Raw genomic sequence first — 57,671 nt, 5'->3', positions numbered from 1 at the left:
TGACCGCCGCGGCGCCGATCGGGACGACGATCGGGCCGATCGCCTGGGCGGCCGCCGCGAACACCGCGGCGAGCGCGATCAGGATCCACAGGCGGGCGTCGCGCAGGGTGAGTCTGACGGCGGGCGTGTCATCGCCGCGTGCGGTGCTCACGCTGGTGGCGTCCGCGGCGGTGCTGGAGTTGGTGCTCATTCGTTGTCTCCTGGCTGGGAGGCGCACGGTTGCGACGAGGAGGGGATCGGGTGCGGTGCGGAGAGCGCCGGTCTCACGCCTCGAAGGCGATCCGCGTCGCCCCGGCCGGGCGCTCGGCGGTGCGGCGGCGGAACTCGGCGCGCAACACGTCGTCGAGTGCGACGTCGAGCGCGGTCCAGGCGAGCGCCACGGCCCCGTCGACGACCGCGTCGTCGGCCGCGGGGGTGGCGGCCGCGGCGGCGAAGTCCGGGTTGTGCGGCACGCTGTCCTCGCCGAGGAACGCGATCATGGGGTGGATGCTGGGGACGACCTGGGACACGTTGCCCATGTCGGTGGAGCCCCCACCGGCCGCCGTGGCGCCCTCGATGGTCCGGCCTCGGGCGGTCAGGTTGTCGTCCCACAGGGCGCAGAGGGTGTAGTCGGGTGACATGGGGGCGTACGGGTGCTCCGTCGGCGCCCACTCCCAGGTGCACCCCATCGAGATGGCGGATCCCTCGAAGCAGGCGAGGACGCGCTTCTTCATGTCGCGCCAGTCGTCCAGCTCGTAGGCGCGGATCTCGACCTGGACGGTGGCACGGTCCGGGATGATGTTCGTGGCCTCGCCGCCCAGGGACACGAACGCGTTGAGGTTGGTGTCACGCGGCAGGTGCTGGCGCAGCAGGCCGATCGCGGTGAGGGACAGGGTCGCGGCGGCGCCGGCGTTGATGCCCTGCTGCGGGGCGGCCGCGGCGTGCGCGGTGCGGCCGCTGAAGGTCACCTCGAAGCGATCGACGGCGGTGGACCGGAACGCGTCCGCCGGCCGGTCGCCGCCGGTCATGCCGTGGACCATCATCGACACGTCCACGTCCTCCCACGCGCCCGCGACGAGCATGGGGACCTTGCCGCCGCCGTGCTCCTCCGCCGGCGTGCCGAGCAGCTTGATCCGAAGCCCCGCCTCGTCGGCCACCGGAGCCAGCGCGAGCGCGGCGCCGACGCCCGCCGCGGCGATCACGTTGTGGCCGCAGGCGTGCCCGATCCCCGGCAGGGCGTCGTACTCCGCGCAGATCGCCACGGTGAGGTCCCCGGTCCCGTACACGGCCTCGATGGCCGTCTCCACCCCGTACGCCCCCACCTCGACGGCGAAGCCCGCGTCCTCGAGGACCCGTGCCACGCGCGCGGCCGACCGGTGCTCCTGCCAGGACAGCTCGGGGTCGGCGTGCAGCGCGTGGCTCAGCTCCAGGAGCTGCGAGCGGCGACGGGCCACCTCGGCCTCGGCGCGGCCCTTCGCGTCCGTCGTCGCGAGGCGTTCGGGAGTACGGGGGGAGGTCGTGTTCGTCAACGTCGGTCCTTCGCGCTCGGCATTCTGGTGGCGTGCAGTGTGAGCCGTACGACGAGGTCGACCGGGCAAAGTGCAGATAAACTGCGGAAGTGAGCACTCAGGCACAGGAAAATATGCTCGCGCCCACCGATGAGCGCCTCATCCATGCTCTGCAGATCGAACCGCGCGCCAGCTGGACGGAGCTCGCGCCGGTGGTGGGGGTGGACGCGGCGACGCTGGGCCGCAGGTGGAGCAGGCTGCGCGACGACGGCATCGCCTGGGTCACCGGCTTCCGCCCGCGCCGGCAGCTCGCCCTGATCGAGATCGAGTGCGAGCCCGCCCAGATCGAGGCGACCGCGCGCCAACTCGCGCGCGATCCCGCCGTGTGGGTCCTCGACTGCTGCTCGGGCGCACGGGACCTGCTCGCCATCGTCTCCTTCGACGACCTCGCCACGCTCTCGGACTACGCGCTGCGGGGCCTGGGAGAGATGAAGGGACTGCGCAGTGTCCGCACCCACCCCGTCAACGAGGTCCTCGTCGACGCGGCCAACTGGCGCCTGCGCGCACTTACTTCAGAAGAAGCCGCACGGGTGCGACCGCCCCGCGGACCGCGCGCCCGCGCGGCACGCCTGGTGGCCGACGACCTCAGGGAGGCCATCGAGGCCGAGGTCTGGCGCGACGGGCGTGTCCCGGTCACGGACATCGCCGAGAAGCACGGATTCTCGCCCCAGCGGGTCGCGGACGCCCTGGCGACCCTGCGACGCAACGGCGATCTGCACTTCCGCACCGACCTCGCCCGCGAGGTGTCCGGCTGGCCCGTCTACACCTGGTACTTCGTCGAGGCGTCCGCCCGCACCATCGAGACGGTCCGCGCCTCACTCGCGACCGTGCCCGAGGTCCGCCTCGCCTTCACCTCGCCGAGCCGCTACAACCTCATCCTCGCGGTATGGCTGCGCAAGCTCGCCGACGTCAACCGCTTCGAGATGGCCCTCGGCTCGGCCCTCCCCGACTCCCGCATCGCCGACCGGTCGGTGGTACTGAGCATCAGGAAACACATGGCGCAGATCATCGGACCCGATACGCGGTCGTTGGGGCACGCCGAACGATGAACACAACGAACGAGAGCCCGCCCGACGACGTGCACAGCAGGGCCTGCGCCCTGATACGCCCTGTCGGCCCAGCACTTGACGTCGTCAGCGGCGAGAGCGGCGGGTATGCCGTGGAGACCGACAGGTGCTGCAGAGAGCGGCTGGACAGGTCGATACCGGACGGGCAGACAAGCATGCGGAAGCTCCCGACAGACTGGTGATCTTGGTTGAAAACCCACCTACCAGGGCTTCCTCCTGTTGTCGGCCCAACGGCGTACTGCTGATGCAGGTTGAGAAGGCTCAATGTCAGTGCCGTGCTGTTCACTTGGCCACGTGGACGCCTCAGCTCTGCGCGCCCGTCTGAACGACGCCTGGCGCGCGCCCGAATTGCACTGCCCGCTGCCCATTCATGGGGCAGGGCATGTCTGCGTGCCCAGTGACGCGGAGGATCTGGCCGAGCTGGAGCGCGTCGCTGCAGACGTGGTTGACGGGGCGGGCCGGCCGGTACGTGCCTGGGTCGTCGGGGGGCAGGGCAGCAGGGGTGCCCGACGGTCCGCCGGTGGGCGGGGAGGGTGGGCTCCCCATCGGCGGGGAGGGTGGGCTGCTGGAGCTGCGCGGGTGGGCGCTGGCCGAGCACTGGTTCGGATACGGCGTGACGGCCACCGCCGATGGCCCGCGCCCCGTCGTGATCCTCGCCCGGCGCGCGTTCACCCGCCCGCCCGGGGTCGCGTGGGCAGCGTTGCTGCGGGAGGCCACCGGGCGGACGGAGCCCGATCGGTGCGGCGTCGACTGGGCCGCGACGGAGGCAGCGCTGGGCACCGCGCTGCCCGGTGACTACAAGGACATCGTCGACGCCTTCGGCGCGGGCAGCTTCGACGAGTACCTGGACCTGCTGGTGCCGGGTGCGCTGGGCACGGATCTGGTCTCCTGGGGCCAGGACATGGCGCGGTACGCCGACCTGTACCGGCCATACCCCGTCTACCCCGCGCCCGGCGGCGTGCTCATATGGGGGACCTCCGAGCAGGAGCTGACCTTCCACTGGCTGACCGGACCGGCCGATCCCGACGACTGGCCGGTTCTGGTGCAGTACGTGGACGGTGAGTGGCAGCGCTTCGACTGCGGCACCGGCGAGTTTGTGCTGCGCCTGCTCACCGACCGCACGCCGCCGTTCGCCTTCCCGCCCTCCGCCGGACCGTTCCCCCACTGGTTCGCCTCATGGGAGCCGCCGGAGGGCTGAGCCCCTGCCAACCCGGCTGTCAGCGCCGCTGACCATGCTCGGCGAAGCGTCCGGGCCGCCGGGACGGACTGCGGATCTGCTGGTCACGCCCCCGCTACAGATTGGTTCAGTGGCCAGCAGGCCGACGAGCGTACAGGGATGAGGTTGGAAAAGGCTCACTGACCGCGGCGCGCGACTGGCTCCGCGCGAGGCCCTCGTGAGTACGGAAGCGGTGCAGGGCAAGGAGGGGCCCGGGCTCAGCGCAGCCCGGGTAGGCGACGCAGTTCGTCGACCTTCAGCAGCCGGGCGAGCAGGACGTATCCCACGGCTGTGGCGAGCACTCCGACCGCCAGGGCGACGGCGGTGGGCCACGTCCCGGTACCAAGGCGCGCGCATGCGCGTGCTGCGGCCCAGCCCAGAGCGGCGGACGGAGCCGCGGCGCAGAACAGTTTCCCGTAGGTGCGGCGCAGGGTGCCGTCGTCGATGCGGCTCCCGAGCCTCCTGCGCAGCAGACGCGCGGTGAGGGCGAGGCCCGCCGCGTAGGAGAGGGTGTAGGCGCCGGCCATGCCGACGACTGCCCAGCGGGCGGGCAGCAGCAGATGACAGGCGGTGGCCAGGGCGATGTTCACGCCCGCGGTCCAGGTCGCCATGAGGAACGGCGTACGGGTGTCCTCGAAGGCGTAGAAGCCGCGCAGCAGCAGGTACTGGGCGGAGAACGGGACGAGTCCAAGGCCGAACGCCTGGAGCATGTACCCCAGCGGACGGGCCGAGGCGGCGTCGGCCGCTCCGTGGGCGAACAGCAGCGAGGAGATCTGCGGGCCCAGGGCGAGGAAGAGAAAGGCGGCGGGCACGATGACCACGCCGCTGATCCGCAGCGCCCGCGACAGGTCCGCGCGCAGGTCCGGGATGCGACCCTCGGCGACGGCCCGGCTCATGCGGGGCAGCAGGGCCGTGACCAGGGAGACGGTCACGATCGACTGGGGCAGCAACCAGATGGTCTGCGCGTACGTGTAGGCCGAATATCCGGCGCCCGCCTGGGGCAGTTCCTGGTCGGCGGCGTTGGCGTAGTTCGTGACCACGGTGAGGGCGACCTGGTTGGCCAGGACGAACAGGAGCGTCCACTTCGCCGCGTGGACGCTCTTGCCCAGTCCGGTGCCGCGCCAGTCGAACCGGGGCTGGAACCGGAAACCGGCCGCCCGGGCGAACGGGACGAGGGCCAAGGCCTGCAGCGCGATGCCTGCCGTCGTCCCGATCCCGAGCAGCCGTACCTGGTCGGCGGTGATGTCCGCCACCTGGTCGGGCACCGTCATCAGCCCCAGGTAGGCGGCGAACATGCCCACCAGCACGACGTTGTTGAGCACCGGCGTCCACATCATCGCGCCGAACTTCTCCCGGGCGTTCAGCACCTGCCCGTAGATGCCGAACAGTCCGTAGAAGAAGATCTGCGGCAGCAGGAACCGCGCGAACGTCACCGTCAGTTGAAACGCCTCGTGACTGCCCGGGGTGTCCCGCATGTACAGACCCACGATCTGCGGAGCCGCCCACACCGCCAGCGCCGTCCCCACCGCGAGCACGCTGACCACCAGCGTGACCAGCCGCTGCTCGTACGCCCGCCCGCCATCGGGCTGCGTCGCCCGGGCCCGCACCAACTGCGGCACCAGCACGGCGTTCAGCGCACCGCCGATGAGCAGCGTGTACAGGCTCGTCGGCACGGTGTTCGCCGTGTTGTACGTACTGGCCAGCAGGCCCGTGCCCAACGCCGCGGCCTGCAGCACCTGGCGGATCAGCCCGGTCGCCCGGGACACCACCGTCCCGCCGGCCATCAGCAACGACGAACGAACCAGCCCACCCTTGCTCCCCGCACGCCCAGCGCCATCCCGCCCCGTCCCCTGCTGCTCCTGCGACACCAACCGCGCCGCGGAGCCCGACCCCTCCACCATGGGGTCAACTTACGCGGTCAGCGGTGAACGGCCCGGATGGGCGGCCTAAGGGTTGTCCCGTAACCGAAGCCGCCGCAGGCCCTGGGCCGTTCCTGTCCTGGGCGCCAATGGGCCACTGCGGGCGTTGTCAGTGGGCGCGTGCACACTGACGGCATGAGCGTCTCTTCGTCCACTGCAGCCGATGCCTCCCATGCCTCCCCTGTTTGGGTGGAGTCGATGGGTGGGCCTTTGATTGTCATCCCCGTTTCCGCGTTGGCTGCATGGCATGGGTGTACGGAGACCGGGGTCATGGCGGGAGACTCCACCATTCCAGACGACTACGACCGGGCCTGTGCGGTGGACGATCTGGCCGGTGTGATCGCCGTTGGTGAGAACGGTTCACAGGCGCTGGTGCTGGCGGATGAGCCGGCCACCAGCTGTTATCTACCCGAGTATCGAGCGTTCCTGCGGTGGCTTGCCGCCGACTCCGAGACCGAACTGAGAGCTGCGGCCCGGGCTGTCCTTGCAGACCCGGCCATCCAGTGGGAGGAGTGCGGCACGTGGGTGTCTGACGGTCCAGCCACGCTCATGGACTCCGCCGAAGCAGGCTCCGCGCTGGACACCGAGTATCCCGGCGGCGGGATGCCCGCCCAGGCATCGGTCTCGCTGCCCGCCGGCCGCTGGAGGGTCCGTGCCACCCACACCAAGGCGGACACGGAGAACTGGGTCGGCCTGGTCCAGATCCTGCCCATCGAATCGTGAACGGGCAGATCACGCGCTGGACGCAAGATTGTGCAGATGGGCGAGGCGGGTGTCTGCATCGATAACGACCTGGTGGTTGGTGGAGTCCTGTAGTTCTTGGACTCTTCGGCCACTGTGTGGTCGCGGGCGGGCACCAGGGTGCCGTCGACGATGAGCACGGTGCCCTTGGCGAAGCGGAGCCGGGGCCGAAGCGCCAGGAGTGGACCGACTTGGTCGATGATCCGGTCAGCCGCGGACTTAGATATCCCGAACAGCGGAACCAGTTGGCGCATCGTCAAGTTCGTGCGCCAGTAGGCCGTGACCAGTAGCACTCGGTCTTCGAACGGCAGGCTCCACGGTCGTCCCCGACGCCCCGCATCAGCGCCTTCGCGGCGCAGTGCAGTGACCAACGCACGAAAACGGAGCGGCCTCAGGCCGGTGAACGGACCTATCCACGACGGCTCAGACGCCGTGATCACACCAGCCACATCAAGATCGTCTCACTTATGGCCAGGCGTTACGGGACACCCCTTAGTTGCGCGTTCCGTCGGCCCCTTTTCGCCGGGCCACGCTCTCCGCCTGGCCTTCGTGGATGTCGTTCACCCACTCCCAGCCTGGCTTCGCGGAGGCGCCGAGGCGGGGGTCGTCCTTGGGGGCGAGGCCGGCGCGCAGGGCGTGGAGGTACGCGCGGTCCTGGTCGATGCGGGCGCGCACCTCGTCGCCCGTGCCGACCGATCCGTGGCCGGGGATGACGATGTCGACGGCGTCCGCCATGTCCTCCAGGCGTCGTAGGCCGACGAGGTAGTCCTCGATCGGGTCGGTGGAGTTGTCGAGCATCGGGATCAGGACGTCCGAGAGCATGTCGCCCGCGATGAGGACTCCGCTCTGTTCCAGCAACAGCGCGGCGTGGCCCGGGGAATGGGCCGGGTGCTCGATGATGCGGAGCTCGGGGCCTGTCCAGGGGAGTCGGGTGGTTCCGGCGGGCAGGGGCGTGATGCGGCCGAAGAGGTCCAGTGGCGTTTCCTCGGCGATCTCCGGTGGCAGGCCTGCGGCGAGCTGGGTCTTCCAGTCCGTTTGTGACAGCAGCTCGTCCAGGAACTGTGCGCAGCGGGCCGTTCCGTAGCGAGGCGCCTCGCCCAGTTCAGGGTGCCAGAGCGCGTGGTCCCAGTCGGGGTGCGTCGCGAAGCCGGCTGTCACGGGGCGGCCGTACGTGCGGAGGTCGTTCGCGAGGCACGTCATTTCGGCGTCCGTGATCCCGGGGTCGACGAGCAGCACGCCGTCCGTGCCCTGCACGACAACGGTGTTGTTCTGGAGCAACGCGCTCTGGTGGACCAGCACTCCGTCCGCGACCTGCTGCAACATGGGGGTCCCTCCCGTTCGTGGCCCGCAGTGGGTTGCTGGGACGGTAGCGCACCGGCGTCGCCTCGAGGGTGGTTCGTACGGTTATGGCGTGCTGGTTCGGAGGGGGTGGGACGGCCCGGACTCCACCACCGCGCCGTCCTCCAGCGCCTTCGTGATCTCCGCGTCCGTGCAGCCCGCCGCCGCGAGCACTTCCCGGGTGTCGCCGCCCGCGGGGCTCGGGGGTGGAGCCGCGTGGCCGGGGGTGCGGCTCAGTTTGATGGGGACGCCGACGCCGCGGTAGTCGTCCTGTTCGACGACGAGTTCGCGGTGGCGTACCTGGGGTGCCGTCATGGCCTCGGCGATGTCGTGGACCGGGGACGCCGGTACGCCTCGGGCGAGGAGGTGTTCCGAGAGTTCGGCGCGGCGGCGGTGCGCGATGCGCTCGGTGAGGATCGCGCGCAGCTCCGCGACGTTGCGTACGCGGTCGGGGTTGGTCGCGAAGCGGGGGGCCGTGGCGAGGGCGGGATCGCCCAACACGTCGGCGAGCGCGGCGAATTGGCGGTCGTTGCCGGCGCCGATGAAGAACAGGCCGTCGAGCGTGGCGAAATTTTCGTACGGGGCGATGGTGGGGTGCGCGGATCCGGTGCGGGACGGGACCCGGCCGTCGGCGAGCCAGGACGCCGAGTGGGGGTGGAGGAGGCTGATGACGGTGTCGAGGAGGGTGGAGTCGACGAGTTGGCCGCGGCCCGAGCGCTGCCGTTCGTGGAGGGCGAGCAGGATTCCGGAGAAGGCGAGGATGCCGGTGACCTGGTCGACGACCGGGACGCCGATGCGAAGTGGGGGACCTTCCTGCTCGCCGTTGATGCTCATCAGGCCGCCGTACGCCTGGAGTACGGCGTCGTAGCCGGGGAGCGCGCCGAGGGGGCCGTCCGTGCCGAATCCGGTGATGCGGCAGTGGATCAGGGCGGGCCAGCGCTCGCGGATCACGTCGTCGGGGTAGCCCCAGGCGGCGAGGGTGCCCGCCTTGAAGTTCTCCACCACGATGTCGGCGTCGGCCATGAGGGTGCCCAGGATGGTGCGGCCCTGGTCGGTGGCCAGGTCGACGACGATGTTCTTCTTGCCGCGGTTGACGTTCGCGTAGTACGCGCTGGTGTCCTCGGTGAGGAACGGCGGCCCCCAGCGGCGGGTGTCGTCGCCCGCCGGTGACTCGACCTTGACGACGGTGGCGCCGTGGTCGGCGAGCATCTGGGTGCACAGCGGTCCCGCGAGGACGCGGGAGAGGTCGAGGACCTTGAGACCGGACAGCGCGCCGGGCGCAGCGGAGTCGGGAGCAGGTGTGTTCATCAGTAGGACCTCGGCAGACCGAGCACGTGCTGGGCGACGTAGTTGAGGACCATCTCCTGGCTGACGGGCGCCAGGCGCATCAGGCGCGACTCCCGGAAGTACCGCTCGACGTGGTACTCCTTCGCGTACCCCATGCCGCCCAGTGTCTGCACGGAGGCGTCCGCGGCCTGGAAACCGGCGTCGGCGCAGAGCCACTTGGCCATGTTCGCCTCGCGCGCGCAGTGCTGTCCCTGGTCGTAGCGCCAGGCGGCGTTGCGGGCCATGAGCCGTGCGGCGTCGAGGCGGGTGAGGGCCTCGGCGAGCGGGAAGGCGATGCCCTGGTTGCGGCCGATGGGGCGGTCGAAGACGACGCGGTCCTTGGCGTACTGGGTCGCCACGTCGAGGGCGGCGCGGCCGATGCCGAGCGCCTCGTGGGCGAGCAGGATCCGTTCGGGGTTGAGGCCGTCCAGGAGGTAGCGGAAGCCCTGTCCCTCCTCGCCGATCCGGGCGGTCGCGGGCACCCGCAGGCCGTCGATGAAGATCTCGTTCGAGGCGACGGCGTTGCGGCCCATCTTGGGGATCGGCCGGATGTCCATGGCGCCGCGGTCGATGTCGACGAGGAAGACGGACAGCCCGTCGGTGGGCTTGGCGACCTCGTCGCGGGGCGTGGTGCGGGCCAGCAGCACCATCTTCTGCGAGTCCCCGGCCTTGGTGATCCAGATCTTGCGGCCGTCGATGACGTAGTGGTCGCCGTCGCGGCGCGCGAACGTCGAGACGCGGGTGGTGTCGGTGCCGGCGTCGGGCTCCGTGACACCGAAGCAGACATGCAGGTCGCCGGTGACCGCGTGCGGAAGGACCTCGCGGCGCAGCTGCTCGCTGCCGTGCTTGGCCAGGACGTTGAGCCCGAAGATGGTCAGGTGCATGGTGCTGCACCCGTTCATGCCCGCACCGGACGCCGCCACCTCCTCCAGCAGGAGAGCGGCTTCGAGGACACCCAGGCCGCCGCCCCCGTACTCCTCCGGCACGGCGATGCCGAGCCAGCCCGCCTTGGCGAATGCCTCGTAGAACTGCCAGGGAAATTCGGCGCGTTGGTCCTGCTGCGCCCAGTAGTCGGGGCTGAAGGAACGGGCCAGGTCGCGGACGCCCGACTGGATGTCCTTCTGCTGTGCGGTCAGTTCGAAGTCCATGTCGCAGTCACTTCCTTGTGTCGTGGCGGCCGGTGTCGTCGGACGGTTCCAGGGCGGATAGCACCGAGCGGGCGTGGGCCAGGACGGGGGCGTCGACCATGCGGCCCTCGTACCGGAAGACGGCCCCGTGCGTCTCCGCCGCCGCGAGGATCTCGCACGCCCACCGGCCCTCTTCCTCGCTGGGCGCGAACGCGGCGCGGATGGGCGCGACATGGCTCGGGTGGATGCAGGCCTTGGCGCGGAAGCCGACGGCCGCGGCGTCCTCAGCCTCGACCGCGAGGCCTTCGAGGTCGGGGATGTCGAGGTGCACGGCGTCAACGGCGTACTTCTGGGCGGCTGTTGCGGCGAGCAGGACCTGCGCCCGCGCATGGAGCACCACACTGCGGTAGCCGCCGTCGGGGCCGCGGCTGGAGCGGCCGCCCAGGTCGGCGACGAGATCCTCGCCGCCCCACATGAGTCCCGCGCAGTTGTCGGTACGGGCGAGGGATTCGGCGGCGAGCACCCCGGCCGCCGTCTCGCACAGAGCGAGGACGGTGTGCGGCGCGCAGGCCCGTACGTCGGCGGCGGCACCGGCCTTGGGCAGCATGACCATGGTGTGTGCGGGCAGCGCCGCCAGGTCGTCCGCGCCCCATGGTGTGTCGAGGGCGTTGATCCGTACGAAGGTGTGTGCCGGGTCGAGGTGGGGGAGGGCCCGGACGACGGACTGCCGGGCGCTTTCCTTGTCCCCGGGGGCCACGGCGTCCTCGAGGTCGAGCATGATGCTGTCGGCGCGGGCGGCGGCCTTGGCGTAGCGGTCCGGGCGGTCGGCGGGGCAGAAGAGCAGGGCGGGGCCCTTGCGCGCGCTCATCGTTGTGAGTGCGCTCATCGGTCCGCCTTCGCCGGGGAGTCGGCCGGGAGGCGCCGCATCAGGGCCACGCGCCGGACGACCGCGACGAGTTCGCCGCGCTGATTGCGGCCGCGGTGCTCGAAGGTGACCACGCCGTTGTCGGGGCGGGAGGCGGAGGTCCGCTTGGTGACGACCTCGGTCTCGGCGTAGAGGGTGTCGCCGTGGAACACCGGCGTGGGGAAGGTGACCTGCTCGAAGCCGAGGTTCGCGACCGTCGTGCCCTGGGTGAGCTGGCCGACGCTGAGGCCCACGACGGTGGAGAGCGTGAGCAGGCTGTTGACCAGGCGCTGCCCGAACTCCGTTTCCGTGGCGGCGTGTTCGTCCAGGTGGAGGCTCTGGGGGTTCATGGTCAGCGTGGTGAAGAACGTGTTGTCGGCCTCGCCGAGGGTGCGTCCGGGGCGGTGCGCGTAACGCACGCCGGGCTCCAGTTCCTCGAAGTACAGCCCGCGTTGGGTGATCTCGGGGGGCGGGCCGGTTGGCGGGGCGGAGTGCGGATCGGTGTGCGGCTCGGTGTGCATGACGATGTCCGTTCGTATTTGCGTCATCACGTTCGTAGATACGATCAACGTAGGCGTGGGGACGCGGCCGGTCAAGAGTCGACCGGGAGCTTCAGGGGCGGATAGAGTTCGTAGATACGAACCGAGAGGGAGGGCCGCCGTGGCCGAGACCGTCGCCAAGGCGCACAGGACCGTCAGCCGGGTGACCGACATCCTCGAGATCGTCGCGCAACGGGACGGCGCCCGGATGCACGAACTCTCCACCGCCCTCGACGCCCCGAAGTCCTCGGTCTTCGGGCTGGTCAAGGGTCTGGTGTCGACGGGGTACCTGGTCGAGGAGCACGGCGTCTACCAGCTCGGTCCCGCGCTCGCGAACCTGCTGTCGCAGCCGTCCCTCGACGTGGCCGGGGCCGCGCAGCCCAGCCTCGACGCGCTGCGCGAGCAGTTCCAGGAGACGGCGATGCTCGGCGTGGCGGTCGGTGACTCCGTCGTGTACCTGGCCTCCGCCGAGTCGCAGCAGCTGATCCGCTACTCGGCGCCGATCCGCGTCCGCCGCCCGCTGTATCCGCCGAGCGCGGGCAAGGTCATCCTGGCGTACCGCACCGCGGCGCAGCGCGAGGCGTACCTGCGTGAGGCGCTCACCGACCCGGACGCGTACCGGTCCGCGCTCGACGAACTCGCTGCCGTGCGCACCGATGGCGTGGCATTCAACCGGGGCGAGACACTCCCCGACGTCAGCGCGGCGGCCCGCCCGATCCTCGTCCAGGGCGCGGTACGCGGCGTCATCTCGGTCGCAGGCCCCACCCAGCGCATCGCGGAACACCTCCCCGCGATCGCGGAGGCACTCACGGGCGCGGTGACGGCGGCGGCGACGCGGCTGGGGGATCGGTAGTCGGCGGCTGTCTGTAGGGGGCCTGTACATCCGGGACCATGAACCATGCTCTCTGATGACTGGCAACTCACCGCAGACGTTGACGACTTCCTCGCCCGAGCCGGAGGCTTCCTGCGCTCGCGGCCCGCGCTGCACAACACTCCGCTGACGGACATCGAGAGACTGCGGACACGAGGGGCCGGCGCGCAGCGGCGCGGAGCCGGCGTCTTCGGTCGGCTGGTGTCAGGGGGTGAAGTCTGCGCCGTCTTCTATCGCAGGCCGAGCGGGTATCTGTGGGTCACCCCGCTCTCCGGCGAGCGGGTCGATGCCCTCGTCGCTCGCCTGGTCGGCCTCGGTGGCTCCTCGCCCGGGGTCCTCGGCGACCACGACACCGCCACGGCCTTCGCGGAGGCGTGGCAGCGGCGCACGGGTGCGACGTACGTCCCCATCTGGCAGACGCACCTCTATCGTCTTGGCGCGCTCACCCCGCCGCAGCGGCACCCGGAGGGCCGGAGTCGCGTGGCGGGCGAAGGTGATCGCGAGCAAGTCGTGCGTTGGTGTCGTGAGTTCTGTGTCGTCGTCGGGGAGCAGCCCTCCATCGACTTGATCGACGCCGGCTCCTGGGGCGAATCGCGCTTCGGCGACAGGTACTTCACGTTCTGGGAGGACTCCGGCGGCGCTCCCGTCTCCATGGCGGCCGTGACTTCGATGATCGGAGGGATGGTCCGGGTGGACCCCGTGTACACCCCGGCCCATCTCCGGGGGCACGGCTACGCGGGCGCCGTGACGATCGCGGTGAGCGAGGCGGCGCTCGCCGCGGGTGCGACGGACGTCGTCCTGTTCACGGACCCGGCCAATCCCACCAGCAATGCTCTCTATCGGCGCATCGGGTACGTCCACCTCGCCGACTTCACCGGATACGAGTTCTCCCACGGCACGCGCATGTCCTGACGCTCCCCAACGCCCGGACGCCATCCCGGGATTCGGTCCTGCCGACTCCTTGACGCCTTTTCCGGCGCTCGCCTAGCCTTCGTATATCCGAGTGATGGTTCGTATATAAGAACCCGCGAAGGGAACTCGCCCGCTCCTCCGGGCTCCGACGCACCGCAGGCACGATCCGCGTCCGGCTCGGGCACCGAAAGAAGAGGGACATGGCAAGTACGCTCGACGAAGAGCGCGCCACCGCCTCGCGCGCGCCGAAAGGCGTGCGCTCGGCCGTCGTCGCGGGGTCCGCGATGGAGTGGTTCGACTTCTACCTCTACGCCTCGATGGCAGCCCTGGTGTTCGGGAAGGTGTTCTTCCCCGCCGGGGAACCGGCGCTGGCCACCATGGCTGCCCTCGGCACGTTCGCGGTGGGATTCTTCGCCCGCCCCGTCGGCGGCATCGTCTTCGGGATGATGGGCGACCGACTGGGCCGCAAGAAGGTGCTGTCCCTGACCTTCACCCTGATGGGAGCGTCCTCCGCCTGCATCGGCCTGCTCCCGAGCTACGCCTCCATCGGTGTCATGGCCCCGGTCCTGCTCATCCTGCTGCGCCTGCTCCAAGGCCTGGGTGCGGGCGCCGAGTTCGGCGGGGCGATCGCCGTGGCGTACGAGCACGCGGACACCAAGTCGCGTGGCCGGCAGGGCTCGTGGCCCGCGCTCGGGGTGAACGTCGGGCTGCTCGCCTCGTCCCTCACCGTCGCCGCCCTGACCAGCATGAACGACGACTTCCTGTACAGCGTCGGCTGGCGGATCCCGTTCGTCCTGAGCTTCCTCCTCGTCGGCATCGGTCTGTGGGTGCGCCGCAATCTGCCCGAGACACCCGCCTTCCAGGAGATGACACACCAGGAGGAGATCCGACCGGAGCGCAAGAAGAAGAACCCGCTCATCCAGCTCTTCAGGACGGACTGGCGCGGTCTCGCCGTCGTCATGGCCATCACCATCGGTTACAACGGAATCAGCTACACCTTCAAGACCTTCTCGCTCTCCTATCTCACCGATTTCCAGGGTGTCTCGGCCAGCGTCGGCGCCCTGGGCATCAGCATCGCGAGCTGCTGCTCACTCATCACGGTGCCGCTGGCGGGCCGGCTGAGCGACGCCATCGGCTCGAAGAAGGTGGTCGTCTGCAGCGCCGTCGCCACCGCCGCGCTGGCCTTCCCGTTCTTCTGGCTCCTCGACACCCGGAACAACTGGCTGATCTGGCTCGGACTCACCCTTGCCACCGGCATCACGGTGCCCGCGCTGCTCTCCGCCCAAGGCGCCTTCCTGGCCCGCCAGTTCCCGCCTGCGGTGCGTGGCACGGGCCTGGGCACCGGCCGCGAGGTGGGCGGCGCCTTCTCCGGCGGCCTGGCCCCGCTCGCCGCCTTCGCCATCGTGCAGGCGTCCCCGTCCCACGCGACGTGGGGCGTCTCGCTGCTGTTCCTCGCGGGCGCGCTCTTCATCGGCATCGGAGCGCTCTGCGACCAGAGCCGGCGGTACAGCAGCGACCTGAACTGACCGGCCCCGCCAGACACCCAGCGAGCCGAGGAACCCTCGGACGACCGCGGCGAACTGCGCTGGGACGCTCTCGTGGACGGCGTGCCCGGCCGGGAGTTCAACGAGCTGGGTATGCGGGCGCCGCTCTGTCATGTCCCTCGCGTGCTCGGCGCTGAGGACCGTGCTGTCGCTGCCGCGGATGAGCAGGGCCGGGCAGTCACCGGCGAGCCAGTCGTCCCAGTGGTCGCCGTTGAGGTGCTGCTGCGAGACGTTCATGTCCTTCGGGTCGAAGGCAAGGCCCCAGCCGTCGGGGTGCTCACGTACGGCGTCCGTGAGGTAGCTCGCCGACGGGCCGAGCTCCTCCAGCAATCGGGCCCGGGTCGGCGCCCGGTGCGGCCAGTCCAGGCTGAAGGAGAGATCGTCGTCGACCTCGGCGCCGATGTCCTCGACGATCAGCGCATCCACGAACCCGGGGTATCGGGCGGCGAGTTGGTCGGCGTTCACGCCACCGAGGGAGTGGCCGAGTACGACCGCCCTGCCGATCCCCAGATGTTCCGGCAGAGGGCGTCCCGGGCCGCCGAAGTCGAGGAAGGAGAGGCGGCGCCCGGCGACCGTCGTGGCCGCGCGCTTCGGTTCGGTCGGGATCGTCGAGGTCATGGCGGCCAGTATGCGGGCCCGACTTCCGCGCGCTCCGGCCTGGACAGGATCTAGGCTCGTGGCCGACCACGGTTTCCGACGAGGGGGTTTCCGGCGTATGAGCGGGACAGTGACGGCGGTCAGCAGCAACGGGGAGTACTCGTTCACCAAGCCGAACCGGGAGAGCGTCCGACTGCTCGCCGGACTCGGTGTGGAGGGGGACGTGCACGCCGGTGTGACGGTCAAGCACCGCTCGCGCGTCGCACAGGATCCCACCCAGCCGAATCTGCGCCAGGTCCATCTCATCCATGAGGAACTCTTCGCTGACGTCGGCGGAGAGGGGTTCACCGTGGCGCCCGGCGAACTCGGCGAGAACATCACCACGCGCGGCATCGATCTGCTCGGACTGCCGGTCGGCACCTTGCTCCGCATCGGCGGTGACGCGGTCCTGGAGGTCACCGGGCTGCGCAATCCCTGCCTGCAGATCGACAACTTTCAAGGCGGGCTGCTGAAGCAGGTCGTCGGCCGGGACGAGGCAGGGAACGTCGTACGCAAGGCCGGGATCATGAGCATTGTGAGGGAAGGCGGCGTGGTGCGCCCCGGAGACGCCATCACAGTGGAACTTCCCAGCGGCCCGCACCGCGCCCTGGACCGTGTCTGACCGGACTCAACTCATGGTCGGCGCGTGCGTTCCTGCCGGAGGACGCGCATGGAGCGCGTGGACAGCTAGCGCCGCGGCCTCCATTCCGCCAGGTACTCCTCCAGCCCCTCCGCCGTCTCCCCGGCCCACGCCACATAGCCGTCCGGGCGGATCAGGAACAGGCCCGGGCCGTACGCCGCGTACTCGGGGATGCGGGCGGAGTGTACGAAGTCGGGCGTCAGTGGTGGGAGTTCGGTCTCGGGGTCCACCGCCAGGAGTGTCCAGTGCGGCCCCCGGAAGATGTCGAAGAGGCGCACCCCGCCTCGCCGGCCGTCCGGTGCCCGGTCACCCGCCCGCAGGGCGTCGTCCGTGAGGTCGGGCCGCGTTTCGCGGGTCAGTGGTGATGCGCGGTAGCCGATGCCCAGTTGGCGCATCTCTCCGCCCCGCCGGGTGTGCCGGCCCTCCGCGCTCGCGCGGTGGATGCGGGTGCTGATGCCGAGGATGCCGGCGGCCACGGGCATCCGCTCCTCCTCGTACGTGTCCAGGAGCAGGGCAGGGGCTCCGGCGAGCACCGCCGCCAGCTTCCAGCCCAGGTTGTACGCGTCCTGCACGCTGGTGTTCAGGCCCTGGCCGCCTGCGGGGGAGTGGATGTGCGCCGCGTCGCCCGCGAGGAAGACCCGGCCCACCCGGAAGCGGTCCGCAAGCGCCGCCCGAGCCTTGAAGTCCGAGGCCCACGGCACCTCGGCGATGTGTTCCGGGGACAGCACCGTGCGGCTCGCCAGGAGCTTGGTCACCCCGCCCGGCGACACGTCCGGGGTCGCCGACTCGTCCGCGTACTGTGCCGCCAGTTGGAAGAGACGGCCCTCCCGTGCCGGGTCGGGCGGCAGCGGGCAGAAGGCCACCGTGCCCTCCGCCGCCTTCGGCCACACGTGCCAGTGCGTGTCCGGGAGCGGAGCGTCGGCCGTGAGCCGCACGTCCGCCACCAGCATCGGCTTCGGGTCGACGGTCTCCCCGGTCATACCGATGCCCAGCAACCTGCGGACGGTGGAGCGGCCGCCGTCCGCCGCCACCGCGTAGCGGGCGCGCACCGTCGAGCCGTCCTCGAAGGTCGCCGTCGCCGCGTCCCCGTCCTGGGTGAGGCCGCTCAACGCCGCGCCGAAACGGACCTCGCCGCCCAGCTCCCGCAGCCGCGCGTACAGCACTTCCTGCGTGCGGGTCTGGGGTATCAGCCAGCCCTCCGCGTACGGGATCTGCTCGGTCGGCTGGGAGCGCTCCATCATGTCCCACTCCTCGCCCGGCCTGTCGTCCTCCCACACCCGCATCGTCGGGTACCGCGTGCCCGCCGCGTGGATGGCGTCGAGGACCCCGAGGTCGTAGAGCACCTCCTGGGTGCGGGGCTGCAGGCCCTTGCCCCGCGAGCCGGGGAACAGTCCGTCCGCCCGCTCGACCAGCAGTGCCCGCGTGCCCCGCCGCGCCAGGTCCACCGCGAGCGCGAGCCCCGTCGGGCCCGCTCCCACGATCAGCACCTCCGTCGACTCGCAGGCCTGTGCCCCTGCCCCCGTGTTCTGCCGCGCGCTCACCATCGCCACCATCACCCGCTCCTTAACGCCGTTAAGTTCCGATGTCTCGAGCATCGCCTTAACGGCGTTAAACTGTCAAGCGTGTCCGAGAACAAGAAGCCGAACGAGAAGCCGAGCGCCAAGCGCGCCGAGGCCAAGCCCGCCAAGGCCAAGCTCGACAAGGCGCACGTCGCCGACACCGCCCTCGACGTGCTGAACGACGTCGGCCTCGAAGGCCTGACGCTGCGCGCCATCGCCAAGCAGCTGAACGTGCAGGCCCCCGCCCTGTACTGGCACTTCAAGAACAAGCAGGCGCTGCTCGACGAGATGGCGACCGTGATGTTCCGGCGGATGACGGAGGCGGGCGGAGCCTCGGCCGCCTACGAGCCGGCGACGGACTGGCGCGAGCATCTGCTGCGGGCCAACCGACACCTGCGGGCCATGCTCCTGCGGTATCGCGACGGCGCGAAGGTCTTCAGCGGCTCGCGGCTCACGGGCACGGACCACGGCCCGGAGATGGAGGCGCACCTGCGGCTGCTCATCGACGCCGGGTTCACCGCCGAGCAGGCCGCCTGGGCGGGCAGTACCGCGAGCATGTACACGCTCGGCTTCGTCACCGAGGAGCAGGGCATGCGCCCCGAGCCGACCCGGGACGACTCGCTCGTCGACATCGCCGAACGTGCCGAGAAGCTCGCCGACTACCCGCTGGCCGCGGCCGCGGGCGACCAGCTGTTCGCCGCGTACGACGAGCGGTTCGAGGAGGGGCTCCAGGTGATCGTCGCGGGGATCGAGGCGCGTTACGGGGTGCGCTGATCAGCCCGCCGCCGGCGGTGCACGGCCTCGGTGGTGAGCGCCTCGTTCTCAACCCCTGAACACCGCCGCCCCGAGGGCCGGATCTCTTGTTGAATCCAACGATCGACCACAGCCACAGCCACAGCCACAGCCACAGCTACGACCACAGCCACAACGACGACTACCGCACCGAAAGCGAAACCCTGTGACCAGCATCGCGTACCAAGGCGAGCACGCCTCCAACTCGGCGACCGTCGCCCAGACGTTGTTCCCGGGGTGCACGGAACTGCCCTGCGTCGGCTTCGAGCAGGCGCTGGACGCGGTGACGTCGGGCGATGCGGACCTCGCGGTGATCCCCGTGGACAACTCCACGGCCGGTCGCGTCGCCGATGTGCATCATCTGCTCCCGGAGTCGGGCCTGTTCGTCGTCGGCGAGTACTTCCACGCCATCCGCTTCGACCTCATGGGTGTGCCCGGGACCTCGCTCGGCCAACTGGAATGTGTGCGCAGCCATGTGCACGCCCTGGGGCAGTGCCGGAAGGTCGTGCGCGCCGGCGGCTGGCGCACCCGGGTCAGCGACGACACCGCGGGCGCCGCCCGCGAGGTGGCGGAGCTGAACGATCCCCGGCACGCGGCGCTCGCTCCGCCGGCCGCGGCCGGGCACTACGGGCTCGAGGTGCTGCAGGCGGGCGTCGAGGACGACCCGGCGAACACCACGCGGTTCGTCGTCCTGTCCCGTGACGCCGATTTCGCCCCCGTGTCGGGCGGGCCGACGATGACCAGCCTGTTCTTCGCCGTGCGCAACATTCCGAGCGCCCTGTACAAGGCGCTCGGCGGCTTCGCCAGCAGCGCGGTGAACCTCACCAAGATCGAGAGCTATCAGATGGGCGCGGGCCTCAACCCGAGCTGCTTCTACGTCGAGATCGAGGGCCACCCCGACGAGCCGCGGGTCGCGCTCGCCCTCCAGGAGTTGCAGTTCTTCTCGTCCGAGGTCCGCGTGCTCGGCGTCTACCCGGCCCACCCGCACCGCCTGGCGGAGCGGGCCGTGTGAGTCACCCTGCCCGCACCCCCTGAATCGACCAAGTACCCCAAATGCCATATCGCGCGTAACCTGCGCAAATCGTCGGCCGTTCTCGGGCAATACCCCGCTGACGACCCATGGAAGCGCATTGCCTCGGTTCAGTGTGATCATCCCTGTGTATCGGGTGCAGGCATATCTGCATGAATGCCTCGAATCCGTTCTGGAGCAGTCCTTCACGGATGTGGAGCTGATTGCGGTCGACGACTGCTCGCCGGACGCCAGCGGAGCGATCATCGACGAGTTCGCGGCCCGCGATCCGCGGGTCCGGGCCGTACATCTGGCGGAGAACGTCGGTCTCGGCCGGGCCCGCAACGCCGGTCTCGAACGCGCCACCGGCGACTATGTGATCTTCCTGGACAGCGACGACTCGCTCGTCCCCGACGCGCTGCAGGCGATCTCGGACCGGCTCAGGACCACCGGCGGTCCCGACGTCCTGGTCTACGACTACGTACGGACGTACTGGACGGGCGCCACGCTGGCCAATCCCGGCACCGGCCATCTCGCCGAGACCGGGCCCGCGTCCTTCCCGCTGGACGACAGGCCCGGCCTGCTGCGGGTCCTGCACGTGGTCTGGAACAAGGCGTACCGCCGCGAGTTCCTCGCGAGCGCGGGCTTCCTCTTCGCCCCCGGCTACTACGAGGACGTGTCCTGGACTTACCCGGTGCTGGTCACCGCCGAGTCGATCGCGGTGCTCGACCGCGTCTGCGTGCGCTACCGGCAGCGCAGGACAGGGGCGATCACCTGCTCGCCGGGGCGCCGGCACTTCGAGCTCTTCGGCCAGTACGACCGGGTCTTCGCCTACCTGGACGCGCACCCCGCGACCTCGCGCTGGCGACCCCTCGTCTTCGGCCGGATGCTGGACCACTTCAGCACGGTGTTCACGGCACCGGACCGGCTGCCGCGCGGCAGCCGCGCCGCGTTTCTGCGGCAGGCCCGCACCTACTGCCGCCGCTACCGCACCCTGGGCGCGACGCCTCCCCTGCGCACCAGGATCCGGCACGCGCTGGTCCGCCTCGGCGCCCACCGCAGCTACCGGACACTGCAGTTCGCGGGCGCCCTGCGGCGACACCTCCAGGACGCCGCCCGCGCGGTTCGGCACGCCGTGCGAGGGCTCGCCCTCCAGGTCCACTACCGCATCCAGCGGCTCCTGCCGCTGCGCCAGAACGACGCCGTGTTCTCCGCCTACTGGGGGAGCGGCTACAGCTGCAACCCGGCGGCCGTCGAGGCGAAGGTCCGCGAACTGGCGCCGCACGTCCGCACCGCGTGGATCGCCGACCCCGCGCACCGGCACACGGTCCCGCCGGCCACCCGCCTCCTCACCCCGGGCACGGCCGCGTACTGGACGGCGCTGGCCCGCTCCAAGTACCTCGTCAACAACGTCAACTTCGACCGAAGACTCGTCAAGGTCCGCGGCCAGGTGTTCCTGCAGACCCAGCACGGCACCCCGCTCAAGCGGATGGGCCTCGACCTCCTCGACCGGCCGCTCGCCCTCGGCGACAGTGACGTCCGTCGCGCGCTCGCCAACTGCGACAAGTGGGACTACGTCCTGTCCGCGAACCGCCACTCCACCCTCGTCTGGGAGCGCGCCTGCCCCGCCGGCTACACCACGCTCGAATACGGCTACCCGCGCAACGACATCTACCGGAACGCCACCCGCGAGGACGTGGCCCGGCTCCGCGCATCCCTGGGCATCCCCGGCGACACGACCGCGATCCTGTACGCCCCCACCCACCGCGACCACCGGCGCACCGGCCACCACGCCCTCGACCTGGAGCGCCTGGCGCGCCTGCTCGGCCCCCGCTTCCTGGTGCTCGTCCGCGCCCACCACCTGTCCACCATCGCGCGCGTGGGAGGCCGTTCACCCCGGCTGGTCGACGTCTCGGACCACCCCAGCGTCGAATCCCTCTGTCTGGCCAGCGACGTCCTGCTCACGGACTACTCCTCGCTGATGTTCGACTACGCCCACCTGGACCGCCCGATCGTCGTGCACACCGGCGACCGGGAGGTCTACGAGGCGGTCCGCGGCACCTACTTCGACATCCGGGACTTCCCGCCCGGCGCGGTCGCCGCCGGCGAGGACGAGCTCATCGACCTCTTCGCGACCGGCGCGTGGCGCGCCCCGCACACCGACCGGCAGCGGGCCGCCTTCCGCGAACGGTTCTGCCCGTACGACGACGGCCGCGCCGCCGAGCGGGTCGTACGGCACGTCTTCCTCGGCGAGACGGCCCAGCCGCCGCCGGGGGAGCGGCGGGAGGCGCCCGCACCCGGCCCGCGGCAGGAGCCGGGGTCCACCGCGACGCTGCCCACCGGCGCTGCCTGAACGCCCATCGAAGGAGTGTGTGTTGCCCCGTTTCAGTGTCGTTGTCCCGGCCCACGACGGGCCGGGGCGGCTGCCCGACTGTCTCGACTCGGTGCTCGGCCAGGACTTCACCGACGTCGAGCTGATCGCCGTGGTCGGCGCGCCGGAAGGGCCGTGCGCGTCGATCGTGGGCGCGCACGCGGACCGCGATCCGCGGATCACGGTGGTGCGCTCGAGCCCCGAGCAGGGCCTGCCGGGCGCGCGGAACGCCGGGATCGCGGCGGCCGGGGGCGAGTTCCTGCTCTTCCTCGACGGCGACGACACACTGGCGCCCGGCGCGCTGGGAGCCCTCGACGCACGGCTCACCGAACTGGCCGGGCCCGATCTGCTGCTCTTCGACCACGAGCGGGTGCACTGGTTCGACGGCGGCCTCGGGTCGACACTGGGACGCCTGTGCCACGGCGCGCCGAGCGGGGTCTTCGCGGTGGCGGACCACCGTGCGCTGCCCGACGCCTGGGTGCCCGCATGGAGCGCGGCCTACCGGCGCGACTTCGTGGACCGGCACCAACTGGCCTTCCCGCCCGGCATGTTCACCGACACCGTGTGGAGCATCGTCGCCGCGCTCCGGGCCGAGCGGATCGCGCTGCTCGACCGGATCTGCGTACGCCATCTGCTGCGCCGCCAGGGCAGCAGGACCCAGCTGCCCGGGCTCCACCACCTGGACCTGCTCGACCAGTTCGACCTGGTGATGTGCCGGGCTGCCGAGCTGACGTCCGACCCGGAGCTGCTCGACAGGGTCTTCCAGCAGATGGTGGGCAAGGTGCTCAAGACCGCGGCGACCCCCGGGCGGCTGCCGACCCCCGCGGTGCGCCGCCAGTACTTCCGGCGGGCCACCCGGCTCTACCGCAGGCACCGCCCGGCCGGCAGCCGACGGCCGGCGGGCAGCGTCGGGCTGCAGCAGGCCGTGCTCGCCTCCGGCTCCTGCGCGGCGTTCGGCGCGCTGCGCGGCACCAAGCGCCGCCTCGGCAAGGGGGCCCGGTTCGCCCGGCGTTGGGCGAGGCGGCTGCGCACGCGCGTGGCCCACCCGTACCGCACGTACCTCAGGCGGCCCATCGACGAGAACCTCGCCGTCTTCTCCGCCTACTGGGGCCGCGGCTACGCCTGCAACCCCGCCGCCGTCCACGCGGCCGCACGCCGCCTGGCCCCGCACATCAAACCGGTCTTCCTGGTGACCAAGGGCCACACGGGCACCCTGCCCGACGACGTGGAGCGCGTCGAGATCGGCAGCCCCCGCTACTGGGAGGTCATGGCCACCGCCAAGTACACCTTCAACAACGTCAACTTCGAGATGGCGGTCAAGAAGCGCCCCGGCACCGTTCACGTGCAGACCCAGCACGGCACCCCGCTCAAGTCCATGGGCGTGGACCTGGTGGAGTACCCGGCCGCGGCCGCAGCGGCCGGCTCGCTCGGCAAGCTGCTCCAGCGCGTGGACCGCTGGGACTTCAACGTCTCCTCGAACCGGCACTCCACCGAGGTCTGGGAGCGGGCCTACCCGGGCGCGTACGAGAGCCTGGACGTCGGCTACCCGCGCAACGACGCGTTCTACACGTCGACGGCCGACGACGTCGCCGCGATCCGGCGCCGCCTCGGCATCCCCGCGGACCGGGTGGCGGTGCTGTACGCGCCGACCCATCGCGACTACCGCGCGGACTTCCTGCCCCAGCTGGACCTCGCCGCGTTCTGCCGCGCGCTCGGCGACGACTTCGTCGTGCTGCTGCGGGCCCACCACTCCTACGAGGGGGCCGCGGGCCTCGAAGGCATGCTGCGCTCCGGCGCGTTGATCGACGTGACCGGGCACCGCTCGCCCGAGGAGGTGTGCCTCGCCGCCGACGCCCTGGTCACGGACTACTCGTCGATCATGTTCGACTACGCCAACCTCGACCGCCCCATCGTCGTGTACGCCGACGACTGGGACATCTACCGGGAGACGCGGGGCGTCTACTTCGACCTGCTGGACGCACCGCCGGGGCCGGTGGCCCGCAGCCAGGACGAGCTGGAACGGATCTTTCGCGACGGGCGGTGGCAGGACACGGCCTCGGCCCGCCTGCGCGACGCGTTCCGCCGCCGGTTCTGCGAGTTCGACGACGGCCGAGCCGCCGAGCGGGTGGTGCGCCGGGTGCTGCTCGGCGAGGAGGCGAAGGACCTGCCGCCCGTCGTTCCGCTGGGCGAGCGCGTGCCGGCACCGGCCGCCGCCCGCGTCCCCCGCCCCTGATCCGTCACCCGTCCCCGCGGACGCCCGTCCCCATCCCCACGACAAGGGAAGAGCCCGTGCCTCGCTTCAGCGTCATCGTCCCCGTCTACAAGGTCCAGGGGTACCTGCGCGCGTGCCTCGACTCGATCCTGACCCAGTCCTGCACCGACATCGAGGTCATCGCGGTCGACGACTGCTCGCCCGACAACTGCGGCGCGGTCCTCGACGAGTACACGGCCCGCGACAGCCGGGTCACCGTGCTGCACCTGCCGGAGAACGTCGGTCTCGGCCGGGCACGCAACGCGGGCGTCGAACACGCCTCCGGCGACTACCTGCTCTTCCTCGACAGCGACGACAGCTACACGCCCGGAGCGCTGCGGGCCATCGACGAGCGGCTCACCGCCACCGACGACCCGGACATCCTCGTCTTCGACCATGTGCGCACGCACTGGTGGGGCCGCGGCGGCAGGAGCATGACGGCGGACCTGCTCGCGTCCGCTGGCACGGACACCTTCGACATCAAGAGCAGCCCGCACTATCTGCACCTGTTCCTGGTGGCCTGGAACAAGGCGTACCGACGCGACTTCTTCACCGGCCAGGGGCTCACCTACCAGCCGGGCCTGTACGAGGACGCCCCGGTCACCTATCAGGCCCTGGCCTGCGCCCGCCGCATCGCGTGTCTCGACCGGGTGTGCGTCGAGTACCTGCAGCGCAGGCGCGGCGCGATCACCCGCACCCCCGGACGCAGACACTTCGACATCTTCACGCAGTACGCGGGCCTGTTCGCGTTCCTCGACGCCCACCCGGAACTGCGCGAGACCCGGCCGTACCTCTTCGAGCGCATGATCAACCACTTCCTGGTGACGCTGCCGCTCGGCGAGCGGGTCCTGCCCGAGGACCGGGCCGCGTTCCACCGGGAGACGGTGGAGCTCTACCGGCGCCACCGGCCCGAGGGCTTCACCGCGCCGCACGACGCCTACCGCGGACAGTGGCACCTGATCGCCGCCGCCCCCTACCCGGTCTTCCGGGCCTACATGCTGGCCGAGCGCCTGAGCCGCGCCGCCCTGCGCAAGAAGCGCGAGCTGGCCACGGCCGCCGCCCGGCGGGCCAAGCGCGGCTACGCACGCACCCAGCGCCGACGCCCGCTCGATCCCAACCTCGCCGTGTACTCGGCCGGTTGGCACCGCGGCGTGCTCGGCGACCCGGCGGCCGTCCACCAGGCGGCCCGCCTCCTCGCCCCGCACATCGACGCGGTGTGGGTGGTGCGCCCGGACGCCGTGGCCCACCTGCCGAGCGGCATCGACCACGTCACGCCCGACAGCCCGCGCTACCACCGGGTGACGAGCCGCGCCACGTACTTCGTCAACAACGTCGGCTGGACCCTCGCCATGACCAAGCGCCCCGGTCAGATCCACGTCCACACCCACGAGGGCACACCCCTGGGGCACATGGGCGCCGACCGGCTCGGCCGGCCCGCCGCCAGACACCAGGCCGACGTCCGCGGCGAACTGCGGCGCGCGGACCGCTGGGACTACAGCCTGGTCTCCAGCCCGTACGCCCAGCAGATCTGGGACCGCGCCTACCCCTGCCACTTCACCTCCCTGCCGACCGGCGCCCCGCGCAACGACGTGCTTGTGCACGGCGACCCGCTGCGCACCCTCGCCCTGCGCAAGCGGCTCGGAATCCCCGACGGCAACACCGTCGTCCTCTACGCCCCGACCCGGCGCGAGCACCGCAGGTCGTACGTCCCGCGGATCGACCTCGAACGGCTGGTGCGCGGGCTCGGCCCCGGCGTCACCCTGCTCGTGCGGCTGCATCCGAAGGACGCCCGGTCCGCGTACCGCGGTCTGGAGCTGCGCGACCTCCAGCGGCGCGGGCTGCTCCTCGACGTCACCGACGAGCCCTCGGCCGTGGACATGATGCTCGCCTCCGACGCCCTGCTGACCGACTACTCGTCCCTGATGTTCGACTACGCCAACACCGACCGGCCGATCATCGTCCACGGCGACGACTGGGAGTCCTACCGGGCGGCTCGCGGTGCCTACTTCGACGTCCTGGCCGACCCGCCGGGCCATGTCACCACCAGCGTCGAGGAGTTGACGGAGCTGTTCGCCTCCGGGGCCTGGTGCGACGCACGCTCCGCCGCGCTGCGCGCCGACTTCCGCAGCCGGTTCTGCGCCTTTGACGACGGGAACGCGGCCGCCCGGGTGGTCTCCCTGGTCATGCTCGGCCGGGCGGATCCGTCGGCCGTCCCCGAGCAGGACACCCCACCGCACCGCGAGGCCGCACGCCCCGCCCTTCCGGACGGCACCCGCTGACCGTGCGCACCCCGGCCCCGCCTCCCGAGGAGAACCCCGCCATGTCCGATGCCCAAGCCCCGCCCGTCTCCCCGACGCGGGCCCTGTGGGAGCGCGTGCCGCAGTACCTGCGGATGCCCCTCGTCGTCTATCTGACCTGCCAGACGATCTACCTGCTGTGGTGGGCGGCCTTCTACCCCGGGATGATCGACTACGACGCGCTCGCCTACACCTGGCAGGTCACCACCGGGCACTGGATCTCCAACCACTCGGTCCTCTACAACTCCCTGCTCTGGCTGAGCCTCAAGTCCACCGGCGGGCATGCCGCATTGACGCTGTGTCAGACCGTGGCGATGTCCGCCGTGCTCGCCTACACGTGCGCGAGCCTGCGCACCCTCGGCGTGCGCGGCCGGTGGAGCGCCCCGGCGGCGCTGGCCTGCGCGCTCGTCCCGTCGCTCGCCGCGTTCACCGTCTACGTGGCCAAGGACGTGCCGTTCACGATCTGCGCCGTCCTGGTCTTCGCCGTCACGGCACGGCTGACCGGCAGGCGCCTGAACGGCAGTTGGCAGGGCCGCCTGCACCGCTCCGAGATCCTGCTGCTGTGCGTCGGCTTCCTCGGGATCGGCCTGTTCCGCAACAACGGCTTCCCCGTCGCCGTGATCGCCGCACTGTGCCTCATCCTGGCGCTGCCCGGCGCACGGCGCGTGCTCGCCCTGCTCGTCACCGCCACGACCGCCGTCACCCTGGCGCTGATGTTCTCCGGCTACGCGGCGCTCGGCGTCGAGAAGCCGCCCAAGACGCTCGTCTACAACCTGCACTACGCCGACCTGTCGGTGACCTACGCGAAGGCCCCCGAACTGTTCACCAAGGACGACCTGGCGGTGATGTCCAAGGCGGCCCCGCTCTCGACCTGGCGCGAGAACGGCGGGTCCTGCTTCGCCTCCGACCCCATGTACCGCAGCCTCAACCGGCAGGTCACCGACCGGCTCACCGAACCGCTCGTCCAGGTGTGGTGGCACACCCTGCGCAAGGCCCCGCAGGACGTGCTCGGCGCACGCCTGTGCCGCGGCCACATCGCCTGGGCCGTCTTCCCCGGACCGCAGGACCAGGGCGGCAGGACGTACAACCAGCTCAACCGCGTGGATCCGGTCTTCTACAAGTGGTACGAGGAGATGCGGACCAGCCCCTACAACGAGGCGGCCAAGCCCCGTCCGCTGTCCGCGACGCTCGGCCACGTCGGGACCTTCGCCTACGAAGCCGCCCACACACCGCAGTTGGAGTGGATCCTGTGGCGCGGCGCCATCTGGTCGTACGCCACGTACCTGCTCGTCACCCGGTTCGCCCGGTCGCGCCGCTGCCGCCCGCTGTTCGCGCTCGCGGGTGTCACCTTCGGCACGCAGCTCACCGTCCTCGTCGCGACACCCTCGCCGTGCTTCCGCTACATGGCGCCACCCATCTTCATCGGGCTGCTGTGCCTGTCGCTCGTCCCGGCGCTGCGCGGGGCGGCAGGCCCCGTCATCCCGCCACGGGCCTCCGGAGACACCGCGGCCGCCCCACCGCCGAAGAACGTGGCCCCCGCGGACGCCCGGCTGCCCTCCACGGTGCCGGAGTGACCGCGGCCCCGGCGGCGCGCGGCCTGCCCGTGCGCGTGCCGCCCGCCCTGCGGCTGCCGCTGGCCGTCTTCGTGTCCTGCCAGGCCTGCTATCTGTTCTGGTGGGCGGCCTTCCACCCGGGCCTGATGAGCGTGGACTCCGCGGTCTACACCTGGCAGGTCACCACCGGGAACTGGCGCGCGGACCACTCGGTGCTCTACAACGCCCTCGTCTGGCTGAGCCTGCGCGTCACCGGCGACCTCGCGGCCCTGACCCTGCTGCAGACCCTCGCGATGTCCGCCGTCCTCGCCCACACCTGCGCGGGCCTGCGGACCCTGGGCGTGCGGGGGAGGTGGAGCGCTCCGGCCGCGGTGGCCTGCGCGGCGGCACCGCCGCTCGGGTCCTTCGTCGTCTTCGTGTGGAAGGACGTGCCGTTCACCATCTGCGCCGTCCTGGTGTTCGCCGTGTCCGTACGGCTGGTGGGCAGGCGGGCGCACGGCACCTGGACCGGCCGTCCGCGGCCCTCGGAACTCGTCCTCCTGTGCACCGGTCTGCTGGGCGTCGACCTGTTCCGCAACAACGGCTTCCCGGTGGCCCTGATCGCCGCGCTCGCGCTCGTCCTGGTGCTGCCCGGGGCCCGCCTCCTGATCGCCGCAATCGCGGCCGCGACCACCGCGCTGACCCTGCTGCTGGCCCTCGCCATCTACCCGGCGGCCGGCATCGAACAGCCGAACAAGGCGTTCCTGTACAACCTGCACTACGCCGACCTCGCCGTGACGTACGCGCGCGAGCCCGCCCGGTTCACCCCCGACGACCGCCACCTGATGGCCCAGGTGGCACCGCTGTCGACCTGGCGGACCGCCGGCGACAACTGCTATGTGTCCGACGTCCTCTACTACAACGCCTCCTGGAACAGGACCGAGGCCGCCCGGCTCAGCGAACCGCTGGTACAGCTGTGGTGGCGCACCCTGCGCGCCTCCCCGCAGCGGATCCTCGACGCGCGCCTGTGCCGCGGACACATCGCCTGGGCCGTCTTCCCCGGCCCGCAGGACAAGAGCGCCAGGACATGGACGTACGACACACGGATCCCCGCCGACCTGTGGGGGTACCGCGCGATCGACGACAGCCCCTACCGCTCGGCGCTCACGGCCCGCCCGCTGTCGTCGACGCTCCACGACGCCGCCACCTTCGGCCGCTCCGCCTTCCTCGTCCCCCAACTGGAGTGGCTCCTGTGGCGCGGCGCCCTCTGGTGCTACGCCACCTACGTCCTGGTCGCGCTGCTCGCCCGGGCCCGCCGGCGACGCACCCTGCTCGCGCTCGGCGGTGTCACCCTCGGCGCGCAACTCACCGTGCTCGCCGCCAATCCCGCACCGTGTTTCCGCTATATGGCGGCGCCCATGTTCATCGGCGTGCTCTGCCTTTCGCTGATCCCCGCCATTCGGTCCAATTCCGCCGAACACCCCGATCGTGTCGATTCTTGCGCGGGGCCGGCCGACGCACAATCATCCCTGCTCACGACGGAGAATTCGGGAAGGCACTGAAAGAGATGGCCTACGACCCGCAACAACGTTTCCTGAACCTTGTGCCCGGCGGCAACGGAATCATCTACGCGATTCAGGCCGACGGAAAGCTCTACTGGTATCGGCACACCAACTGGAGCACCGGCACCCCCGCGACCTGGGCCAACTCCGGCTCGGGACGGGTCATCGGGAACGGCGGCTGGCAGAAGTTCCGCTTCGTCCTGGCCGCGGCGGACGGGCAGCTCTTCGCCTGCATGCCCAACGGCGACCTGCTCTGGTACCGGTACATCCTGTCCAACAGCTCGACCGGCGCCGGAAGCTGGCACTCGGCGAGCGGCACCCGGATCGGCACCCAGTGGAACTTCCCCCGGGTGATCGGCGGTTGGAACAACGTCCTGTACGCGCAGGAAGCCAACGGGGACCTGCGCTGGTACAAATACACCGGCACCAACGGCTCCTTCAAATGGGCCGCCAATTCCGGCGCCAAGATCGGCGCGCAATGGCAGCCGTATACGCAGCTGTTCGCCGACCCCAACGGCGTGATCTACGGAACGCGGCACGGCAGCGCACTCAGCTGGTTCCGCTATCTGGGAACCGACGGAAGCTTCAAATGGGCCAACGGCGGCGAGGCCGTCGACACCACCCTGCTGGGCCCGTTCGAAAGAGGACTCTTCTCCAACGGCTCCGGCGCCATCTACAAGATCCAGACGAACACGGCCAACCCGCCAGGACCCGACAACCGGCTCCAGTGGTACCGCCTGCTCAACTCCGAGACGGTGAACACCAGCGGCGTCCAATGGGCCAACGGGTCCGGCACCGCCGTCGGTTCGGGCTTCACCCGCGAGGAATGCGCGGCCCTGCAGGGATATCCGACCTCGCTGTCCGTCCGGCAGGGCACGAGCCTCGGCATCCAGGTCTCCACGACGTTCCCGTCGTACACGTCCTCCACCATCCGCCTCGCCCCCGCCACCGGCGCCCCCGTCGTGGTCACCCAACCGGCCGCCAGGACGGGGAAGTTCCAACCGCTGCAGAGCGGATACCACAGCGCGGGATGCGGCTGGAGCCAGTCCTTCTCCGTCGCCGTGGGCACGGGATCGAGCTGGCCCTCGGGCGTCTACGCCTCCCAGCTGAAGTCGCCGCAGGGCAAGGAGCACAACGTCATGTTCGTCGTGCGGCCCTCCGCGCCGCAGCGACAGCTCGCCGTCCTGGTGCCCACCAACACGTACACCGCCTATAACTTCTGGGGCGGACACAACCAGTACACGACCGGCCAGGGCGGCGCCCAGCGCACCGTCTCCATGCAGCGCCCCAACACCGGGACGTCCTGGGACAACGTCTACCGGACATCCCCCGGCATCATCGACCACCTGCTCCACAGCGACCTGCAACTGCTGCGCTGGATGACCTCCAAGAGCATCGGCTACGACTGCTACGCCGACACCGACCTGCACGCGACGGGCGCCAGTTGGCTGCGCACACCGGCGCAGGGCGGCAACTACAAGGCGCTGGTGCTGACCTCGCACCCCGAGTACTTCACGCAGACCGCGCGGGACAACCTCGTGGCCTTCCAGAACAACGGCGGGCGCATCATCTACCTGGGCGGCAACGGCATCTACGAACGGATGCGGTACACGGCGGACGGCCACGCGATCGTCTTCCGGCGGGCCGACGGCAGCCGGGACGTCTACGCCGACTCCGGACAGTCCGAGGCGCAGATCCTCGGTGTATCCCACTACCAGCCCACGTACATGAGCTTCTCCCCGTACCAGGTGCGCGACACCAGCAACAACCCCTTCACCCCGGGCACCGGCATGAGCGTGGGAGACATCTTCGGCACCGCCTCCTACAACATCGCGGCCAGCGGCTGGGAGGTCGACCGCCGACCGGCCGACGTGCCCGGCTCCGTGCTCATCGCGGAGGGGCTCAACAAGACCGGCGGGGCCGAGATGCTCTACGTCCCGCCCGTCGCCACCAGGGGATGGGTGTTCTCGGCAGGCTCCCTGACCCTGACCGCCAGCGTCCCCACGGACACCGCGCTCCAAAAGCTCCTGCAGAACGTCTTCGCGCAAGCGGTGGCCTAGGCACCCGCGAAGCACCCCCCTCGACCGACAGAGAGAAGCGAACATGAAGGAGATCTCGCGGCGCACCGTGCTGGCCGGCGCGGTGGCGTCGACGGCGGCCCTTGGCCTGCCCGCGGCGGCCGTCGCGGCGGCGCCCGCGCGCGACGAGCCGCCGACCAACAATGCCTGCGGAAAGCTCGGTGCCACCGAAGTGTGCGTCACCGCACGCGAGGTCCAGGACGTGACCGCCCTCCAGTACGTCATCACCAACGGCGGCACGCAGGAAGCGACGTACACGGTCTGGTACTCGGACGTGACTGGCGGACCCGAGTCGGGCAAGGTCAAGGAGACGGTGGCGGCCGGAGGCGCCGTCGTCGGCTACTTCTACGGCGCCATCCAGCACTGCTTCACGCTGCACGCCTGCGACGAGTCCGAAACCGAGTGCGTCGTCCTCGGACCCGTCTGCGGCCCCCACCCGTCGGACTGGTGACGGCGGGCCGAACCCCCGCACCCAGACGCCCGCCGGTTCGTTCGACAACACATGAAGCAGACCAGTGACATGACCCGCCATCAGGTCCGCACGGCAGCCGGGGCCCAGGTCGACGCGTCGGCCGCGCTGGGCCCCGGCACCGCCGTGTGGGAGCTCGCCCAGATCCGCGAACAGGCCGTGCTCGGCGACAACTGCGTGGTGGGCCGGGGCGCCTACATCGGCCCCGGCGTACGGATCGGCGACGGCGTCAAGATCCAGAACCTCGCGCTCGTCTACGAACCGGCGGAACTCGGCGACGGGGTCTTCGTCGGGCCCGCCGTCGTCCTGACCAACGACCACAACCCGCGCTCCGTCGACCCCGACGGGCGGCCCAAGGGGCGCGCCGACTGGGAGCCCGTCGGGGTCACCGTCGCCGAGGGCGCCTCGCTCGGCGCGCGCTCGGTGTGCGTGGCCCCGGTCCGGGTGGGCCGCTGGGCGATGGTCGCCGCCGGAGCCGTGGTCTCCCGCGACGTGCCGGACTTCGCGCTCGTCGCCGGCGTCCCGGCCCGCCGCATCGGCTGGGTGGGACGCGCGGGGCACCGGCTGCGGGAACTCCCCGGCTCGCCCGGCGTGTGGGAGTGCCCGCACACCGGGGCGCTGCACAGGGAGAACGGCGACGTGCTCACGGAAGCCTGAGTCACACCGAGCTTGCGACGGGGGAGGGGACCGCGGCCGTCGTGGCGGCGGCCCGGCGGTCCGGGCTCTCCTGGATGTCGAGCATCAGGGCGCCGATCAGAAAATGAATTCCGGTGAGAATCGGCAGCGTCGCCAGCAGAACACTTCCCGCACTGGCACTCGCCGGCCCGAGCGTGTGGAACAGCACCCAGGTGCTCGCCGCGCCGCCGAAGGCGACCAGGCACATCCCCGCCAGAAGCAGCAGGGCGATCGGCGAAAAGGAGAACACGACGTACTTCAGGACGACACGCCGGCCGATTCCCCGCGTCAACTGGGCCAGCAGAGCGGGAATCACCTTGTGCATCCGCATTGTCGACACCTCGTTCCCGTAGACCGCGGGAATGGGGACGTCGCAGGCCGGAATCCGCAGGATGTTCAGATTGATCAGCAGGTCGTTCTCGAACGAGTAGTCCTTCGCCACACGGTCGAGGTTCAGCCGTTCAAGGGCCGTCCGATGGATCGCCGTGTATCCGTTCTGCGGATCGAACAGGTGCCAGTACCCGGAGGCCAGCTTGGTCATGAAAGAGAGCACGATGTTGCCGAGAATCCGGTACTTCGGCATGCCCCGATAGGAGTCGCGCGAGTAGAAACGGTTCGCCTTGGTGAACAGGGCGGTGCCGTCGCAGATCGGGGCGAGCAGGGCCGGCAGATAGGCCGGGTCCATCTGGCCGTCACCGGCCATGACCACCGAGATGTCGCAGCCCAGGCGCAGGGCCTCCTGGTGCCCGTCGCACACCGCGCCGCCGACTCCGGTGTTCGTCTTGTGCCGGATGAGCACCGTCCGCGGATCGCCGGCGTCGGTCGCCTCGGAGGCCGTCTGATCGCTGCTGGCGTCGTCCACCACCACGATATGGTCGACGAAATCGGGCATGGTGCGGATCGTCCGGGCGATCAGCTTTTCCTCGTTGTACGCCGGCACGACGACGGCGATTTTCGTGTTCTGATACACGAAGAAAACCCTCTCACGATTCTTTCCCGAAACCTGTCTGCGACAACGGTCTTGAGCACGGAGGAAGGTACCAGACATCATTCGGAGAACCTGGAACTCGGCCCGCCGCCTTTCCTCCGCCGGGGCGACAAGATTCCTCCTCGTGGGAGGGGTGTGCTACGCCATTGATGTCGGGACGCTCGTCCTGCTCCACGGCGTACTCCATATGCCGTTGGCCGCCGCCACCACACTGGCGTTCGTCACCGTTCTGGCGGTCAATTTCGGGCTCAACAGATCATTCGTCTTCCGGAGCGGAGCGATGGTCGGCCCGGCCTTCGCCAAATACCTTGTGCTCGTCGCACTGAATTACGGCGCGACCCTGGCCACGGTCACCGGACTGGCCGCTCTCGGCCTGCCGTACGTGGCGGCCAAGACGACGTCGACGGTCCTCAACGCGGTGGCGAACTACGCCGCGTTCCGCTGGTGGGTCTTCAGGACACCGGGCGCGCCCGCGGTCCAGGGGCCGGCCGCGGCCGCGCCGGCCCAGGATCGCTGACGGCGGGTCAGGCGCGCCGGCCCGCCGCCGCCGGACTCCGCGGAGGCGGGTTCTGCAGCGGCAGGGAGGCCTTGCGCCGCGCCGAGTCCAGGACCACCTCGGCGACCTCCACCGTCCGCAGCCCCTGCGCGAGGGTGACGATGTCCGTGGCCTTGCCCTCGACGGCGTCACGGAACCGCTCGTGCTCGACGAGCAGCGGCTCGCGCTTGGGAATCGCGTACCGGATCATGTCGCCCTCGGCGGCTCCCCGGAAGGCGCTCAGCGCCTCCCACTCCGTGGCGAACGCGCCGTTGGCGTGGAAGGTGAGGTCCGCGGTGAGGGTGTCCGCGACGAAGCAGCCGCGCTCGCCGGTGACCGCCGTGAAGCGCTCCTTGAGCGGGCTCAGCCAGTTCACGAGATGGCTGACCATGGTGCCGTCGGTCAGCTCGCCGACGACCGCGACCATGTCCTCGTGCGGGCGGCCGCTCTTGGACACGGTGCGCGCGGACAGGGAGGCGTAGCCGCAGCCGGTCACCCAGCTCGTGAGGTCGATGTCGTGGGTGGCCAGATCCTTGACGACGCCCACGTCCGCGATGCGCTGCGGGAACGGCCCCTGGCGCCGCGTCACCACCTGGAAGATGTCCCCCAGCTCGCCCGCCTCCAGACGTGAACGCAGGCTCTGCAGCGCCGGGTTGAAGCGCTCGATGTGCCCGACGCCGGCAGTCAGCCGGACCCCGTCGAAGGCGTCGGCAAGGCGCCGGGCCGCGGCGGCGGAGTGCGCGAGCGGCTTCTCGATCAGCGCGCACACGCCGTTCGCGGCCAGGGCGAGACCGACCTCCTCGTGCAGCACCGTGGGGCACGCGACCACGGCGTAGTCGAGGCCGAGCGCGAGGAGTTCGGGCAGGGCGGCGACGACCGGGGCGCCGCGGGAGGCCCCCGTCGGGTCTCCCGCCGGGTCCATCACGCCGACGAGCTCGACACCGTCCAGCTGGGACAGGACCCGGGCGTGGTTGCGCCCCATCGCGCCCAGGCCGACGAGGCCCGCACGCAGCACCGGCCGGTTCATCGGGCACCTCCGACGACGCTCACGGCCCGGGCGATCCGCTCCAGTTCGCCCGGCCCGAGGGTGGGGTGGACCGGCAGCGACAGGACCGAGGCGGCGGCGCGGTCGGTCTCGGGCAGCTCGGGCCCGGCCGCGTCGCGGAACGGCGCCAGCCGGTGGATCGGCGTCGGGTAGTACACCGCGCTGCCGATCCCCTCCGCCGCGAGCTCCTGCCGCACGGCCTCCCTGCGGCCGTCCGGGACGGCGACGGTGTACTGGTGGTAGACGTGCCGGGCGCCGTCGGCCACGTACGGCGTGGGCAGCCCCTCGATACGGGAGTCGAGCACCTTGGCGTTGGCGCGCCGCCGCTCGGTCCAGGCCGGCAGCTGCGTGAGCTGCACCCGGCCCACGGCCGCCGCGACATCGGTCATGCGCAGATTGGCGCCGACGATCTCGTTCTCGTAGCGCTGCTCCATGCCCTGGTTCCTGAGGAGACGCAGCGTGCGGGCCAGTTGCTGGTCGGCGGTGGTGATCATGCCGCCTTCGAGCGCGTGCATGTTCTTCGTCGGATAGAAGCTGAAGCAGCCGGCCCGGCCGAAGGAGCCGACGGGCCGGCCGTGCAGCGCGGCGCCGTGCGCCTGGCAGGCGTCCTCGACGACGGCGAGGCCGTGCCGCTCGGCGAGCGGCATCAGCTCGTCCATGGGGGCCGGGTGCCCGTACAGGTGCACGGGGATCAGCGCCGCCGTGCGCGGGCCGATCGCCGCGGCCACCGCGGCCGGGTCGAGGCAGTAGGTGTCGGACGTGATGTCGGCGAAGACCGGTACGGCACCCACCAGGCGTACCGCGTTGGCGGTGGCGGCGAACGAGAAGGACGGCACCACCACCTCGTCGCCCGGACCGATGCCGAGCGCCATCAGGCTCAGCTGCAGCGCGGAGGTGCCGGAATTGACGGCGACGCAGATGCGGTCCCCGGCCAGCTCGGAGAATTCCTCCTCGAAGGCGGCCACTTCGGGCCCCTGAATGACAAGGCCGCTGCGCAGTACGCGCACGGCGGCTTCGATCTCGGCTTCGCCGATGACAGGCCGGGCGGCGGGAATTGGCGGATTGGACCCAGACACGAGCAGTCTCCATGGGAAAGCGAGGGAGTCGGCCTGCGTTCAACCCCGATTCACCGCCCGGGGTTTCTGTTGTCGCCTTTTATCCATCCTTAGGCGGTATGCGTAGGATGAATGCATTGGCGGAGGAGTGACGGTCGGCCGTCGACGTCAGCCGGTGAGACGCGCCGCCGCCCGGCTGTTGTGGAGGTACCGCGCCCGCCCCTGCTCGTCCTCGCCGACCAGGACGAACACCTCGTGCCGTCCCGCGCGCTTCTCGACGGTGATCAGACGGTCGGGGCCGAGGCCCGCCAGTTGCTGGGTGACGCTGTCCTCGCCGAGCAGCACCCGGGCCTCGCTGGTGCGCGGCGTGGTGGTCAGCCACGCGGTGCCGTCCGCGTGCACCGCGACCTCGAAGTCGAGCAGCGTGGAGCGGTAGGTGCCCGCTGCGCGGTGCGCGTCGACCGGCGCTGGCTCCTCGGGGACCCGGGGCGGCTCCGCGAGCCGTGCGCCGGCGAACTCGGCGAGCAGGTGACCGCCGACGTCCTGGAAGAGCGCGGCGGCGTCCCCGCCGTTGGTGAGCACGGCGACCGCGACGCCCGCCTCCGGCACCACCCGCAGGAACGCGTACTGCCCGATCGTGCCGCCGTCGTGGCCGATCATGGAACGCTCCGGCTGGTCGAACAGCATCCAGCCGAGCCCCCAGCGGTCACCCAGCGCGCCCAGGGGAGGCACGGTCACCTGCGTCTCGCGCATCCCGCCGAAGGAGCGTTCGGCCAGGTGCAGTCGGGCGAACCCGAGCAGGCTGCGCGCGGGCATCGCCAGGGAGGCGCCCGCCGGGGCGGTGGCGGGCGGCAGACCGTAGACGGGGGCCGGCTGCGGGTCGGGGCCGAGGTGGCCGATGGCCGGGAGCTCCAGGATGGCCTCGCCGATGTGGGTCGCCACGTGGCCGAGGCCCAGCGGGGTCACCAGGTGCTCGCGCAGCGCCGCGTTGAAACCCTGCCCGCGCAGCACCTCGACGAGGCGGCCCAGGACGACGTAGCCGCTGTTGCAGTACGAGAACTGTTCGCCCGGCGGGTACAGCTGCTCGGCGTCGGACAGGGTCGGCAGATAGCGCTCGACCGCGTCCTCGTTCGCGCCCGTGTCGGTGAAGCGGTCGCCCTCGATGCCGGAGGTGTGGCAGAGCAGCTGGCGGACGGTGACGGTGGCGGCGGCGTGCTCGTCGGCCAGGGTGAACTCCGGCAGGTACTGGCGCACCGGGCGGTCCAGGTCGAGGCGGCCCTCGTTGGCCAACTGCTGGACCAGGGTGGCCGTCCAGACCTTGGTGATCGACCCGATCTGGAAGACGGCGTCCGGCGTGACGGGCACCCCGGTCGCCCGGTTCACCACGCCGGCGGCCGCGTCCACCACCTCGCCGTCCACCAGCACGGCCACCTGCGCGCCCGGCACCCGGTGCGTGGTGATCAGCTTGGGCAGGTTCTCGGTGATCCAGTCCTGTGCGACGGCCGCTCGTGACATGGCTTCTCCCTCGTGGGCGCGAGTGGGTCAGCCCATGGTGCTATCGGTCCCGGCGTTTCGGAACCGGGCGGTGCCGGTGGAACCGCCCGGCCGGGCTCAGACGCCGAGTCCCGCGTGGGCGAGGGCCTGCTTGAGCAGGGCGCCGTGGCCGCCGGGCATCTCGCTCTGCACGGACGGCGACAGCGCGTCCTCGGGGCTGAACCAGACCAGGTCGAGCGCGTCCTGCCGGGGCTGGCAGTCCCCGGCCACCGGGACGATGTACGCCAGCGAAACGGCGTGCTGGCGCGGGTCGTGGTACGGCGTGACGCCCTGCGTCGGGAAGTACTCGGCGACGGTGAAGGGCTGCAGGGACGCGGGCACGCGCGGCAGCGCCACCGGGCCGAGGTCCTTCTCGAGGTGGCGCAGAAGCGCGTCGCGGACGCGCTCGTGGTGCAGTACGCGGCCGGAGACGAGCGTGCGGTTGACGTTGCCGTCGGGGCCGATGCGGAGCAGCAGGCCGACGCTGGTCACCTCACCGCTGTCCGCGACGCGCACCGGCACGGCTTCGACGTAGAGGATCGGCATACGGGCACGGACCAGCTCCAGCTCGTCGGAGGCCAGCCACCCGGGCGTTGTCTCGGTCATGTCGGGCATGGCGTGATCATATTTCAGCGGGTCCCCTCTGTGGCCCAATTGGCCTCGGCCGGGCGTCGTTGCACCGGCGCGCGCCCGGCCGTGCCGGAGCACGGCCGGGCACGCACCCCGAAGGGCCTACTCGGTGGTGTGCGTCGGGTAGACCTCGACGTCGGTGTAGGCGCCCTTGATGGGGCCGGCGTTCGCGGGCCAGTCCAGGGTGACGGTGTGCGTCTCGTTCGGGGGCGTCACCAGGATGTTGGTCGGGGACGCGAGGCTCTCGCCGGAGCTGTCGATGTCGTAGGCGAGGTCGAAGACCGCGGCGTCGCCGGGCTTGAGGGTGGTGACCCGGGGCTGGGCGTGGCCGCGCTCGATGGGGCTCGAGGTGTGGTCGGCGTCCTTGATGTCGACGCCCGCGAAGCCCGTCGCCGAGCACGTGGTCGAACCCCGGTTGACCATGGTGATGTTGATCCGGCCGGAGGTCTCGTCCGGCGCGGCGTCCACGGCGTCGATCGCCAGGTCCTCCGTCTTGCAGAAGCCGGTCCGGGTACCGGAGTTCGCGGCGCCGGCCTGGACCTCGGTGTCGCTGCCGGAGTCCGCCTTCGAGCCGCTTTCGGAAGAGGACGACGGGGTGTCCTTGGAGGACGTGTCCGACGTGGTGTCACCGCCGCCGCACGCGGTGAGCGAGAGGGTGGCGGCGACGCCGAGGGCGGCGATGGCGGAGAGGCGGGTGTACTTCATGGTGTTCCCCCGTGGGTGTCGCGGTCGGTGCGGTCTGAAGTATTTGTATCCCGCACCGAGTCACGGGCAGTCCTCCGCGACGTCTTCGTTCTGTCACAGGCGTCCGGACGAAAAGACCAGCACAACGCCCCTCCCGCCCGCGTCAGCCGACCGCGCCCCGCAGCGGTCGCCCCGGAAGCGCGTCGGCCCGCAGGGCGCCGTCGGAGACGACCGGCACGCCCGCCACGTACAGGTGCCGGACGCCGAGCGAGGGGCGGGTGGGATCGGCGTACGTGGCCGTGTCGGTCACCGTGGCCGGGTCCAGGACCACGAGGTCGGCGTCGGCGCCCACGCCGAGGTGGCCCTTGGCGCGGGCGGCAGGTGACACGTCGTCAAGGATGCGCGCCGGGAGGTAGGAGCAGCGGCGGAAGGCCTCCGCCCAGGTCCAGGCCCCCGTCTCCCGCACCATCAGGCGCAGCGTCTTGGCGAACGTCCCGGCCGTACGAGGATGGGTCGTGCCATCCGGCGGCAGCGGCCAACGGGTGCTGTCGTGGCTGCCGTCGGGCCAGAAGACGGGCATCGCGTCGCTGGCGACGACGGCGTCGGGGAAGGCGAGCGCCTGCCGCAGCAGGGCGAGGTCGCGCGGGTCGTCCTCGTCGAGGAACTCCAGGAGGCAGGGGGCGCCCGGGTCCTGGGCCCGCAGCTGCTCCAGGCGGGCCGCGTCCGCGATCCGCTCCCCGGTCTCGACCATGACGACGCTGCTGGGTCCGAGGCCCTTCAGACGCAGCCGCTCCGGGGCGATGAACGCGGCGCCGACGGCCGTGCTCCCCGCCCCGTACGGGTAGGCCTCCACGGTGACCCGCGAGCCCGACCGCTGGGACTCGTCCAGCGTGTGGAGCACCCGGTCGATGTGCCGCCCCGAGGTGCTGTTGACGTGGCAGTGGTGCATCGCCGCGCCGGTCTCGGCCGCCGCGGTCGCGATCTCGGTGGAGCCGTCGACGGGGACCGAGGGGTCCATCTCGACCAGTTCCCGCACGTGGGTGAAGGTGGGCGCGCCCGCCTTCGCGGCGAGCCGGGCCACCGCAAGGAACTCGGCGGGCTCGGTGGTGGGCGCGTAGCCCATGAGGACGCCGATCCCGAGGGCGCCCGCCGCCAGCTCGTCCTCGAGCAGGGACAGCCAGGCCGCCAACTCGCGCGGCGACGACGAGCGTTGCCAGCGCGGATTGCCCAGTACCGCCAGGCCGGACGTGATCCGGGCGTCGGGGGAGATGCCGGCGAGCACCTGCGCCCGCGCGCCGCCCCAGGAGGCGGAGAAGCCGAAGTGGAGCGGACGGCCGTCCGCCGCGGCCTCGGCGTAGGCCCGCTCGACCGGCATCAGGCCGGCCTCCAGGTCGAGCGCCGTGGTCACGCCGTCCATCGCCTGCAGCCGGTGCCCGGCGATGGAGTGGACGTGGCTGTGCAGGTCGACGAAGCCGGGCCCGACGACGAGGCCGGTGGCGTCGATCACCCGCGTGTCCGGCGGTGGTGTGAGGCCCGTCCCGACAGCGGCGATCTTCCCGTCGGCCACGAGGACGTCGGCCGTCCCGTCGCCCCCGCCGGCGGGGTCGATGACGCGACCGCCCTGCAGCAGTGTCCGCATGCTCTCGTCTCCCTCTTGAACGCCCGTCGGCCGGCCCCGTATGCACCTCGGGGCCGGCCGGTGGAGCGTCACTCAGTGGTACCGCTCGGTCGTACGCTTCGGCTCAGTCAACTGGCATCGAGGCCGAAGTGGAAGATGCCCCAGGTGAGGTCGGACGCGCGGCCGCCGTCGACCCAGTGGCCGAGCCCCGTCTTCATCTGGGCGAGGTAGTCGTGGCTGATCCTTCTGGCCAGCCCCTCGGCCTCCTGGCGTTCGGTCTCCTCGAGGACCCGCGTGTAGTGGTTCACCAGCTGCTCGCGGTGCTCCTCGAACCCGCCGTCGACGGCGGTGAACCCGAGCCGGTCCAGCTCGCGGGTGTAGAAGCCGGGGGAGCCCATGTCGTCGAGGTGGATCCGGTCGAGGATCGGCTGCAGCACGTCGGCGCGGGCGCCGTCCGTCGCCGCCATCGGGTCGGTGAAGATGAGCCGGCCGCCGGGCTTCAGCACCCGGGCGATCTCCTCGAGGACCTGGACCCGGTTCCCGCTGTGCAGGAAGGCGTCCTGGGACCAGACGACATCGACCTGGTCGTCCGGGTACGGGATGTCCTCGAAGGACCCGTCCACCACCTCGATCCTGTCGGTGAGTCCGCGGGCCGCGTTCAGCTCCTTGTGGCGCTGGTTCTCCACCTCGCTGAGGTTGAGGGCCAGGACCCGGCAGCCGTACGTCTCGGCGAGGTAGCGCGCCGAACCGCCGAACCCGGAACCGAGGTCGAGCACCACGGAGTCCCGCGTCAGGTCGAGCTTCGACGCCATGTGCTGGACGGTCCGCCGGCTGGCGTCCGCGATGGGCTCGTCGGGCCTCTCGTACAGGCCGATGTGGATGTCCTCGCCGCCCCACACCGTGGCGTAGAAGGTGTCGGCGTCGGGGGAGTTGTAGTAGCTGCGGGCGGTGCCGACCGCGCCCTTGTACTGCTCCTCCGCCGCCTCCGTCCTGTACTCCTTCTCCGCCACATGGACGAAGAAGTCCGGCTGTTCACGCCGGTAGGTGTGCTGGAAGTCGCCGTACGTCTCGATGCGCTGGAAGCCGACGTCGGACATCAGCCGCCGCGTGTAGTCCTTCCGCAGCGGAAACATGTTGAGGTAGTACATGGAGCTGTCCGGGAAGCTGTACCGCATGCGGCACAGCCCCTCGTCGACGTACTCCGGCTCCACGATGACGTCCTCACCGCAGTAGTAGTAGCGGTGTTTGCTCGTGTATCCGTCGTCCAGGATCGCGTCGTAATTGCGCTGGTCCAGGATGAGAATTCCGTCGTGCTTGAGCATCGCGTAGAACTCGGCCAGCGCCTTGCGCCGGTCGCGTTCGGAGAAGAGATGCGTGAACGAGTTGCCGAGGCACACGATGGCGTCGTACTCGCCGTGGACGTCCCTGTTGAGCCACCGCCAGTCCGCCTGGACGACCCGCAGGATGTGTCCGCCCTGCTTCTGGCCGTTCTCGAAGGCCCTCGCCAGCATCTCGGCGCTGCCGTCCGCGCTGACGGTCTCGAACCCGGCGGACAGCAGTGCCACGGAGTGGAATCCCGTGCCGGTCGCGACATCGAGCACGCTCTTCACCCCCCACTTCCGCAGCAGGTCGATGAAGAAATTGCCTTCGCTCTCCGCCCTCTTCTCCCAATCGATGAGGGAGTCCCACTTCTCGACGAAGCTGGGGACGTATTCCTCGGTGTAGTGCCCGGTTTCGCGTACTTCGACAGGGTTGTCGCCGAACTCTTGGGCCGGTTGCACGATGATGGGGAACCCTTCAGTTTTGAGGAATCTTGCCCTGGCGCGGCAGCCCAAGACGGCACAGAGCTCCGGTCTCGGGAGCCGCACGGTCTGTGTCGGATCGCTGTCCAAGACGGTGTGCTCCCATGCCTCCAAAGTTCGTATACAGGGGCCGAGTTGGGGTCGGCAGCGCTCCTGGCCAGTGTCTCTGTGTCTCAAGATTGTCGGCGCCGGAGAAGGCGAAGGTGTCTCGCATAAGGGGTGTTGGTGGGCGAACCGCCGCACCGGCGATCGTCGGCCAGGGCCGGAATTCGACCCACGGCGGCCGCGTGCGGCGTGCAGGGGTGTTGACGGGCGGTCCGGCCCGCGTGAGATCTTGGCTCCCGTTCAGGACTGTTCGGTAAGTCAGAGGCTGTTCGGAATTCCGAACGATGCCGTAACTCCCGTGAAAGGGGAGGGACATGTCGACATCCGGTGGCCGGTCCATGCGACGGCGTGACTTCATGGCCGCTTCGGCCCTCGGCACGGCGGCCGTGGCGGCCGGGTCCTGGCCGGCCGCCGCCCAGGACCCCGCGTCCGGCCCAAGTGTGGCCCCCGAGCTCGCGAAGGACCTCCCGCCGTACGTCGGCGCGGGCAGCACGGCCCCCGTCCGCCCCTTCCGGCTGAACGAAGTGGCCCTGGGCGAGGGGCTGTTCCAGGAGAAGCGTGACCGCGTGAAGGCCTTCGTCCGCGCCTACGACGAGCGGCGCTTCCTGGTGCTGTTCAACAGGACCGCGGGCCGGCCCAACCCGCCCGGCGTCGAGGTCCCCGGTGGCTGGGAGGACGGCGGCCTGCTCAGCGGCCACTGGGCGGGCCACTACCTCACCGCGCTCGCCCAGTCCCACGTCGACCAGGGCGAACAGGTCTACAAGGACAAGCTCGACCGGATGGTGCGCGAACTGGCCGCCTGCCAGGACGCCCTGAAGGGCACGACGGTGCACCCCGGCTACCTCGGCGCGCTGCCCGAGGACACCGTGCTGCGCGCGGGCCCGCCCCGGTTCGCCGTGTACGGCAGCGACCCGGACAAGAACACGTGGGCGCCCTGGTACACCCAGCACAAGATCATGCGCGGCCTCCTCGACGCGTACACCCTCACCGGCAACGAGCAGGCCTTCGAGGTCGTCAGGGCCATGGCGGACTGGGCCCACCTGGCCCTGACCCTCGGCGACGTCGAACACCCCGACTACGAGGGGCCCGTCTCCCGCGACGACCTCAACTACCTGTGGGACACCTACATCGCGGGGGAGTACGGCGGCGCCAACGAGGTCCTCGCCGAGGTCCACGCCCTCACCGGCGACGCACGCCACCTGGAGACCGCCCGGCTCTTCGACAGCCGCGAGTCCCTCTTCCAGGCCTGCGTCGACAACCGCGACATCCTCACCACCACGGACGCGACCCGCCCCGGCCGCAGACGCCCGAACCATCTGCACGCCAACACGCACGTCCCCAACTTCGTCGGCTATCTACGGGTCTTCGAACAGAACCGGGACGACGACTACCACCGCGCTGCGCGGAACTTCTTCGGCATGGTCGTCCCGCACCGGATGTTCGCGCACGGCGGCACCAGCGGGGCCGTGCCCGGCGCCAACACCAACCCCGAGGCGTTCCAGAACCGCGACAACATCGCCCACGCCATCGCCGGCGACGGCGCCGAGTCCTGCACCACGTACAACCTGCTCAAGCTGGCGCGCAATCTCTTCGCCTTCGACCCCGACCCGGCCTACATGGACTACTACGAGCGCGGCCTGGTCAACATGGTGCTCGGGCAGCGCGCCGACACGGACCGTACGGACGATCCGCAGCTCGCCTACTTCCAGCCGCTGACCCCGGGCGCCGCCCGCGAGTACGACAACACCGGCACCTGCTGCGGCGGCAGCGGCCTCGAAGGCGGCACCAAGTACCAGGAGACGGTGTACTTCCGCTCGGCCGACGACAGGACCCTGTGGGTCAACCTGTACGTCCCCTCCACCCTGCGCTGGCGGGAGCGGGGCTTCACGGTCGTCCAGACGACCGGCTTCCCGCGCGAACAGGGCAGCACACTGAAGGTCGAAGGACGCGGCCGGCTCGCCCTCAAGCTGCGCGTCCCCGGCTGGGTCGCCGACACCCGGGACGGCTTCGCGGTCTCCGTCAACGGACGCCGCCTCACGGGCCCGCGCCCGAAGCCGGGCAGCTACCTCACGATCGACCGCGACTGGCGCCCCGGGGACACCGTCGAGATCTCGATGCCGTTCACCGTCCGCATCGAGCGCGCCCTCGACCGCCCGGAGATCCAGTCGGTCCACTGGGGCCCGCTGATGATGCCGGTGCTCGGCGAGGTGCCCAAGGGCGAGTTCCAGGAGCTGACGCTCTACCGGCACCTCAAGCGCGACGGCGACTACGCCCGGTCGGCGTTCGCACCGGGCCGCGGCCAGACCCTCACCGTCGGCAAGCACACCCTGCGCCCGCACTACGTCGGCGACCGGCAGCCCCAGTCCGCGTACTTCAAGCGCGTCGAACCCGAGGTGGTCTTCGGCTCCCTCACCACCGGCGTCCCCAACCGCAAGCACGACGACGACCTGCCGGACTACGACGTACCGGTCGACGGCGTCGCCTCACCCGGCGACGACGGGCTGACCTTCCTCGACGTGGTGTGGGACGGCGCGCCGTTCGCCGAGCACCGTGACTTCGTCCGCCGGGTGGAGCGGACCGCCGCCGAATGGGCCACCGCCGGCCTCTTCACGGAGGAACAGCGCGCCACCGTCGTCGAGCGTGCGGCCGCGGCGGAGCGGGAGCTCGCACCCTGATGCCGTGCTGTCCGGGTTGTGGCGATGAATCCCGGCGCGATGACCGGTCTGCACCTTCGACGGGCGATCCATCGCACACCAGGAGGGCATCATGGCCGCTTCCTACACGTTCGACGTCTTCTCCAGCCTCGACGGGTTCGGCGCCGCCGACGGCGGCAGCTGGACCGGGTACTGGGGCAAGCAGGGCCCCGAGCTGCTCGACCACCGCCTCGACCTGTACCGCGAGGAGCAGCGGATGGTCTTCGGGGCCGACACGTACCGGGCGTTCGCGCGGATGCTGGCCTCCAGCACCGAGGAGTCGGAGGTCCGCGACCCCTGGGTGACGCGGATGATCAGCCTGCCGGCCACGATCGTGTCGAGCACCCTGGAAGCGCCGCTGGACTGGCCGGACGCGACCGTCGCGCCGGGCGACGCCGTCGATGTCGTCGCCCGGCTCAAGGCGGAGTCCCCGGTGCCGCTGCGCTCGCACGGCAGCCTGTCCATGAACCGGGCGCTGATGGCGGCGGGCCTGGTGGACCGCGTCCAGGTGACGCTCTTCCCCGTGATCACCGGGCTGACCGGGCTCGACCCGATCTTCAAGGGCGCGGCCGACTTCGACCTGGAACTCCTTGAGCAGCGCACGCTCGACAGCCACATCCAGGAGCTGGTCTACCGGCCGATCCTGCACGTCTGATCAGTGCTGGTCCGCGGCCGCCAGGACCGGCACCTCCGGAAGCGCCGTGCCGTGCACCCACGCCCGGAACACCTCGTCCACGGGCCGCTGCGCGAACCGCTCCAGATGCGCGGCGAACATCTCCGTCGTGACGACGCCGTGCCGGTGCAGGTCCGTCCAGGCGCGCAAGGCCCGGAAGAACGCCTCGTCGCCGAGCGCGCGGCGCAGTGCGTGGATCGCCAGGGCGCCGCGCTCGTAGAGGCGGTCGTCGAACATGTGCTTGCGGCCCGGGTCGGCCAGGGACAGGTTCTCGGGGAGCCCGGCGAGCAGGCGGTGGGACGCGGCGGCCAGCTCCTGGGCGGTACGGCCGCCCGAGCGCTCGCACCACAGCCACTCGGCGTACTTGGCGAGGCCCTCGTTGAGCCAGATGTGCTGCCAGTCGGCGACGGTGACGCTGTTGCCGAACCACTGGTGGGCCAGCTCGTGGGCGACGAGCCGCTCCGCACCGCGGGCACCGTCCACATGGTTGGTGCCGAACAGCGACAGGCCCTGCGCCTCGACCGGGACGTCCAGCTCCTCGTCGGTGACCACCACCGCGTACTCGTGGAAGGGATAGGGGCCGAACAGCTCCTGGAACAGCTCCATCATCTGCGGCTGGCGCGCGAAGTCGCGGGAGAACTCGGTCAGGAGGTGCGCCGGGAAGTGCCCGGTCTGCGGCACCCCGTCGAGCCCCGGATCGCCGAGCAGCGCCGTCTGGAACCTGCCGATGGCCAGGCCGACCAGATAGCTGGAGGTGGGGGCCGGCTGCTCGTACAGCCAGGTCGTGGTCGAGGCCCTGGTCGTCCGGGTGAGGAGGCGGCCGCCGATCACCACCTGGTACGCGGAGGGGGTGGTCAGGGAGATCTGGTACGCGGCCTTGTCCGCGGGCCGGTCGTTGCACGGGTACCAGGAGGGGGCGCCCACCGGCTGGCTGGCGACGAGCGCCCCGTCGGTCAGCTCCTCCCAACCCAGGCCGCCCCAGGGGCTCTTCACCGGCTTCGGGTTGCCCGAGTAGTGCACCTCGACGGTGAACGCGGCGCTCGCGGCCAGCGGCTTCGCCGGCCGGATCCGCAGCCGGCCGCCGCGCAGCGTGTAGTGCGCCGGGCGGCCGTCGACCCGGACCCGGCCGATGCGGAAGTCGGCGAAGTTCAGCTGGAACTCGTCGAGTTCGGCGTGTGCGGCGATGGCGCTGAGCCGGGCCGTGCCGGACAGCCGGTTGGGCTCGGGGCGGTAGTCCAGGTCGAGTTCGTAGCGGTGCACCCGGTAGCGGGGGTCCCCGTTGGACGGGAAGTAGGGGTCCGGCTTGTGCTGCCCGTTCACGACTCGTCCGCTCCCTGTCCCCGCGCCCGGTCTCGATCCCGGGCCCGTTCTCGTACGACATGGCCAACGCGCGGCCGTCGTCCGCCGGTTCACGGACGCCAGGCCTCGATCGGGTTGCCCAGCCACCGGCTGTCCGGCGGCACCGATTCGCCGGCCATCACCAGGGACGCGGGCCCCAGCGTGCTGCGGGCGCCGATCTCGCTGCCCGGCAGCACGATTCCGCCAGGACCCAGCGTGGCGCCCTCGCGAAGGGTCACAGTATCCGTCCGCAAGATCCGGTCGTGGAAGAGGTGCGTCTGCAGGACACAGCCCCGGTTCACACTCGCCCCGTCCTCCAGGGTGACGAGGTCGGTCTCCGGCAGCCAGTAGCTCTCGCACCACACGCCCGCCCCGATGTGCGCGCCGAGCCCGCGCAGCCAGGCGGTCAGGACGGGGGTGCCGGGCACGGACCCGGCGAGCCACGGCACGGCGAGCATCTCCACGAACGTGTCGGCCAGTTCGCCCCGCCACACGAAACCGCACCACAGCGGGTGCTCGCCCGTGCGGTGGCGGCCGACCAGCAGCCACTTGGCCACGATCGACGCCGTGCACGCGAGGACGCCCGCGGCCAGCAGGACGGGACCGCCGAGGAGCGCCGCCGCCCACAGGCCGTACGCGGCGGCGAGGGCGGCCAGTGCGCCGAGGACGAGGACGACCAGGGCGGCCGAGCAGAACACCGGGACGAGCCGGCCCAGTTCGACCAGGGCGCGTGCCCAGCGCAGCCGGGCGGGCGGCGCGTAGGTGCGGCTCGGGTCGGCGCCGGTGTCCTGCCGCGGCAGCCGGACCGGCGGCAGGCCCAGGTAGGAACTGCCCTGCTTGGCCTTCTTCGGGGTGGCCGACAGGACGCCCACCAGACCGTCGTCCGGCACCGAACGGCCGGGCGCCGTCATGCCCGAGTTGCCGAGGAACGCCCGGCGGCCGATCCGGGCGCGCCCGATCCGCACCCAGCCGCCCCCGAGTTCGTACGGTGCGGTCAGCGTGTCGTCGGCGAGGAACGCGCCGTCGCCGACCGTGGTGAGACCGGGCAGCGCGAGCACCGTGGACACCTCGGTGTCGCGGCCCACGCGCATGCCGAGCAGCCGCATCCACACGGGCGTGACGAGCCCCGCGTACAGGGGGAACAGCGTCTGCCGCGACAGGTCCATCAGCTGGGTGACGGTCCAGGACTGCCAGCCCGCCCGGCTGTGCACCGGGAAGGTCCCTGCGGTCAGGCCGAGCCCGATCAGGCGGACGCCGGCCAGGATCAGCACCGCGTACGTGAGCCCGTAGGCGAGGGCGGCGGGGACGACCGCGAGCAGGCCGCCGCGCACGGCCTCGCCGAGCCCGGCGTCCGAGGGAACGAAGGCGTGGGCGACAAGGAGGGCCGGGAGGGCGGCCAGGAGCGGCAGGAGGGTGAGGGCGAGGCCTGCGGCGCCGTACATCGTGCGCCAGCCCGCCGTGCGCGGCGGGCGGTGCTCGGGCCACTCACGCTTGGCCTTGCCGAGCTTGACCGCGGGGGAGCCCGCCCAGCGCTGGCCGGTCGGGATGTGGCCCCGGGCGGCGGAGCCCGGCGCGATCTCGGCGCGCTTGCCGACCCGGGCGCCCGGGAACAGCACGCTCCGTGTGCCGACCACGGCGCCCGCGCCGACCTTGACCGTGCCGATCTCCAGGCGGTCGCCGTCGAGCCAGTGCCCCGACAGGTCGACCTCGCTCTCGATGGCGCAGCCGCGGCCGAGCTTGAGCAGTCCGGTGACCGGGGGCAGTGAGTGCAGGTCGACGTCGGGGCCGACGCGGGCGCCGAGCGCGCGGGCGTAGCGCTGCAGCCAGGAGCCGGTCAGGGAGGTGGCGCCGCTGTGCTCGGCGAGGCGTTCGGCGGCCCACAGCCGCAGATGGACGTGGCCGCCGCGCGGGTACGTGCCCGGGCCGACGCCGCGCAGCAGCAGCCGGGCGCCGCCCGCCGCGAGGGCGAGCCGCCCCGGTGGGCTGAACAGGAGCAGCGCCGCCGGTGCGAGCAGCCACCAGGAGGCGGGCGGCGCCCACGCGTAGCCGCCGAAGCGGTGCAGGACGTCGGCGAGGGCAGCGAGTGCGACTGTCCAGCGCAGCCCGTTGAGGGTGAACAGGGGTATCAGGAGCAGCAGTTGGACGAGCTTCGCACGGGTCGGGACCGGGGTGATCACGCGCTGGGCGCCGTCGTCCTGTGCCGACTTCTCCAGGCGGCGGGCCAGTTTGCGCAGGACGGGACGTTCGTAGATGTCGATGACGGCCGCGCTCGGGTAGCGGGTGCGCAGCCGGGTGGTCAGCTGGGCGGCGGCAAGGCTGCCGCCGCCGATGGCGAAGAAGTTGTCGCCCGCGCCGGTGACGGGGACGCCGAGCGTCACGCTCCACTGCTCGGCGAGCCAGGCCTCCGTGCCGTAGAGCTGCTCGGCAGGGGCGCCCGTCGTCTCCACGTCGGGCAGCGGCCAGGGCAGTGCGTCGCGGTCGACCTTGCCCGAGGTGCGCGTGGGCAGCTCGGGGACGGGGGCCAGCAACGGGACGAGGGCGGCGGGCAGTTGGCCGCGCAGCTTGTCGACGGCGGCCGCGTGCTGCCAGCCCTCCTGGGTGACGAGGTAGCCGACGAGCAGCTGGTTGCCGCCGCGCGCGGTGCGCACGGCGCAGGCCGCGCCCGCGACACCCGGTAGCGCCTGGAGTGCGGCGTCGACCTCGCCCAGCTCGATGCGCCGCCCGCCGAGCTTGACCTGTTCGTCGCCGCGCCCGAGGAAGACCAGGCCCTCGGGGTCGGCCTTGACCAGGTCGCCGCTGCGATAGGCGCGCTCCCAGCCCAGGGCGGGCAGCGGCGCGTACTTCTCGGCGTCCTTGGCCGGGTCGAGGTAGCGGGCCAACCCGACGCCTCCGATGACGAGTTGACCGCTCTCGCCCATCGGTACGGGCCGGTCGTCCTCGTCGACGACGGCGAGTTCCCAGCCGTCCAGCGGCAGCCCGATGCGCACCGGCTCGGCGCCGGTCATCAGGGAGGCGCAGGTGACGACGGTGGCCTCGGTGGGCCCGTACGTGTTCCAGACCTCGCGGCCCTCGGTGACCAGGCGCTGGACGAGTTCGGGCGGGCATGCCTCGCCGCCGAAGATCAGTAGCCGGACGTCGTTGAGGGCCTCCGGCTCCCACAGGGCGGCCAGCGTCGGCACGGTGGAGATCACGGTGATCTCCTGCTCGGCCAGCCAGGGCCCCAGGTCGGCGCCGCCGCGCACCTGCGAGCGCGGCACCGGAACCAGGCACGCGCCGTGCCGCCACGCCAGCCACATCTCCTCGCAGGACGCGTCGAACGCGACGGAAAGCCCCGCCATGACGCGGTCCCCCGGACCGATCGGGTCCTCGGCGAGGAACAGGGCGGCCTCCGCGTCCACGAACGCGGCGGCGCTGCGGTTGCTGACGGCGACGCCCTTGGGCCTGCCGGTCGACCCGGAGGTGAAGATGACCCACGCGTCGTCGTCGGGCCCGGGCCGGGCGGCGGGGACGGGGGAGGAGTGGGCAACGTCGAAGGCGAGCCCCGCCCCGATCACGGCCCGCACCCCCGCCTCGCCGAAGACGAGTTCGGCCCGCTCGTCCGGGTCCTCGGCGTCGACGGGTACGTAGGCCGCGCCCGCGGCGAGCACGCCGAGAATCGCCACATACAGGTCGTTCGACCCCGACGGCACCCGCACGCCGACCCGGTCGCCGCGGCCCACCCCCGCCCCGGCCAGACGCCGGCGCAGCCGGTCGACCTCGGCGTCCAGCGCCCGGTACGTCAGACGGCGCACGCCGTCGTCGAGTGCGGGTTCGTCGGGGTGCCTGCGGACGGTCGCGTCGAGGATGTCGACCAGGGTGCGCGGGGCGGCGGCGGCCTTCGCGTAGAAGTGCGCCGGAGCGTCGAGCCGTTCGGTCAGCTCCGCTTCGAGCAGGCTGAGCTCGTCGTGTGCGCGAGTGGCGTCCATCGGGTCCCAACGTCGAGACGACGACAGCCCGGCGGACGCGACGCAAGTACCCCCGAACTGCCCTGAGTTGACCGACCAGGGCCGGACAACCGGGACATGTTACGGCGTCCGGGGCGCGGGGCGCGGATCGTGCAGGTCAATCGGGGCGTGGGGCGGGGTCGGCGAACTCCGTTGGATCATCGCCCAGTTGGCGGGCCGGGACGCTGCGCACAGAACCCGACATCGCCCCGGCGTGCGGAACGTCGCGGCGCCGGGGCGATGTGTGCGGAGAGGGCGTGGGTTGGTCAGTTGTGCTCCTCGTCGATGGTGACCGCGGCGCCGTTGTCGAGCTTGACGGCGACCCGGACGCCGCCCTTCTTCGCCGCGGCCTCCAGCTCGCCCTCGGTGCAGCGCTTGTTGTCGCCGTTCTCGCCGCAGATCCAGCCGTTGCCGTTGATGGTCGTGGCGGTGGCGCTGTAGAAGGCGGTGGTGTTGCCGTCGCTGTCGAGCAGCGTGTACTTGCCCGGGGCCAGGTAGCCGAGCTCCCCGGAGCGCATGCCGCTCGGCTTGCCGGTGTCCGAGTCGCCGCCACCGCTGCCGGCGTGGTCCTCGACGATGCTGACGGCCGTACCGTTCTTGATCTTCACCGTCGCCGAGACGCCCTTCTTGGACGCGGCCTCGAGCTGCTCCTCGGTGCACTTGGTGGCGGCCTGGCCCTCGGCGTCGCCGCAGATCTCGCCGGCGCCCTGGATGTCGGTGTCGGTCGAGGTGAAGAACGCCTGCTCGGTGTCCTTCAGGTCGGAGACGGTGTACTTGCCGGGCGCCAGGTAGGAGACGTTGCCGAACCAGGTGCCGCTGACACCCTTGCCCTGCGACGTGCCGCCCGAGCCGCTGCCGGCCTGCGACTCCGAGCCCTCCGCGGCACCCGAACCGGCCGCCCCGCCCTTGTCCTTCGCGTCCGAGGCCGCGGTCGACGACGACGCCGAATCGCTCGACGACGCGCCCTCGTCCGCGCCTCCCTGGCAGGCCGTCAGCAGCGTGGTCGTGGCCATCAGGGCGGCGGCGGTGAGGACGGCCTTGCGGCGGTGGTTGCGAAGCATGATGTGGTTCCCCCGTTGCTGGATGGGCGTGCGGTCGGTTCGAACGATTGGGCTCTGTGCCCTTGTTCGATCTTGAGCCTGCCTGATCGCATGTGTTCGGGGGAAGCGCCGTTACGAGGTGATGACGATCTCGCCGTGTCCCTAAGACACCCAAGACAGCAGAGACACCAAAGAGACCTTCATGCGGGGAGTGCGTCCCCGGGGAAGCCGTGGCACGGGTGCACCTCGCAGCGCATCATTCCGGCCCGTACGCAGGGATCCCCGGCCATGATCTCCGCGGCCTCCTCGGCCGACACGGTCATGATCGCGGCACCGGCCACGGTGTCCGAGGCGACCGGACACAGGACCGCGATCACCCCATCGGCGCGCAGTGACACCATGCGTCGCTGGTGTTCGCGCTCGATCGCGTCCGCGCCGTCCTTGGTCCGCTCCGGCCCCCAGTGCAGCAGCGCCAGGCTGAAGGGCTTCGCGGTCGCCGCCAGAGCCTGTACCTGTTCGTCGGTCACGGTCGTCCCCATGCTGTCTCCCTACGTCGCGATGCGCTCGGTCAACGCGACGATAGATCTCCCGGCCCCGCGGACGTGGGTCATCCGCCGCACGCCCGGTTCCCGGCAGCCGGCGGACGTGGTTCGTTGCCGGGGGCGGGAACGTTCACGCGGACCCCGCCGCCCGCACAATGGGGGCATGCCGGAAGCCTCGAACACCCCACCGCGCTTCCCCCGGGCCTGGCTGGCGCCAAGCGTGTTGCTGCTGGCCGGGATGGCGGCCTGGGGCATCGCCGTGTACCCGAGCCTGCCCGACCGCATCCCGCAGCACATCGGCGGCAGCGGCGTGGACGCCTGGACGGACAAGTCCGTGGGCGCCGCGTTCATGCTCGTCTTCGTCTACGCGGGGGTGACCGCGCTGCTGTCCGCCACCGCCGCGATGGTGCTGCGGGCCACCCCGACCTCAGAACTGCCCGACGGCGAACCGCGGTTCGCCGTCACCGGCAGCCAACGCCCCGCGACGCGTGCCGGAGCCCGTCGGATGGCCGTGGCGCTGCTCGTCACCAACCTCGGGATCGGGCTGTCCTTCGTCGTCGGCAACCTCGTGCAGTGGCGCACCAGCGTCACGTCCGAGGTCCCGTGGTGGTTCTTCGTCGGGCTGCTGGCGCCGATCGCGGCCGGGACCGCCCTCACGCTCGTCGTGGGCCTGCGCGACCGCAAGGAGGGCAACAGGATCCGCGCCGCCACCGATTCCGCGCGCGGCACCCGTTAGGGCCTCAGCCCTGGGCCGACGCCGCCGCGGACGTGTCCCACAGCGCGCGCGTGCCGCATCCGGCCACGTCCAGGGCCAGTTCCGCGTACATCGCGTTGGCCCAGGAGAACCAGTCGCGGGTGAACTTGTGCGGGTCGTCCTTGTGGAAGGACTCGTGCATCGCCCCGGTGCCGCCGTCGGTGGCGATCAGGGTGTGCAGCAACCGCAGCCGCCGGTCGGGGTCGTTGCTGGTCAGCCCCTCCACGGCGAGGGCGATCGGCCAGATGTAACCGTCGGGGGTGTGGGGGCTGCCCACGCCCTCGGCGGCCGTTCCCCGGTACCAGGTCGGGTTGGCGGGGGAGAGCACGAACGCGCGGGTCGCCAGGTACAGCGGATCCGCCGGTGACACATCGGCGACCAGCGGCAGCGACAGCAGGCTGGGCATGTTGGCGTCGTCCGCCAGGAGCGCGTTGCCGAGCCCGTCGACCTCGTAGGCGTAGATCGGGCCCTGGCCGGGGCGCTCGACGGTGCCGTGCCGCAGGGTCGCCGCGCGCAGCTCGCCCGCCAACTGATCGGCCTCGTCGGCGAGTTCGGCGTCCTGTACGTGCCGCGCCATCGTGGCGACGCCGTCGAGCGCTGCGGCCGCGCACAGGTTGGCGGGCACGTTGTATCCGTAGGTGCACGCGTCGTCGCTGGGCCTGAACCCGCTCCACGTCATCCCGGTCGGGGCGACGGGCGTGCCACGTCCGTCGTTCTGCAACGTGTCGGTCGGCGGGACGTCCGCCCGTACGAAGCGGTACTTCGAGCGGTTCTCGTGGTCCTGCTCCGTGCGCCACACGGAGATCGCGGAGCGCGCCGCCTCCAGCGCCTGCGGCAGGTGGTCGGTGCGCCCGCTCGCCCGCCAGAAGCGGTGCGCGAACAGGAGCGGGAAGGCGAGGGAGTCGACCTCGTACTTCTCCTCCCACACCCAGGGGTCCTCGCACAGGTCGTCCGTGTCGTGGGCACGGCCGGACGGTTCGGCGTTGAACGCGTTGGCGTACGGGTTGTGCGCGATCTGGCCGAACTGGCGGCGCAGCACGGCGAGAAGGAGGTCCTGAAGGTCCGTGTCGTCCTTCAGAAGGGCGAGGTAGGGCATCATCTGCGTCGTCGAGTCGCGCAGCCACATGGCGGGGATGTCGCCCGTCACGACGAAGGCGGTGCCGTCCGGCATCGGGCGGATGGTGCGGGCCAGCGTGTCGTCCAGGCAGCGCACCAGCGTCTGTCCGAAGCGGGGGTCGCCGAGCTCGTCGAGGCGGCGGACCGCCTGCTGGACGACCGGGTTGTGCTGGACGCTGGTGGGAAACGGCATCGTCGGCCTTTCGGTGGCGGGCGATGCCAAACGTAGATCACCAAGGTGGGCCGCGGAAGGGTGCGGAAGACATCGGGCGGGGGCACCGACCCGCCGGGCAGGGGAGCGGACGACCGGTCAGCGCCGGACCGGATACCGCAGGTGCAGGGCTCGGCGTCCCTGGACGACGACCGGGTCCTCGAGGAGCAGGTGGCCGCGTGCCAGCTTGGCGAAGTAGGGGATGCCCTCGCCGAACAGCACCGGCACCAGGCTGACGCACACCTCGTCCACGAGCCCCAGGTCGAGCGCCTGCTGGGTGATCGCCGCGCTCGCGATGGTGACGTCCCGATCGCCCGCGATCTCCCTGGCCCGGGCGATCGCGGCCCCGACCCCGTCGACGAACGTCGTGGTGGGCCACTTCGCGGCGGCGTCCTCGGGCGGGCGATGAGTGACCACGACGACGGGTGCGCCCGCCGGGTGCTTGTCGCCCCAGCCGTCCGCGATGTCGAACAGGCGCCGCCCGGCGACGAGCGCCCCGCAGTTGCCGGTCAGCTCGCCCAGCACCCGCGCGCTGGAGTCGTCGACCTGGAAGGTGACCGTGTCGTTCGGGTTGGGGACGCTCACCTCTCCCGCCTCGAACCACTCGAACAGCTCCCCGATCTCGTCCCGCGGATTCGCCATGAATCCGTCGAGCGACATCGTCATGTGCGTGAACACCTTGGCCATCGTGCGTCTCCCGTCGCTTCTCGGCGTCTTCGCCCTCACAGGCATCGACTTCCTGTGACCGTGGAACTCATCGGCACCCCGGCACCGCACCTCAAGTCCGGGGCCCGTCGCGTGCCCGCACGTCCATTGACAGTGCGTCAGGTCTCCCGCACCGTGCCGCCATGAGCATCGTCCCGCCACCCGCCCGATTCCGTCCCCGCGGTGCCGAGTCCTGGCGCGATCCCCACGCGATGTACGCGGCCCTGCGCGATCACGACCCGCTGCACCACGTCGAGGACGGCGGCTACTGGGTGCTCTCGCGCTACCACGACGTCCTGGACGCGCTGCGCCGCCCCGAGGTGTTCTCGTCGCGCAAGGGCCTCACGGTGGTCGGCGACGACATGGCCGCGGCCGGAGTCGATGCCGCGCCGCCGCTGGTCATGCTGGACCCGCCGGAACACACCGCGTTCCGCGCGCTGCTGACCAGGGGATTCACGCCGCGCCGCGTGGAGTCCGTGGCCGACGCGGTCCGCGACTTCGTGCGCGCCCGCCTCGACGTGATCGACGCGGCGGGCGGCACCGTCGACATCGTCGCCGAGCTGATGCGGCCGCTGCCGTGCTTCGTCGTCGCCCACTACCTGGGCGTCGACGAGGCCGACCGGCAGCGGTTCGCCGGCTGGACCCGGGCGATCGTCCAGGCGGGCGCCAAGGGCCACGTGCTCGACGCGCACGAGGCGGTCGGCGACCTCTTCGCGTACTTCGCCGCACTCGTCGAGCGCCGCCGCGCGCACCCCGCCGACGACACCGTCTCCGACCTCGTCCGGGTCCTGGGCGACGACCCTCAGGCCGTGATCCGCATCCTCGGCTTCGCCTTCACGATGATCGCGGGCGGGAACGACACGACCATCGGCCTGCTCACCGCCGCCGCTCAACTCCTCACCGAACAACCGGCATTGAGGGGGCGGATCGGATCGCACCCGGCCGCCATGGGCCCCTTCGTCGAGGAGACGCTGCGCCTGGCATCGCCCGTACAAGGCCTGGCCCGCACCCTCACCGAGAACCTGAGCCTGCACGGCAGGACCGCGCCCGCCGGGGACAGGATCCTGCTGCTCTACGGCTCCGCCAACCGCGACCCGCGCGCCTTCGGCCCCCGCGCGGACGAGGTCGACCTGGAGCGCGGCGCCCCGCAGCACCTCGCCTTCGGCTACGGCCCCCACCACTGCCTGGGCGCCGCAGCGGCCCGCCTCCAGGGCCGCACGGTGCTCACCGAACTCCTCGCCCGCTTCCCACGCTTCGAGGTCGACGCCGCCCGCGGCACGTTCGCGGACGGGGCCTACGTACGCCGGTACGAGACGCTGCCGTTCACGACCGGCGGATGAGGGCGACCCGGTCCCCGCCGAGGTCTGGACCCCGTGAGGATCTCCGGCGAGCATGGTCCATGCACGGTACAGCGGCCGGTGCGCGGGGCCGGGTCCGTGCGCCGTACGCGCATCACCTCCGAGAAGACGAGCGGGATCGACGAGGGGACGGCCGCATGCCACTGGAACCGGTGACCCAGATGTTCCTGGCGGAACTGGCCGAGGCCGACGGCCCGGCGATGCACGAGTCGACGCCGGCCATCGCCCGGCTGCACGGCCCGATCCTGTCCGGTCTCAGCGGCCGGGGCCCGGAGGTCGGCGAGGTGCGGGACGCCAAGGTCGAGGGCCGGGACGGCGGGCGGTTCCGCATCCGGTTGCTG

The 57,671-nt window shown here is 71.2% G+C and carries 46 protein-coding genes and 2 pseudogenes (2 of these 48 only partly in view); 23 read left to right on the top strand and 25 right to left on the bottom strand.

The window, feature by feature from the left end; all coding sequences use genetic code 11:
* Positions 1-190, bottom strand: partial view of a DUF3100 domain-containing protein gene (locus tag ACZ7L4_RS28855; protein ID WP_472107107.1) — the beginning only. Its footprint begins 1,166 nt before the window's first position; the window shows 190 of its 1,356 coding nt (coding positions 1-190); its start codon is at positions 188-190; the stop codon falls past the left edge of the window.
* A 73-nt stretch (positions 191-263) separates the two neighbouring features.
* On the bottom strand, positions 264-1,508 hold the full coding sequence (locus tag ACZ7L4_RS28850) for an amidohydrolase (RefSeq protein ID WP_472107105.1): 1,245 nt from the start codon (positions 1,506-1,508) through the stop codon (positions 264-266).
* Positions 1,509-1,597: 89 nt separating this feature from the next.
* Between ACZ7L4_RS28850 and ACZ7L4_RS28845 the strand changes: the two genes are divergently transcribed.
* Both ACZ7L4_RS28845 and ACZ7L4_RS28840 read left to right on the top strand, forming a co-directional pair.
* Entirely contained in the window at positions 1,598-2,596 is a 999-nt protein-coding gene (locus tag ACZ7L4_RS28845; RefSeq protein ID WP_472107103.1) for an Lrp/AsnC family transcriptional regulator, read from the top strand.
* Positions 2,597-3,134: 538 nt separating this feature from the next.
* On the top strand, positions 3,135-3,812 hold the full coding sequence (locus ACZ7L4_RS28840; RefSeq protein WP_472107101.1) for a hypothetical protein: 678 nt from the start codon (positions 3,135-3,137) through the stop codon (positions 3,810-3,812).
* 236 nt (positions 3,813-4,048) lie between these two features.
* Here the strand turns inward: ACZ7L4_RS28840 and murJ are convergent, their stop codons facing one another.
* Positions 4,049-5,731 carry a murein biosynthesis integral membrane protein MurJ gene (gene murJ, locus ACZ7L4_RS28835; RefSeq protein WP_472107099.1) on the bottom strand — a complete coding sequence of 561 codons (1,683 nt, stop codon included), beginning with the start codon at positions 5,729-5,731 and terminating at the stop codon, positions 4,049-4,051.
* 153 nt (positions 5,732-5,884) lie between these two features.
* Here murJ and ACZ7L4_RS28830 point away from each other — a divergent pair, with 153 nt between their 5' ends.
* Positions 5,885-6,472 carry an Imm21 family immunity protein gene (locus ACZ7L4_RS28830; RefSeq protein ID WP_472107097.1) on the top strand — a complete coding sequence of 196 codons (588 nt, stop codon included), beginning with the start codon at positions 5,885-5,887 and terminating at the stop codon, positions 6,470-6,472.
* Between the two features lie 42 nt (positions 6,473-6,514).
* On the opposite strand, the pseudogene ACZ7L4_RS28825 reads toward ACZ7L4_RS28830, so the two are convergent.
* The 6 genes and pseudogenes from ACZ7L4_RS28825 to ACZ7L4_RS28800 all read right to left on the bottom strand — a co-directional run.
* Positions 6,515-6,939, bottom strand: a pseudogene (locus ACZ7L4_RS28825) (transposase family protein); the annotation flags it as partial.
* Positions 6,940-6,982: 43 nt separating this feature from the next.
* On the bottom strand, positions 6,983-7,813 hold the full coding sequence (locus ACZ7L4_RS28820; protein ID WP_472107095.1) for an MBL fold metallo-hydrolase: 831 nt from the start codon (positions 7,811-7,813) through the stop codon (positions 6,983-6,985).
* 81 nt (positions 7,814-7,894) lie between these two features.
* A complete protein-coding gene (locus tag ACZ7L4_RS28815; RefSeq protein ID WP_472107093.1) occupies positions 7,895-9,136 on the bottom strand; it encodes a CaiB/BaiF CoA transferase family protein in 1,242 nt (413 codons plus the stop codon).
* Positions 9,136-10,302: an acyl-CoA dehydrogenase family protein gene (locus tag ACZ7L4_RS28810; RefSeq protein ID WP_472107091.1), complete on the bottom strand. Its 1,167-nt coding sequence runs from the start codon at positions 10,300-10,302 to the stop codon at positions 9,136-9,138. Before ACZ7L4_RS28810 ends, ACZ7L4_RS28815 begins: the two co-directional genes overlap by 1 nt.
* Before the next feature lie 7 nt (positions 10,303-10,309).
* Positions 10,310-11,167, bottom strand: coding sequence for an HpcH/HpaI aldolase/citrate lyase family protein (locus ACZ7L4_RS28805; protein WP_472107090.1), 858 nt, complete (start codon positions 11,165-11,167; stop codon positions 10,310-10,312).
* Positions 11,164-11,733, bottom strand: a complete 570-nt coding sequence (locus ACZ7L4_RS28800; RefSeq protein WP_472107088.1) for a MaoC family dehydratase — start codon at positions 11,731-11,733, stop codon at positions 11,164-11,166. Before ACZ7L4_RS28800 ends, ACZ7L4_RS28805 begins: the two co-directional genes overlap by 4 nt.
* A 112-nt stretch (positions 11,734-11,845) precedes the next feature.
* On the opposite strand from ACZ7L4_RS28800, the gene ACZ7L4_RS28795 reads away from it, so the two are divergent.
* From ACZ7L4_RS28795 to ACZ7L4_RS28785, 3 genes are all read left to right on the top strand, one after another.
* Positions 11,846-12,577 carry an IclR family transcriptional regulator gene (locus ACZ7L4_RS28795; RefSeq protein WP_472107087.1) on the top strand — a complete coding sequence of 244 codons (732 nt, stop codon included), beginning with the start codon at positions 11,846-11,848 and terminating at the stop codon, positions 12,575-12,577.
* 45 nt (positions 12,578-12,622) lie between these two features.
* Positions 12,623-13,507 (top strand): GNAT family N-acetyltransferase, encoded by an 885-nt coding sequence (locus ACZ7L4_RS28790; protein WP_472107085.1) that lies wholly within the window; start codon positions 12,623-12,625, stop codon positions 13,505-13,507.
* 200 nt (positions 13,508-13,707) lie between these two features.
* Positions 13,708-15,033, top strand: coding sequence for an MFS transporter (locus ACZ7L4_RS28785; protein ID WP_472107084.1), 1,326 nt, complete (start codon positions 13,708-13,710; stop codon positions 15,031-15,033).
* A 102-nt stretch (positions 15,034-15,135) separates the two neighbouring features.
* Here ACZ7L4_RS28785 and ACZ7L4_RS28780 read toward each other — a convergent pair.
* Positions 15,136-15,669: pseudogene (locus ACZ7L4_RS28780) on the bottom strand (alpha/beta fold hydrolase); the annotation flags it as partial.
* A 97-nt stretch (positions 15,670-15,766) separates the two neighbouring features.
* Here ACZ7L4_RS28780 and ACZ7L4_RS28775 point away from each other — a divergent pair.
* Positions 15,767-16,309, top strand: coding sequence for an MOSC domain-containing protein (locus tag ACZ7L4_RS28775; RefSeq protein WP_472107082.1), 543 nt, complete (start codon positions 15,767-15,769; stop codon positions 16,307-16,309).
* A gap of 65 nt (positions 16,310-16,374) precedes the next feature.
* Here ACZ7L4_RS28775 and ACZ7L4_RS28770 read toward each other — a convergent pair whose 3' ends face one another.
* The gene (locus tag ACZ7L4_RS28770) at positions 16,375-17,871 is read right to left on the bottom strand and encodes an FAD-dependent monooxygenase (protein ID WP_472107383.1); all 1,497 of its coding nucleotides are present in this window, start codon (positions 17,869-17,871) and stop codon (positions 16,375-16,377) included.
* 78 nt (positions 17,872-17,949) lie between these two features.
* On the opposite strand from ACZ7L4_RS28770, the gene ACZ7L4_RS28765 reads away from it, so the two are divergent.
* The 10 genes from ACZ7L4_RS28765 (at position 17,950) to ACZ7L4_RS28720 (ending at position 32,904) form a co-directional block, all read left to right on the top strand.
* Entirely contained in the window at positions 17,950-18,660 is a 711-nt protein-coding gene (locus ACZ7L4_RS28765; protein ID WP_472107081.1) for a TetR/AcrR family transcriptional regulator C-terminal domain-containing protein, read from the top strand.
* 184 nt (positions 18,661-18,844) lie between these two features.
* Complete coding sequence (locus ACZ7L4_RS28760) at positions 18,845-19,690, top strand: prephenate dehydratase (protein WP_472107079.1); 846 nt, start codon at positions 18,845-18,847, stop codon at positions 19,688-19,690.
* Positions 19,691-19,808: 118 nt separating this feature from the next.
* Positions 19,809-22,040 (top strand): bifunctional glycosyltransferase/CDP-glycerol:glycerophosphate glycerophosphotransferase, encoded by a 2,232-nt coding sequence (locus ACZ7L4_RS28755; protein WP_472107077.1) that lies wholly within the window; start codon positions 19,809-19,811, stop codon positions 22,038-22,040.
* Between the two features lie 22 nt (positions 22,041-22,062).
* Entirely contained in the window at positions 22,063-24,291 is a 2,229-nt protein-coding gene (locus ACZ7L4_RS28750; RefSeq protein ID WP_472107075.1) for a bifunctional glycosyltransferase/CDP-glycerol:glycerophosphate glycerophosphotransferase, read from the top strand.
* A gap of 56 nt (positions 24,292-24,347) precedes the next feature.
* Positions 24,348-26,588, top strand: a complete 2,241-nt coding sequence (locus ACZ7L4_RS28745; protein WP_472107073.1) for a bifunctional glycosyltransferase/CDP-glycerol:glycerophosphate glycerophosphotransferase — start codon at positions 24,348-24,350, stop codon at positions 26,586-26,588.
* 41 nt (positions 26,589-26,629) lie between these two features.
* A complete protein-coding gene (locus tag ACZ7L4_RS28740) occupies positions 26,630-28,180 on the top strand; it encodes a hypothetical protein (protein WP_472107071.1) in 1,551 nt (516 codons plus the stop codon).
* On the top strand, positions 28,177-29,700 hold the full coding sequence (locus tag ACZ7L4_RS28735; protein ID WP_472107069.1) for a hypothetical protein: 1,524 nt from the start codon (positions 28,177-28,179) through the stop codon (positions 29,698-29,700). Before ACZ7L4_RS28740 ends, ACZ7L4_RS28735 begins: the two co-directional genes overlap by 4 nt.
* Before the next feature lie 5 nt (positions 29,701-29,705).
* Positions 29,706-31,760 (top strand): N,N-dimethylformamidase beta subunit family domain-containing protein, encoded by a 2,055-nt coding sequence (locus ACZ7L4_RS28730; RefSeq protein ID WP_472107067.1) that lies wholly within the window; start codon positions 29,706-29,708, stop codon positions 31,758-31,760.
* Between the two features lie 43 nt (positions 31,761-31,803).
* Entirely contained in the window at positions 31,804-32,229 is a 426-nt protein-coding gene (locus ACZ7L4_RS28725; protein WP_472107065.1) for a hypothetical protein, read from the top strand.
* A gap of 51 nt (positions 32,230-32,280) precedes the next feature.
* Positions 32,281-32,904: an acyltransferase gene (locus ACZ7L4_RS28720; protein ID WP_472107063.1), complete on the top strand. Its 624-nt coding sequence runs from the start codon at positions 32,281-32,283 to the stop codon at positions 32,902-32,904.
* A gap of 1 nt (position 32,905) precedes the next feature.
* Here ACZ7L4_RS28720 and ACZ7L4_RS28715 read toward each other — a convergent pair whose 3' ends face one another.
* Positions 32,906-33,892, bottom strand: coding sequence for a glycosyltransferase family 2 protein (locus ACZ7L4_RS28715; RefSeq protein ID WP_472107061.1), 987 nt, complete (start codon positions 33,890-33,892; stop codon positions 32,906-32,908).
* Positions 33,893-34,034: 142 nt separating this feature from the next.
* Between ACZ7L4_RS28715 and ACZ7L4_RS28710 the strand changes: the two genes are divergently transcribed.
* Positions 34,035-34,427, top strand: coding sequence for a GtrA family protein (locus tag ACZ7L4_RS28710; RefSeq protein WP_472107060.1), 393 nt, complete (start codon positions 34,035-34,037; stop codon positions 34,425-34,427).
* Positions 34,428-34,434: 7 nt separating this feature from the next.
* Here ACZ7L4_RS28710 and ACZ7L4_RS28705 read toward each other — a convergent pair whose 3' ends face one another.
* From ACZ7L4_RS28705 to ACZ7L4_RS28675, 7 genes are all read right to left on the bottom strand, one after another.
* The gene (locus ACZ7L4_RS28705; protein WP_472107058.1) at positions 34,435-35,472 is read right to left on the bottom strand and encodes a Gfo/Idh/MocA family oxidoreductase; all 1,038 of its coding nucleotides are present in this window, start codon (positions 35,470-35,472) and stop codon (positions 34,435-34,437) included.
* Positions 35,469-36,566 carry a DegT/DnrJ/EryC1/StrS family aminotransferase gene (locus ACZ7L4_RS28700; RefSeq protein ID WP_472107056.1) on the bottom strand — a complete coding sequence of 366 codons (1,098 nt, stop codon included), beginning with the start codon at positions 36,564-36,566 and terminating at the stop codon, positions 35,469-35,471. Before ACZ7L4_RS28700 ends, ACZ7L4_RS28705 begins: the two co-directional genes overlap by 4 nt.
* Positions 36,567-36,713: 147 nt before the next feature.
* Complete coding sequence (locus ACZ7L4_RS28695; protein WP_472107054.1) at positions 36,714-38,060, bottom strand: serine hydrolase domain-containing protein; 1,347 nt, start codon at positions 38,058-38,060, stop codon at positions 36,714-36,716.
* 96 nt (positions 38,061-38,156) lie between these two features.
* The gene (locus ACZ7L4_RS28690) at positions 38,157-38,684 is read right to left on the bottom strand and encodes an NUDIX hydrolase family protein (RefSeq protein ID WP_385756560.1); all 528 of its coding nucleotides are present in this window, start codon (positions 38,682-38,684) and stop codon (positions 38,157-38,159) included.
* 126 nt (positions 38,685-38,810) lie between these two features.
* The gene (locus tag ACZ7L4_RS28685; RefSeq protein WP_472107052.1) at positions 38,811-39,413 is read right to left on the bottom strand and encodes a DUF4232 domain-containing protein; all 603 of its coding nucleotides are present in this window, start codon (positions 39,411-39,413) and stop codon (positions 38,811-38,813) included.
* 142 nt (positions 39,414-39,555) lie between these two features.
* Positions 39,556-41,031 carry an amidohydrolase family protein gene (locus ACZ7L4_RS28680; RefSeq protein WP_472107050.1) on the bottom strand — a complete coding sequence of 492 codons (1,476 nt, stop codon included), beginning with the start codon at positions 41,029-41,031 and terminating at the stop codon, positions 39,556-39,558.
* 107 nt (positions 41,032-41,138) lie between these two features.
* Positions 41,139-42,791: a glycine/sarcosine N-methyltransferase gene (locus ACZ7L4_RS28675; RefSeq protein ID WP_472107048.1), complete on the bottom strand. Its 1,653-nt coding sequence runs from the start codon at positions 42,789-42,791 to the stop codon at positions 41,139-41,141.
* A gap of 440 nt (positions 42,792-43,231) precedes the next feature.
* On the opposite strand from ACZ7L4_RS28675, the gene ACZ7L4_RS28670 reads away from it, so the two are divergent.
* Both ACZ7L4_RS28670 and ACZ7L4_RS28665 read left to right on the top strand, forming a co-directional pair.
* Positions 43,232-45,592 (top strand): beta-L-arabinofuranosidase domain-containing protein, encoded by a 2,361-nt coding sequence (locus tag ACZ7L4_RS28670; RefSeq protein ID WP_472107046.1) that lies wholly within the window; start codon positions 43,232-43,234, stop codon positions 45,590-45,592.
* Positions 45,593-45,683: 91 nt separating this feature from the next.
* Positions 45,684-46,265 carry a dihydrofolate reductase family protein gene (locus ACZ7L4_RS28665; RefSeq protein ID WP_472107044.1) on the top strand — a complete coding sequence of 194 codons (582 nt, stop codon included), beginning with the start codon at positions 45,684-45,686 and terminating at the stop codon, positions 46,263-46,265.
* Here the strand turns inward: ACZ7L4_RS28665 and ACZ7L4_RS28660 are convergent, their stop codons facing one another.
* The 4 genes from ACZ7L4_RS28660 to ACZ7L4_RS28645 all read right to left on the bottom strand — a co-directional run bounded on the left by ACZ7L4_RS28660 (position 46,266) and on the right by ACZ7L4_RS28645 (position 53,183).
* The gene (locus ACZ7L4_RS28660; protein ID WP_472107042.1) at positions 46,266-47,603 is read right to left on the bottom strand and encodes a M1 family metallopeptidase; all 1,338 of its coding nucleotides are present in this window, start codon (positions 47,601-47,603) and stop codon (positions 46,266-46,268) included.
* 89 nt (positions 47,604-47,692) lie between these two features.
* On the bottom strand, positions 47,693-51,586 hold the full coding sequence (locus tag ACZ7L4_RS28655) for a Pls/PosA family non-ribosomal peptide synthetase (RefSeq protein WP_472107041.1): 3,894 nt from the start codon (positions 51,584-51,586) through the stop codon (positions 47,693-47,695).
* 284 nt (positions 51,587-51,870) lie between these two features.
* Positions 51,871-52,665, bottom strand: a complete 795-nt coding sequence (locus tag ACZ7L4_RS28650) for a hypothetical protein (protein WP_472107039.1) — start codon at positions 52,663-52,665, stop codon at positions 51,871-51,873.
* A gap of 179 nt (positions 52,666-52,844) precedes the next feature.
* A complete protein-coding gene (locus tag ACZ7L4_RS28645; RefSeq protein WP_472107037.1) occupies positions 52,845-53,183 on the bottom strand; it encodes a YciI family protein in 339 nt (112 codons plus the stop codon).
* 166 nt (positions 53,184-53,349) lie between these two features.
* Between ACZ7L4_RS28645 and ACZ7L4_RS28640 the strand changes: the two genes are divergently transcribed.
* Positions 53,350-53,922: a DUF1648 domain-containing protein gene (locus ACZ7L4_RS28640; protein WP_472107036.1), complete on the top strand. Its 573-nt coding sequence runs from the start codon at positions 53,350-53,352 to the stop codon at positions 53,920-53,922.
* Positions 53,923-53,926: 4 nt separating this feature from the next.
* Here ACZ7L4_RS28640 and ACZ7L4_RS28635 read toward each other — a convergent pair whose 3' ends face one another.
* Together ACZ7L4_RS28635 and ACZ7L4_RS28630 are read right to left on the bottom strand one after the other, a co-directional pair.
* Positions 53,927-55,249, bottom strand: a complete 1,323-nt coding sequence (locus ACZ7L4_RS28635) for a glycoside hydrolase family 125 protein (protein ID WP_472107034.1) — start codon at positions 55,247-55,249, stop codon at positions 53,927-53,929.
* 117 nt (positions 55,250-55,366) lie between these two features.
* Positions 55,367-55,954, bottom strand: coding sequence for a dihydrofolate reductase family protein (locus ACZ7L4_RS28630; protein ID WP_472107032.1), 588 nt, complete (start codon positions 55,952-55,954; stop codon positions 55,367-55,369).
* Between the two features lie 161 nt (positions 55,955-56,115).
* On the opposite strand from ACZ7L4_RS28630, the gene ACZ7L4_RS28625 reads away from it, so the two are divergent.
* Positions 56,116-57,312 (top strand): cytochrome P450, encoded by a 1,197-nt coding sequence (locus ACZ7L4_RS28625; protein ID WP_472107030.1) that lies wholly within the window; start codon positions 56,116-56,118, stop codon positions 57,310-57,312.
* Positions 57,313-57,467: 155 nt separating this feature from the next.
* A protein-coding gene (locus ACZ7L4_RS28620; protein WP_472107029.1) for an alpha/beta hydrolase crosses the window boundary here: on the top strand, positions 57,468-57,671 show its beginning. 741 nt of this gene lie beyond the right edge of the window; the window shows 204 of its 945 coding nt (coding positions 1-204); the start codon lies at positions 57,468-57,470; the stop codon falls past the right edge of the window.

It is taken from the genome of Streptomyces sp. NPDC107575 (assembly GCF_055657265.1).
Note: the sequence above shows the minus strand (reverse complement) of the source record. Positions and strands in the feature narration are given on the sequence as shown.

Excerpts from the sequence above, each read along its gene's own strand:
- ACZ7L4_RS28695 (WP_472107054.1), bottom strand. The coding sequence starts at position 38,060 with ATGTCACGAGCGGCCGTCGCACAGGACTGGATCACCGAGAACCTGCCC.
- ACZ7L4_RS28790 (WP_472107085.1), top strand. The coding sequence starts at position 12,623 with ATGCTCTCTGATGACTGGCAACTCACCGCAGACGTTGACGACTTCCTC.
- ACZ7L4_RS28625 (WP_472107030.1), top strand. The coding sequence starts at position 56,116 with ATGAGCATCGTCCCGCCACCCGCCCGATTCCGTCCCCGCGGTGCCGAG.
- ACZ7L4_RS28740 (WP_472107071.1), top strand. The coding sequence starts at position 26,630 with ATGTCCGATGCCCAAGCCCCGCCCGTCTCCCCGACGCGGGCCCTGTGG.
- ACZ7L4_RS28680 (WP_472107050.1), bottom strand. The coding sequence starts at position 41,031 with ATGCGGACACTGCTGCAGGGCGGTCGCGTCATCGACCCCGCCGGCGGG.
- ACZ7L4_RS28800 (WP_472107088.1), bottom strand. The coding sequence starts at position 11,733 with ATGACGCAAATACGAACGGACATCGTCATGCACACCGAGCCGCACACC.
- ACZ7L4_RS28725 (WP_472107065.1), top strand. The coding sequence starts at position 31,804 with ATGAAGGAGATCTCGCGGCGCACCGTGCTGGCCGGCGCGGTGGCGTCG.
- ACZ7L4_RS28650 (WP_472107039.1), bottom strand. The coding sequence starts at position 52,665 with ATGCTTCGCAACCACCGCCGCAAGGCCGTCCTCACCGCCGCCGCCCTG.
- ACZ7L4_RS28770 (WP_472107383.1), bottom strand. The coding sequence starts at position 17,871 with ATGGTGAGCGCGCGGCAGAACACGGGGGCAGGGGCACAGGCCTGCGAG.
- ACZ7L4_RS28685 (WP_472107052.1), bottom strand. The coding sequence starts at position 39,413 with ATGAAGTACACCCGCCTCTCCGCCATCGCCGCCCTCGGCGTCGCCGCC.
- ACZ7L4_RS28785 (WP_472107084.1), top strand. The coding sequence starts at position 13,708 with ATGGCAAGTACGCTCGACGAAGAGCGCGCCACCGCCTCGCGCGCGCCG.
- ACZ7L4_RS28640 (WP_472107036.1), top strand. The coding sequence starts at position 53,350 with ATGCCGGAAGCCTCGAACACCCCACCGCGCTTCCCCCGGGCCTGGCTG.
- ACZ7L4_RS28830 (WP_472107097.1), top strand. The coding sequence starts at position 5,885 with ATGAGCGTCTCTTCGTCCACTGCAGCCGATGCCTCCCATGCCTCCCCT.
- ACZ7L4_RS28810 (WP_472107091.1), bottom strand. The coding sequence starts at position 10,302 with ATGGACTTCGAACTGACCGCACAGCAGAAGGACATCCAGTCGGGCGTC.
- ACZ7L4_RS28645 (WP_472107037.1), bottom strand. The coding sequence starts at position 53,183 with ATGGGGACGACCGTGACCGACGAACAGGTACAGGCTCTGGCGGCGACC.
- ACZ7L4_RS28815 (WP_472107093.1), bottom strand. The coding sequence starts at position 9,136 with ATGAACACACCTGCTCCCGACTCCGCTGCGCCCGGCGCGCTGTCCGGT.
- ACZ7L4_RS28820 (WP_472107095.1), bottom strand. The coding sequence starts at position 7,813 with ATGTTGCAGCAGGTCGCGGACGGAGTGCTGGTCCACCAGAGCGCGTTG.
- ACZ7L4_RS28635 (WP_472107034.1), bottom strand. The coding sequence starts at position 55,249 with ATGCCGTTTCCCACCAGCGTCCAGCACAACCCGGTCGTCCAGCAGGCG.
- ACZ7L4_RS28655 (WP_472107041.1), bottom strand. The coding sequence starts at position 51,586 with ATGGACGCCACTCGCGCACACGACGAGCTCAGCCTGCTCGAAGCGGAG.
- ACZ7L4_RS28805 (WP_472107090.1), bottom strand. The coding sequence starts at position 11,167 with ATGAGCGCACTCACAACGATGAGCGCGCGCAAGGGCCCCGCCCTGCTC.
- ACZ7L4_RS28690 (WP_385756560.1), bottom strand. The coding sequence starts at position 38,684 with ATGACCGAGACAACGCCCGGGTGGCTGGCCTCCGACGAGCTGGAGCTG.
- ACZ7L4_RS28775 (WP_472107082.1), top strand. The coding sequence starts at position 15,767 with ATGAGCGGGACAGTGACGGCGGTCAGCAGCAACGGGGAGTACTCGTTC.
- ACZ7L4_RS28705 (WP_472107058.1), bottom strand. The coding sequence starts at position 35,472 with ATGAACCGGCCGGTGCTGCGTGCGGGCCTCGTCGGCCTGGGCGCGATG.
- ACZ7L4_RS28670 (WP_472107046.1), top strand. The coding sequence starts at position 43,232 with ATGTCGACATCCGGTGGCCGGTCCATGCGACGGCGTGACTTCATGGCC.
- ACZ7L4_RS28730 (WP_472107067.1), top strand. The coding sequence starts at position 29,706 with ATGGCCTACGACCCGCAACAACGTTTCCTGAACCTTGTGCCCGGCGGC.
- murJ (WP_472107099.1), bottom strand. The coding sequence starts at position 5,731 with ATGGTGGAGGGGTCGGGCTCCGCGGCGCGGTTGGTGTCGCAGGAGCAG.
- ACZ7L4_RS28665 (WP_472107044.1), top strand. The coding sequence starts at position 45,684 with ATGGCCGCTTCCTACACGTTCGACGTCTTCTCCAGCCTCGACGGGTTC.
- ACZ7L4_RS28630 (WP_472107032.1), bottom strand. The coding sequence starts at position 55,954 with ATGGCCAAGGTGTTCACGCACATGACGATGTCGCTCGACGGATTCATG.
- ACZ7L4_RS28720 (WP_472107063.1), top strand. The coding sequence starts at position 32,281 with ATGAAGCAGACCAGTGACATGACCCGCCATCAGGTCCGCACGGCAGCC.